General features: G+C 44.9%; 36 protein-coding genes. 13 read left to right on the top strand and 23 right to left on the bottom strand.

Translation table 11 applies throughout. The features are described 5' to 3' along the window. Positions 1–145: 145 nt before the first annotated feature. Both AC3OH0_RS03280 and AC3OH0_RS03285 read right to left on the bottom strand, forming a co-directional pair. Entirely contained in the window at positions 146–2,044 is a 1,899-nt protein-coding gene (locus AC3OH0_RS03280; RefSeq protein ID WP_498344762.1) for a glucodextranase DOMON-like domain-containing protein, read from the bottom strand. Positions 2,045–2,112: 68 nt separating this feature from the next. Further along, complete coding sequence (locus AC3OH0_RS03285; RefSeq protein ID WP_498344763.1) at positions 2,113–4,290, bottom strand: metallophosphoesterase family protein; 2,178 nt, start codon at positions 4,288–4,290, stop codon at positions 2,113–2,115. A gap of 62 nt (positions 4,291–4,352) precedes the next feature. Between AC3OH0_RS03285 and hjc the strand changes: the two genes are divergently transcribed. After that, on the top strand, positions 4,353–4,787 hold the full coding sequence (hjc, locus tag AC3OH0_RS03290; protein WP_498344764.1) for a Holliday junction resolvase Hjc: 435 nt from the start codon (positions 4,353–4,355) through the stop codon (positions 4,785–4,787). Between the two features lie 36 nt (positions 4,788–4,823). Here hjc and AC3OH0_RS03295 read toward each other — a convergent pair whose 3' ends face one another. The 3 genes from AC3OH0_RS03295 to AC3OH0_RS03305 all read right to left on the bottom strand — a co-directional run bounded on the left by AC3OH0_RS03295 (position 4,824) and on the right by AC3OH0_RS03305 (position 7,354). Next, positions 4,824–5,120, bottom strand: a complete 297-nt coding sequence (locus AC3OH0_RS03295) for an MTH1187 family thiamine-binding protein (RefSeq protein ID WP_498344765.1) — start codon at positions 5,118–5,120, stop codon at positions 4,824–4,826. Positions 5,121–5,157: 37 nt separating this feature from the next. After that, entirely contained in the window at positions 5,158–5,994 is an 837-nt protein-coding gene (locus AC3OH0_RS03300; RefSeq protein WP_498344766.1) for an alpha/beta hydrolase, read from the bottom strand. Positions 5,995–6,058: 64 nt separating this feature from the next. After that, entirely contained in the window at positions 6,059–7,354 is a 1,296-nt protein-coding gene (locus AC3OH0_RS03305; RefSeq protein ID WP_498344767.1) for a glutamine synthetase family protein, read from the bottom strand. Between the two features lie 104 nt (positions 7,355–7,458). Between AC3OH0_RS03305 and AC3OH0_RS03310 the strand changes: the two genes are divergently transcribed. Next, positions 7,459–7,911, top strand: coding sequence for an Lrp/AsnC family transcriptional regulator (locus AC3OH0_RS03310; RefSeq protein ID WP_193435799.1), 453 nt, complete (start codon positions 7,459–7,461; stop codon positions 7,909–7,911). 81 nt (positions 7,912–7,992) lie between these two features. Here AC3OH0_RS03310 and AC3OH0_RS03315 read toward each other — a convergent pair whose 3' ends face one another. After that, a complete protein-coding gene (locus AC3OH0_RS03315) occupies positions 7,993–8,910 on the bottom strand; it encodes an NAD-dependent epimerase/dehydratase family protein (protein WP_498344768.1) in 918 nt (305 codons plus the stop codon). A gap of 182 nt (positions 8,911–9,092) precedes the next feature. On the opposite strand from AC3OH0_RS03315, the gene AC3OH0_RS03320 reads away from it, so the two are divergent. The 5 genes from AC3OH0_RS03320 (at position 9,093) to AC3OH0_RS03340 (ending at position 12,901) form a co-directional block, all read left to right on the top strand. Then, complete coding sequence (locus tag AC3OH0_RS03320; protein WP_498344769.1) at positions 9,093–10,025, top strand: S1C family serine protease; 933 nt, start codon at positions 9,093–9,095, stop codon at positions 10,023–10,025. A 186-nt stretch (positions 10,026–10,211) separates the two neighbouring features. Beyond that, positions 10,212–11,453, top strand: coding sequence for a dicarboxylate/amino acid:cation symporter (locus AC3OH0_RS03325; RefSeq protein ID WP_498344770.1), 1,242 nt, complete (start codon positions 10,212–10,214; stop codon positions 11,451–11,453). Between the two features lie 254 nt (positions 11,454–11,707). Further along, positions 11,708–12,076, top strand: coding sequence for a hypothetical protein (locus AC3OH0_RS03330; protein WP_498344771.1), 369 nt, complete (start codon positions 11,708–11,710; stop codon positions 12,074–12,076). A 3-nt stretch (positions 12,077–12,079) separates the two neighbouring features. Continuing rightward, positions 12,080–12,367 (top strand): hypothetical protein, encoded by a 288-nt coding sequence (locus AC3OH0_RS03335; RefSeq protein ID WP_193435794.1) that lies wholly within the window; start codon positions 12,080–12,082, stop codon positions 12,365–12,367. Between the two features lie 57 nt (positions 12,368–12,424). Continuing rightward, positions 12,425–12,901: a ferritin-like domain-containing protein gene (locus tag AC3OH0_RS03340; RefSeq protein ID WP_193435793.1), complete on the top strand. Its 477-nt coding sequence runs from the start codon at positions 12,425–12,427 to the stop codon at positions 12,899–12,901. A gap of 36 nt (positions 12,902–12,937) precedes the next feature. On the opposite strand, the gene AC3OH0_RS03345 is transcribed toward AC3OH0_RS03340, so the two are convergent. Continuing rightward, positions 12,938–14,251, bottom strand: a complete 1,314-nt coding sequence (locus AC3OH0_RS03345; RefSeq protein ID WP_227410959.1) for a RuBisCO large subunit C-terminal-like domain-containing protein — start codon at positions 14,249–14,251, stop codon at positions 12,938–12,940. A gap of 110 nt (positions 14,252–14,361) precedes the next feature. Here AC3OH0_RS03345 and AC3OH0_RS03350 point away from each other — a divergent pair, with 110 nt between their 5' ends. The 3 genes from AC3OH0_RS03350 (at position 14,362) to AC3OH0_RS03360 (ending at position 17,754) form a co-directional block, all read left to right on the top strand. Continuing rightward, on the top strand, positions 14,362–14,724 hold the full coding sequence (locus AC3OH0_RS03350) for a hypothetical protein (RefSeq protein ID WP_193435791.1): 363 nt from the start codon (positions 14,362–14,364) through the stop codon (positions 14,722–14,724). Positions 14,725–14,763: 39 nt separating this feature from the next. Continuing rightward, complete coding sequence (bgaS, locus tag AC3OH0_RS03355; RefSeq protein ID WP_193435790.1) at positions 14,764–16,212, top strand: beta-galactosidase BgaS; 1,449 nt, start codon at positions 14,764–14,766, stop codon at positions 16,210–16,212. A gap of 174 nt (positions 16,213–16,386) precedes the next feature. Continuing rightward, positions 16,387–17,754 (top strand): MFS transporter, encoded by a 1,368-nt coding sequence (locus AC3OH0_RS03360; RefSeq protein WP_498344772.1) that lies wholly within the window; start codon positions 16,387–16,389, stop codon positions 17,752–17,754. A 56-nt stretch (positions 17,755–17,810) separates the two neighbouring features. Here the strand turns inward: AC3OH0_RS03360 and AC3OH0_RS03365 are convergent, their stop codons facing one another. The 4 genes from AC3OH0_RS03365 to AC3OH0_RS03380 form a co-directional block, all read right to left on the bottom strand. Next, positions 17,811–19,085: a GHMP family kinase ATP-binding protein gene (locus tag AC3OH0_RS03365; protein ID WP_498344777.1), complete on the bottom strand. Its 1,275-nt coding sequence runs from the start codon at positions 19,083–19,085 to the stop codon at positions 17,811–17,813. Next, positions 19,078–20,082 carry a galactose-1-phosphate uridylyltransferase gene (gene galT / locus AC3OH0_RS03370; RefSeq protein WP_227410829.1) on the bottom strand — a complete coding sequence of 335 codons (1,005 nt, stop codon included), beginning with the start codon at positions 20,080–20,082 and terminating at the stop codon, positions 19,078–19,080. Before galT ends, AC3OH0_RS03365 begins: the two co-directional genes overlap by 8 nt. 51 nt (positions 20,083–20,133) lie before the next feature. Continuing rightward, on the bottom strand, positions 20,134–21,531 hold the full coding sequence (locus AC3OH0_RS03375; protein WP_193435787.1) for an aspartate aminotransferase family protein: 1,398 nt from the start codon (positions 21,529–21,531) through the stop codon (positions 20,134–20,136). A 65-nt stretch (positions 21,532–21,596) separates the two neighbouring features. Continuing rightward, positions 21,597–22,334 carry an Rrf2 family transcriptional regulator gene (locus AC3OH0_RS03380; RefSeq protein ID WP_227410957.1) on the bottom strand — a complete coding sequence of 246 codons (738 nt, stop codon included), beginning with the start codon at positions 22,332–22,334 and terminating at the stop codon, positions 21,597–21,599. An 80-nt stretch (positions 22,335–22,414) separates the two neighbouring features. On the opposite strand from AC3OH0_RS03380, the gene AC3OH0_RS03385 reads away from it, so the two are divergent. Further along, positions 22,415–23,059, top strand: coding sequence for a class II aldolase/adducin family protein (locus AC3OH0_RS03385; protein ID WP_227410828.1), 645 nt, complete (start codon positions 22,415–22,417; stop codon positions 23,057–23,059). A 23-nt stretch (positions 23,060–23,082) separates the two neighbouring features. On the opposite strand, the gene AC3OH0_RS03390 is transcribed toward AC3OH0_RS03385, so the two are convergent. Further along, on the bottom strand, positions 23,083–24,636 hold the full coding sequence (locus tag AC3OH0_RS03390; protein WP_193435785.1) for a xylulokinase: 1,554 nt from the start codon (positions 24,634–24,636) through the stop codon (positions 23,083–23,085). A gap of 85 nt (positions 24,637–24,721) precedes the next feature. Beyond that, the gene (locus tag AC3OH0_RS03395; RefSeq protein ID WP_193435784.1) at positions 24,722–26,305 is read right to left on the bottom strand and encodes a PINc/VapC family ATPase; all 1,584 of its coding nucleotides are present in this window, start codon (positions 26,303–26,305) and stop codon (positions 24,722–24,724) included. 68 nt (positions 26,306–26,373) lie between these two features. On the opposite strand from AC3OH0_RS03395, the gene AC3OH0_RS03400 reads away from it, so the two are divergent. After that, complete coding sequence (locus AC3OH0_RS03400; protein ID WP_498344773.1) at positions 26,374–27,957, top strand: metallophosphoesterase family protein; 1,584 nt, start codon at positions 26,374–26,376, stop codon at positions 27,955–27,957. On the opposite strand, the gene AC3OH0_RS03405 is transcribed toward AC3OH0_RS03400, so the two are convergent. From AC3OH0_RS03405 to AC3OH0_RS03430, 6 genes are all read right to left on the bottom strand, one after another. Beyond that, complete coding sequence (locus AC3OH0_RS03405) at positions 27,954–29,285, bottom strand: cyclic 2,3-diphosphoglycerate synthase (protein WP_193435782.1); 1,332 nt, start codon at positions 29,283–29,285, stop codon at positions 27,954–27,956. The two genes, AC3OH0_RS03400 and AC3OH0_RS03405, sit on opposite strands and share 4 nt — an antisense overlap. 86 nt (positions 29,286–29,371) lie before the next feature. Beyond that, the gene (ppsA, locus tag AC3OH0_RS03410; RefSeq protein WP_193435781.1) at positions 29,372–31,864 is read right to left on the bottom strand and encodes a phosphoenolpyruvate synthase; all 2,493 of its coding nucleotides are present in this window, start codon (positions 31,862–31,864) and stop codon (positions 29,372–29,374) included. A gap of 112 nt (positions 31,865–31,976) precedes the next feature. Next, positions 31,977–33,491 (bottom strand): acetyl-CoA carboxylase biotin carboxylase subunit, encoded by a 1,515-nt coding sequence (locus AC3OH0_RS03415; protein WP_193435780.1) that lies wholly within the window; start codon positions 33,489–33,491, stop codon positions 31,977–31,979. A gap of 14 nt (positions 33,492–33,505) precedes the next feature. Further along, positions 33,506–34,183, bottom strand: coding sequence for a hypothetical protein (locus tag AC3OH0_RS03420; RefSeq protein ID WP_193435779.1), 678 nt, complete (start codon positions 34,181–34,183; stop codon positions 33,506–33,508). 27 nt (positions 34,184–34,210) lie between these two features. Next, complete coding sequence (locus tag AC3OH0_RS03425) at positions 34,211–35,431, bottom strand: M20 family metallopeptidase (protein ID WP_193435778.1); 1,221 nt, start codon at positions 35,429–35,431, stop codon at positions 34,211–34,213. A 48-nt stretch (positions 35,432–35,479) separates the two neighbouring features. Further along, complete coding sequence (locus AC3OH0_RS03430; protein WP_193435777.1) at positions 35,480–35,719, bottom strand: ferredoxin; 240 nt, start codon at positions 35,717–35,719, stop codon at positions 35,480–35,482. Between the two features lie 183 nt (positions 35,720–35,902). Here AC3OH0_RS03430 and AC3OH0_RS03435 point away from each other — a divergent pair, with 183 nt between their 5' ends. Further along, entirely contained in the window at positions 35,903–36,691 is a 789-nt protein-coding gene (locus tag AC3OH0_RS03435; RefSeq protein ID WP_193435776.1) for a cation diffusion facilitator family transporter, read from the top strand. Here AC3OH0_RS03435 and AC3OH0_RS03440 read toward each other — a convergent pair whose 3' ends face one another. From AC3OH0_RS03440 to AC3OH0_RS03455, 4 genes are all read right to left on the bottom strand, one after another. Next, complete coding sequence (locus AC3OH0_RS03440) at positions 36,692–37,306, bottom strand: MarC family protein (RefSeq protein ID WP_193435775.1); 615 nt, start codon at positions 37,304–37,306, stop codon at positions 36,692–36,694. Positions 37,307–37,313: 7 nt separating this feature from the next. Further along, the gene (locus AC3OH0_RS03445; protein ID WP_498344774.1) at positions 37,314–38,639 is read right to left on the bottom strand and encodes a dihydroorotase; all 1,326 of its coding nucleotides are present in this window, start codon (positions 38,637–38,639) and stop codon (positions 37,314–37,316) included. A gap of 45 nt (positions 38,640–38,684) precedes the next feature. Further along, positions 38,685–39,767: a SufD family Fe-S cluster assembly protein gene (locus AC3OH0_RS03450; RefSeq protein WP_498344775.1), complete on the bottom strand. Its 1,083-nt coding sequence runs from the start codon at positions 39,765–39,767 to the stop codon at positions 38,685–38,687. A 39-nt stretch (positions 39,768–39,806) separates the two neighbouring features. Then, positions 39,807–41,223 (bottom strand): class I tRNA ligase family protein (locus AC3OH0_RS03455; protein ID WP_498344776.1); only part of this gene is annotated, 1,417 nt, incomplete at its 5' end.

Below are 41,223 nucleotides of genomic sequence, written 5' to 3' on the forward strand. Positions count from 1 at the left end.
TGAAGGTATCGACACTAGGGATGACAGGATAATCAGTATCATGCTTACGCCGACGAGTAGATTTCGCAACATGATCTCACCTGTTTTACTTATAGGATTTAACTTATTAAATAGTTTGAGAAGGGTTTAAGGTTTAAAAAAGGTTTTACTTTTTCCTCATCATCGTGACTGCCATTACAATTATGACAAGCAGGAGTACTCCAGCAACAACGCCGGTTATAGTGTAGTCTGTCACGGGAGATGTCTCAGGCTTCGTTGTAGTTGATACCTCGGTCTTTGTCGTGGTAATGGTTTGGGTCTCGGTTACCGTTGCACCCACTCCGGGCTCTAACAATCCGAGAAGTTTCACACCGCTTACTTTTGCTGGGATATTGTTAGCTGTGTCATAGCTTGTCAACATGGCATACTGGGCTTCCGGTGTTGGAGCTAAAATGTCTATCACCTTGGGCTGGACACCGGCTAAGATGGCTAAGGGATCTCCTCCGCCTAACACCCACTCTCCAGGATCACCAGTTTGGACTCCTCTTACCTTTCCTTCACTGTATCCGTCATAGCTTGAAAGAGCTACGAATACGATCCAGTTCCTGATATTCTCGACGTCTGCCAGCAGGCTCTTAGCTATTTTAACCTCTATAGTGTTGGGCTCGGCCTCGCTGAGGTAGACGTCAAACACTGTGTTGTTGTTGTACTCATCTGCTAGCATACTCATGTTAGCGTTGAATAGAACTGAGACCTCTCCATCGGGGTAGGGCGTGGTACCCCAGCCCGGTATGGCTATTACTGCGTAGTGCCATCCATGCCATATCTGTACTCCGAGACCTATGCTGTTAGTACTTATCGGCAGTGCTTCAGAAGTCGTTGCTATGTAGATTTGAACGTTCTGGAGGCAGAACCCGTTAGGGCCATTCCACGGGTTTCCGCCCAGGTTCTTCACGGTTGTTCTAAAGTAGATGAAGTTGTCATCCGCGTAGGCTCCGAATTTTACAAGGTCGTATATGGAGGGCTGGAATACAGGGTTGGTTGGATAGAGGAAGGTGCCAGTGCCTTTATCGTCTCCCACCGGGTCTGAGAACACGGCGATCGTCTCCAATCTTGTAATCGGATCATACGTCTCTAGAATCCTTATGAACCATTTTATAAGATTTGTAACAAACTTGGGTCCATCTAGTGTGACATTATAGTATGAGGAAGCCCATGCCGGCTCGTGATCACCGTAGAGCGACTCTCCAGCTACTACTATCAGGTTGTTCTTCTCCTGATGATACTCGGCCGCGTATGCGATGAAGTTCCAGTCGCCTGTGCCATATATCAACGGGTCGTACACAAACGGGTTTGGAGCCTGGTTGTCACCAATGTATGCTAGATGGTACCAGGCTATTCTTATCAATCCTGGGAATGTCTCGTTCACAGGGTCGTGGTAATTGCCCATCTCATCCTGCCAGATAACAGCTGTCGGTCCGTGCATGAGTATCGGGTATTGCACTCCCTCGTCTAACACGTTTGTGAACAATTCGGAAACGTTGTCAGGCTCGACGAAAGCTGTCATACGGTAGTATGCACCACAGCATACTGGTGAGTCAACTCCTTTGTAAGTGTAGTTTCTGCATGGAGTTGGTGAGTAAACGGCTCCTTGCTCAAGCCTTAGTTTTGCACCAACATACTCTAGCAGGTTGTTCACGGCCGCTATACTGTTCACTCCTCCGCCATAATCACTGTCTCCTGCAACGTACAGCACCTTGTCTCCTTTAGAAAGCCATTTTACCAAGGCGTCTAGCTCTTCTGGCGAGAGACTAGCGGTAGGCTGTCCTATAAGCAGTATGTCAACGTCGGCTAGAACGGTTGCCGTGAAGGATTCATTTATTATTTTCCAGTTGACGAATGTTATATTACCCATTATATAGTCTAAGTACTTATTGCTCTCGCCGTGGGCGAGATCGACTCCAACAGTTACTGTTTGACCGGGTTTTACGAGCGCGTTTGTAGTCAAAGGTATTGCTGATATTAAGAGTAGTGAGATAATTAGGATTAAGATCGCTTTCTTCATACATGTTACACCTTTCAATAAATGTTAATATCGGCATGGTATATAAACTTAAAAGAAGCAAGGAAAAACTATTTTTTAAGAAAGAATACGTAGATTACTGCCACTGCAACAATCAATACGACTATTGCTAACCCGATTAATGTGTAGTCCGCTTCTTCTTGAGGCGGGGGTGGCTCCGTTGTGATTAACGGTGGGGTTGTTGTCATGGTTGTAGTTGTAGGTGTGGTGGTTGTTGAAGCGGTTTGTGTCTCTGTCTCCATGGTTGTGGTTGTAATGGTTGTCGTGGGGGACTCAGGCTCGATGACTACGTCTGAAACTACTAGGATAGGGTTTGCAGGGGCTTGGGCACCGTATGGTACAAATGTGATGTTGAAGACTTTGATACGTGTTCTTCCGTAGTAATCTGTAACAGTCGTGTTAAGCAATACTGACTTGGTAGTGGCGGATACTATTGTGAACTGAAGAGTATAGGTTATGTTGTTTAGTTTCTGAGTATAAGTGCTGGGTGTTTGAGTATATTCTAAAGATGTAGTGTTTGCCCCGTCTGTCAAGACGAATGATACTGACTTGATGCCCCATTCAGAATCCGTTCCTCTAAGGTAAAGGGTGAATGTCCTGTTCAAATACGGAGGCCTCGGAGTATAGGAGCCTACCACGATGTCAGGCGGCTCCGTGTCTGGGGCGTTGAAGATTGTTAGCCCGATATTGTCTCCGTAATTCACAGCTAGTCTCAGAGATAGATAGAGGAGGCTGTTCCTCATATATGCATTAATCTCTAGTACGGAGGGATTCCCCGTGTTGATAACGTAGTTGAAGCTTGACCCGTTCCATGGTAGTATCCAGAACAGCTCTCCTGAAATGTTTAACCATTCCAGATTATTACCAAGCGAGACCGTGTACGCATTGTTAGACTGGGCCAGTTTCACCAGGAAGTATGTCTTGTTAGACCATCCTAGGTTGTTTGTGGGAGGATAAATTCCTATTGGGATACTGTTCAGGGCTAGAGGAGTTGAAGAGTTTTGGAAACCAATGAATGTTGGAGGCTTGACAGGGAAGGAGATTTCTCCGGTTGCAAAGTTGAATTTGAAGAACCCTATTGCGTCGTAACTAGCGGTTCCATGTGCCGTTGTGGTAAAGGTCATGAACAATGTTGTAGTATTAGTTCTAATACTATTGTATTTAACGAAGAAGTCTCTGTGAACGTGTCCTGAAAGAACAAATGTAATGTTGTAATCCTCGATCAGTTTTAACACGTATCTGAAAGCCGTCATATTGTTACTCCAGTAGCTGCTAACAGGGGTCTGAACTCCTTGAGAGTATGGTTTCAATGTTTCGGTGTCATTGTACCACGTGTATAACTCGCCCTGGTAGTAGAACATTGGGTGGTGAACAAGTATGGCTTTGTACGGTATGTAATTATAGTTAGATAGTACCTCCTCTAGGAAAACTATTTGCTCCCAGCTTGGGGTTCCACCCTCAGCGGTGAACAATCCCACTACTAGCAGTTTATCTCCGAGAATTCTGTACCAATAAGAGGGTCCGAGGTATTTCCTATAGCTGGAGTCTGGCGCATCATGATTACCAGGAATCCCGAGGATGGGATACTTGTACAGTAGTGAATACCTGTAGGTCTGCGCCGCATAGTACTCTCCAGGAGAAGCTTGATCCGTTATGTCCCCCAGCCAGAATATAAGGTCAGGGTTTAACAAGCCGGCTAGGGTAAAGGCTGAAACCCTGTTCACATCCCCGGTCAAAGTGTCTGGAGTACCTGTTATGAAGTGAAGATCAGTCATTACCGCGATCTTTAGCTCACTAGGCCATTGAGAAACAACCCATATGCTTCTCTTAACATGGTACGTTGCTGTATTCGACTCAACCACCAAGTCGTATAACCCGTCTTCAACGCCCGACGGCACAGTGAAACTATATTGGTCTACACCCGCCTGCTCCACTTCTAATGTGTAGTTAAGATACACCAAGTTGTTGTTCACTAGTTTCGCCGAGACCAGGAATGCTCGAGTTATTGATAGCCCTGAATAACCCTGAGCTAATGTAAGCTGTATTACACTGCCAGGTTGGACAATTGCAGGCAATACAGGACCTATCTCTTTAAAGATGTTCTCTGTAACGTTGTAGACAATCCCTGGCAATATTGTCGTGTTTTCCGCGTTTACGAAGCCTGCACTGGATATGAGAAGCAGGAAGATTATGGTTGCGCCGATCATTAAGTACAACTTGCTGTTCATATCACTCACCATCTTAATTTAATCCTGAAAGGACTATATATTTAGTATGGGGCTTGACTGGTATGAGCAACCGGAAAAGAGGATTTTCCCATGAAAGAGATTTAGTTCAGAGGTTTTGGAACCACGGTTTTGCCGTAATCCGTTCGCCCGCAAGTGGATCCAAGGCTAAAACAATACTTTACCCTGATATCGTAGCGATTTACCATGGTAAAGTCCTAGCCATTGAAGCTAAAACTATTAGAAAGGAGAGAACGATTTACCTGAAGAAGCAACAAGTTGAAAAGCTAATCGAGTTCTCTAAACGAGCCGGTGGAGAAGCTTATATAGCTGTAAAGATTGTTGGAACAGGAGAGTGGAGATTCGTCAGTTTGAACAGCTTACAGGACACTGGGGGTTTGAAGATTACTAAGACACATCTTTCCGCATCCCTTAAACTAGAGGATCTCGTTTCAATTGTAAAAGGTGTGAGAAGGCTTGGTGACTTCACAAAACACTGAGAAAACATTTCAAGGTAAATCTTGACAAACTATTTATCAATCAATAACTCTTCTCACCTTATACTCCAACGATATCTCCTTGTCAAACCTGATGTCAAACGAAACATCGATAGCGATTCTAAGAACCCCTGAATCCCTCATTTTCTCAATTATTTCATCTATAAGTGTTGAAACTTCCATGATGCTTGAAGCCTCGAGAGCGGTTCCAAACGGGGTGACCTGGTACTTCACTCCTCGCTTTTTAATTACCTCTACTACTTCTTTTACATAATCCCCGATACCTGGCTTGCCAGTGCCGATTGGGATTACACGAATCACAGCTAATACTTTCAAGGCTTTAACACCTATTCTTAGATTTGTTGGATTGGGTTTAAGGGTTTTCTCTAGGTAGATTGCTCACCCAATCTATAATGTCCTTCACAACTTTTTCTCCGCCTGGCTCGAAGAATAGGTTATGTCCAAGGTCAGGATACAGCTTCAACTCTTTAGGGTATGAGGCGAGAAGCTGATAAGCCCTCTTGCTTGCTTCGAAGGGTATGACTTTGTCTTTTTCACCATGAATAAGCAAGACCGGGACGGTGATATCCCCCACAAGCCTCCAGAATTTGTGTGATGCTTTAATCATTTCGTTAATTAACTTGACCGATACTTCTCTCAGACTGTATTCCAGATCCTTTGCTTTTTGAAAGCCTTCTATTTCCTCGGGTGGCCCTCTTTGTAACAGGATCTTGGAACGCGGAGCAAACCTTAATGCTAGGCTTAGAATGAGTTTTCTAACAGGGTTTAAGGGAATTTGGAGAGCTGGAGCTAGAGCAATAACTCCTTTAGCAACTCCTTTATGCGTTGCAGCTGTTAAAAGCACTATTAAACCGCCCATGCTGTGCCCAAGCAGTATTACTTCCCTGGCTCCTACGCACCATCTAGCATAGTCGGAAAAAGCTTTGATATCCTCCACGTAATATTGGAAATCTTCGACATATCCTTTATCGTTTTCACCTGCGGTTCTACCATGCCCTCTTTGATCATGCATGCAGAATCCAAACCCGTGTCTTGCAAACTCCTCGGCAATAGGAATGTAGATCCCGCTGTGCGCTGTCAACCCGTGCGAACCTATTATTAAAGTGTGGAAAATCTTCTCAGGAACTACGCACCTGTAAAACACCCTTATCCCTGTTTCAAGTAGTGCATAATCTTCCACAATCTTCATAAACATCCCTAAAACTGCAACCATTTAATCTCTAACGAATACATAGGTATAAAACGTTTCAAACCTAGGAGATATGCTCTAGAAGTTGGTACTCGAGAACGCTCGGGAGGGTTCTCTCAGCAACTACTTCACGCATCTTTAACTCAACATACTTTTCTATGAAAGATTTTGAAAACACTGGTTTCAAATACTCGTAGTCAGACATTAACTCTTCCAACGCTTCTTTAAGCGACAAAGGCAGTCTCCTAATATTTGAAAACCCCTGTTTCTCGTAAAGATTGAACTCGACCGCATCCCCCGGATCTATTTTCTTCCTCAACCCATCCATCCCAGCTAGTATCAGTGCCGGTACTCCAAGGTACGGGTTCATGGAAGCGTCTGGATTACGAGCCTCAATGCTTTCCCCATTTCTCGGGATCCGCACCATCGCGGTTCGATTTCCATAACCCCATGCTATGTGGACCGGGGCCTCGAAGCCGGGGGCTAGTCTTTTATAACTGTTCAAAGAGGGGTTTGTGAAAGCTGCCAGGCTTCTTGCATGCTGAAGTATTCCTCCTATGAAATACCTTCCCTCCTGAGATAGGGCTCCGTCTTCGAACAGAATATTCCTAGCGCCAACCCATAGGCTTAAGTGCAGGTGTAGACCATTTCCATAATCATCCGTGAATGGCTTTGGCATGAAAACGGCGGTCAGCTCCTTAGCTTTCGATACTTCACGAACTGTTTTAATGGAGAGAATTATGTTATCACAAGCTTCCAAAAGAGGGTAGGGTCGGAATGAAATCTCATACTGGTTGAAAACCCCGTTTTCCCTGTGGATTTTAAGCGGAGCTATGCCTGCTCGTGTAAGAGCTGTTGTAGTCTCTTCGAGGATTTCATCCACTCTTGAGTGGATTGATGTAAAATATTTCCCGTTCCCCTGCCTTATTAAACAGGTATTCTCCACGGGCTTCGCATAGAATAACTGTCTCCTTGAATCTAAGTAGTGCTTTATTTTCCGCATTATAAAGAATTCTAATTCATAACCAACAAGCGCTTCTAAACCATGCTCGAATAAATACTTACTAGTTTCCTCTGCCTTAAGCCTAGTATCCAAGTAATGCCTCTCACCCTTCGAAAAATAAACAGCGCCAACTACTAGCAATCCGCCCCCATAGCTACTTAAATCGACAAACTTACCTGACGCAGGCTTCAGAAACAAGTCCCCGTCTTCGACGCTTGCGTAATCAGGGAGGCTGGAACCGTCCACGCTTGTCTCAAACCCGTAGAGGCAGTCTGGTTTTTGATGGAGGAATATTTCGACCTCCCTGTGCACGCCTGTCACATCGGGAAATAATATCTTAATTTTTTCCTGTTGCATGATTTCACATACAACGCTTAAAGATTTGAAATAGTTTAAAAGGCTTGAAAAGAAAAATTATAAAAATTCCACAACTTCATATAGTGTAAATAAGAGGTTTTACAATGATAATAGATGATTTAGACAAGAAGATCTTGGAGTTTTTACGAGAAGATTCAAGAGTAAGCTTGAAAATCATATCGGAGAACACCGGGAAACCCGTATCCACTATTCATGAAAGAATAAAAAGACTCTTCAAGAGCGGGATTTTGAGGAAGTTCACGGTCCTAATAGACTATGGAAGATTAGGCTATGGAATAAAGGTTTTAATACTGGTGAATGTGGATGGTAAGCATATTATTGATGTGGAAAACTATGTATCCCAGCATCCAAACGTTCAAGCAGTATATGACATAACGGGCGAGTTTGACGTCGCTGTTATAGCGGCTTTTAAATCAATGAGCGAGCTAGACAAGTTTGTGAAATGGCTTCTGCAAAACCCGTTTATCCGGCAAACTAGAACTAGTATTATTTTCCGAATTGTCAAAGAGACCTTCCACCTACCCATATCCGACTAGCTGAACAATCCTACAAGCAAAATATTGGATTGGAATTATTCAATGACCACGTACTTTTAACTCCTCCTTGGGCGTGTTTCACTATTCAACCTTGTATTTGTGAATAGTGTGGAGAAGCTTACTAATCCCTTCCTCTAAATTGATCGGGTTGAACACGATTCGCCCCCTGAGTCTCGAAACATCGGCTACACTATGCCTAACCTCTCCAATTCTCGCATGTTTGAAAACAATATTAACCGAGCGTCCTGTAATCCTCATAACCAGTTTAGCAAGATCTATGATTCTCGTCCCAATACCCGTACCGACATTGTAAACCCTATTGTCGAAAATATTTTTCGAGATGAATTCCTCGACAACTTTCGCAACATCCTCCACGTGGATGAAATCCCTAGTCTGCGTACCATCCCCATAGATTTCAAGGCTTCTGCCTTCAACAATGTTGGCGATGAATCTTGATATAACCCCTGCGTAACTGGGGTTTTGCCCAGGCCCGTAGACGTTGAACAATCTTAGCGAGACATGTTTAAGCCCGTATATTTTCGAATAATTACCCAAGATTTGCTCGCCCATGAGCTTGCTCAATCCATAAGGCGAGGAAGGGTCAACGGAATCGTTCTCACTAACAGGTATTTTAACAGGGTCACCGTAAACTGCAGCCGAGCTTAAATAGATTAAAGGTATCTTCCTCTTAGAACACTCGTATCCTACTCTCGCAGTGCCCATGCTGTTCACATCGTAGTATTCAAGAGGGTTTTGAACACTCTCCTCAACATTCACCAATGCGGCAGCATGCACCACAATATCGAATTCGCCGTAGTCTTGAAAAGATCTCACATCTCCGATAATCACGGGGATCCCGTTATCTTTCAGCCGAGATATCCCCGTAGGGCTGGCTCTTTCAAGGTAGTCTAAAACCTTTATATCATATCCTTTACTACTGAGGTGCAGGGCTACGTGATGCCCTATAAATCCTGCGCCGCCGGTAACGAGCACCTTCACTGCATACTCCTCTCTACTGGTAATATGTTTTCGAGACATTTAATTATCGGTGAGCAACACTGTAAAAAATGTTTGCCTCCAAAATTGAAAATACCTTACATTTCACGGCAAGTTTTTCACGACTTCTTCAATCAACGTTGATTTTTTAAGATTAGAAAGCTTAAGCTTAAATGGTTATAAGCATGGATTTGAAGTCTTTGAGCAATGAAATCTCTAAAATCGTGGAACAGGTTAAACCCTCGGTTGTAACAGTTTCAACCCTTGTCGAGCACCCTCTTACGATTTTCGGGTACGAACCGGTTAAAGGGTTTGGCTCAGGATTCGTTGTTTCAAAAGGTTACATTGTAACCAATGCTCATGTAATCAGGGATGCAGCCAAAGTAACGGTAAGCTATGTAGACGGGTATGCCAGTAGGGCAGTTGTGGTAGCCGAGGACCCCACAAGGGATCTCGCACTCCTTGAAACGGAAGATTATGGTTCCCCGATAAAGCTGGGGGATTCATCTAAGCTCAAAGTAGGTGAAATAGTACTGGCTGTTGGCTCTCCGCTAGGCTTGTTCCAACACACTGTTACACTAGGGGTTGTAAGCGCTACGGGTAGAACTATTGTCGGGGAAAACATTGTTTTAGAAGACCTGATACAGACGGATGCGGCGATAAACCCTGGCAATAGCGGGGGACCCTTAATAAATCTCGACGGTGAAGCAGTCGGAGTGACCACAGCGATAATTCCGTTCGCCCAAGGCATAGGTTTCGCCATACCTATAAACACAGTGAAAAGATTTATCGGAATGATTGAAAAGTATGGGAGACCTTTGAAAGCTTGGATCGGGGTTTATGTAGCTCCCTTAAATCCCACGATAGCCTCTGTTTACAATATACCGGTTAAAGAAGGATTACTAGTGGTTAAAAGTATACCTGGCACGCCTGCTTATAGAAGAGGCATTAGGGAAGGAGACGTTATAATTCAAGCTAACAATGTCCCCGTTACGAGAAGTAGTGATCTTAAAGAAATAATTGAGGATAGCATTGACAAGGGGTTTGTAAACCTTTTGATTCAAAGAGGTTCCAACACATATTCACTTGACGTAGAAATTATTGTTCAACCTCTATAGGGACTAATAGCTAGAATTATCTTTATTTTAAGCATCTATGCGGTCTCCAATTTACAAGTTCAAGTTAAAAGCGTGATGTTCATCTATATACGTACAATACTATTTTTCCATGTTTGAATGAATTAAGATTTTTAACCTATACCTGACAATATTGTAAAATCATGTATATACGTTAGGGGTTGGTACATGAGTAATGAAGTAGTCTTCCAAATAAGGCTGGGTAAAAGACCATTATTGCTATTGATAAGTGCTATATTAGGGTTGGCTGTAGGAATCATTGTCGGAGAGCCTGTTAAAAACATAGCAATACTAGGAGACATTTATGTTGCTCTACTAAAATTCATAGTGGGCCCATTAGTATTCCTCTGCATTGCATGGGCAGTAATGAGCATGGGAGACTTAGTAAAGCTCGGCAAAATCTTCCTAGGATTCATACCCTACTGGATCTTCATGGGACTAGCATCGGTTGGAACAGCATACGCGATAGGCTCAATGCTTAAGCCGGGTGAAGGGGTTCAGCTACCAGGAGGACAGCAGGTTACTCCTGCATCTCTCACAATCGCGGATTACTTGAAAAACATTATACCCTCCAACTTTATCGACATGTTCTTGAATCTTAAAATGCTTCAGATAATATTCACCGCTATACTGGTTGGAATCGCTGTGGGCATAATAGGACGCTCAACACCGCAGGTTAAGGAATTCCTGACAAGATTATTCGAATCCCTACTAGCAGTAGTCTACAAGCTATTAGACTTCATCTTATGGTACGGGCCAATAGGTGTTTTCGCATTAATGGCTAATGTAGCCGCTGTCGTAGGAGTCATAGCTGTAGGCGCGTTCGCCAAACTAGTGCTCGCCTTCTACGTGAGCGGGTTAATAGTTCTCCTGATAATCCAGCCATTAGTAATGATTCTCGTGGCAAGGTTGAACCCGGTGAGATTCTGGAAGAAGTACTTCCCAGCCATGATCACCGCCTTCTCAACGGCAAGCAGTAATGCAACACTCCCTGTCACCATAAACTCTGCAATAGAGGCAGGGGTTTCTAAAGAAGTTGCCACGGTAATCTTGCCCGTCGCAGCAACCATCAACATGCAAGGAGCCTGTGCAACTATCACTTTGTTCACGCTGTTCGCTTTCCAGGCATTAGGGATACCGCTAGGGTTTGGAGAGGTGTTAACACTAGTAGTCCTAGGATTCTTGGGAGCGACAGCAGCTGCAGGCGTCCCTGGTGGAGCCGCGATCGTTGCAGTAGCCACTGCAGCAGCTCTAGGTATTCCTGTTGAAGCAGCCGGCTGGATGGTTGGAGTCCACCCTGCAGTAGATCCGTTTGAAACAATGCTCAACGTCATAGGGGACCCGTTGGGCGCTACCATAGTCTCAAAATACGTAACGAAAGACTTTAATGAGGAAAAATGGAGAAAATAGTTTTTTCCACCTCAAATTAATCCCAACGTTTCATTACAACTTATTAACACACTGAAGCAGTTAGGGTACAGGGAGGGGAATATCGTCGGGCCAGGAAAATCCGAATAGGTATGTCTTTTTTCTAACCCCTACGTAATGACTGTTAGCTCCTCTATATTGTCTTATGAAATTGATGTGATCGATTTAACCCGTACAATGGCCGCAAAATTTTTATAGGTGCACCTATTATTAAGACATGTGCACTGGTGAGGCAGATGGCGTGTTTCATAGCACCATTGGTAACAGGCATATTGATTAAAACACTAGAGAGGTTCTTCAAAAATACTGCAGAGAAATTGAAACTCAACATTCTATCAACCATGTTGCTAGGTGGGAGCATGGTTTTAATAGCCGAGCACGCTTGGAATGGTGAAGTAACGATGTATCCGCCCTTCTTAACCGCCATGTCCAACCCCGCCGACATGGCAGTGGCTTTTAACGAGATAACGACGGTGGGCTTATTGATGACACTAGGGATTGCTGGATTATGGGGAGGTGGACTGATCATCTACTATAAAAATTCGAACTCAAACGAAAAGGTTAGGTCAAGGATTCTCACAGCACTGCCCCGCAAATGGTGCTGAAACGTGTACATGATAATCTTAGGATTAACAGCAGTATTCTCCACTGTATTGTGGTATAAGAATCTGGAAAAGGATGACTTACTATTCAAAAATCTTGCCCTTATAAGCTGGGCTGCAACATTAATGTTCATTGTGGATAAGGCGTACGCATTAATGGTTGAAGGCGAAGAATTCATAAGTACCTCGCCAGAATCAGTAGCCCTAGGGCTATTGCTATTGTTTATTGTCTTAACAATTTGGGTTGCATCCATTATGTGGAAGGATCCGAAGAAAGCTTTGAGAGCAAAATAGTTTAATTTTTCAATACAATTATTAACTCTTATGACTATTCTTTAATTGGTGATATTTATGAAAAATAGTGAACAAGTTGAATTATTCAAAAACATGAGCTATAAGGAAAAAGAATACTCTGATAAATTATTATCCACTATTGAAAAATTCAAGCACCCTGTTCTCGCGGCGGTTTTCTCTGCAGTAGGATTGGATTCCTTAAAGCATTCTAGACTATACGAGTCATTGGCTAAGCTGGCAGAGTCTGAATCCCCCTTCTTAACCGAGGAGGAGTATCGTGAAATAGAGAAGTCTATTGAGGAACACATCAGGCTTGAAGCAGAAATGGTGCGTTTGACTAAGGAATTACTCGATAAGGCTAAAGACCCGAGAATGAAGCTCATTCTCGAAGCAATACATAAGGATGAGATGGTGCATCACCAACTCCTAGTTTCTATTAGAGACAAGATTGCAAGGAAAGAGACCTTCACGGAGGAAACATTGTGGGATGCTATTTGGAAGGAAAGTCCCTGGCATGGAACCCCAGGAGGCTGACTGTGATTTAAAAATTTTTATTAAATTTTAAATTACTTACAATCCTAACATTATCGCCAAAGCTCCTTTCTTATACGCTTCTATCGCCGCATTCAGCTCTGGAGCTTCTTTAGCGTATTCTTCAAGGGGAATACCTTTCAGAACAGCATCGATGGCTTGCCTCATCGATTTAGCTCCAGCCTTACTCCCCCATGGGTGCGCATGTATCGCTCCACCGGCGGCTATTCCAATATCCACGCCTAAATCCCCTACCAGCTTAGGAACCTCCAGCTGAGTGTTTCCTCCGGATGGACAGGGCAGTGTCTGTTTCAACCCGCTCATCGGGGCCCTCAGATACTTTGCAACACGGAGGTATTTCTCCTTAGTGAAGGTCGGTACTTTACCATATGGTCCTGGATATATCACCATGTCTGCTCCAGCGATTCTGATGAGTTTACCAGCTACTAAGATTGATGATATTCCGGAGTAAGGTGAAACGTACGACATTGCGACATAGTCGGGAGTGTGCGCAAGTATTGGCATGTTTACGCTTGGATCCTCGGCCAGGTTTTTGAAAGCCCCAAGCCCAACGGAGTAGGCGTTCACCATTAAAGCGTTTCCACCCAACTGTTTTACTTTCTCAGCAAGCTCGAAAAGCTTAGGCGGGTCACTCGTGATGTTTACAGTGTAGAGTTTTTTCTCACCTGTTTCCTGCTCAGCCCTTTCAAGCATTTCCATGAATTTTACAACCCTCTCCTCCACCTTGTTGAAACTCTGGTTTGCGAGTAGCTCGTCATCTTTTATAACGTCCACGCCTCCTACCCATGCTTCGTAAGCCAGCTTAGCACCGACATCCGCGGGATAGTATACGCATGGTTTAACCATGGCAACTATTAAAGGCCTATCGTGAACCCGCATAAGTGTCCTCAATCCTTCTATCCCGTATTTCGGACCCTTGAAAAGTTTAATGTATGCGGGAGGCATCCAAACATCAACTAGCTTTATCCTGCCGAAAGCCATTATGTTGCCGGTAACAGCGGAGAACATTGTGGATAAGTCATTCTCAAAATTAACCCATGGAAACGCGATTGAAACCAAGAATCTCCTATAACCTTCCTTCGGAGTCTCCGTTTCATAGTCGGGAATCTCGTATAATCCTACGACCTTCCCGCCTAGATTCTTCCTCATCTCCACAGTCTCTGCAGGTGTTCGTATCCAGGTTCCAGTGGTCTGCTCAGCTGCGAAAGCCCTTGCAATCATGTCAGGCGGAAAGCCCACGGGTGCTTCAATTATGTAGTGGGCTATAATGTACTTATCGATATCTATGGTTTCATACAGCACGTCTAGAATATCCTCGTAATCTATTCTCATGGGTTTCAAGAACATACACCGTTTGATTTTTTGTTCTACGATTTAAATAAAAATTTGTAATGTTAAAACTATATTAGACATGGGAAGGTTTAAGTATAATTGGGACCTAAATGTCGGTTCCAGCCATCATTCTCAGAAGATTATACGTTAAGAAAAGCTTGAAGAATAATGAAACAGGTTTTCAGTTTTCCCTTAAAAACGTCTTAGCAGATGCTAGTTTGTCTAAACCTCTTGAAATCACCATTGACGACAAACCGGTTCCCCTCGACAAAATAACGCTGGAGTCGGATTCTAAAACAATACTGAACAAAGATATTTCAGACACAAACCCTGTGGACTTCGCACTGAACACTCTTGTAACAATAAGGATTGAAGGAATCAGGCTCGAACCAGGCGAGCATAAAATCGTAATATCCGCGGTAAGCAAGGAGTATGGTCCAATCAAATTCGACATTAAAGACGTTGTGAGCTGACACGATCCAGGATGAACGCTACCTTCCAGTGGTGATCTAATGCTTAAATTCCCCAGCGGGTTTATCATCGGGTTTAGCGAGTCCGGTTTTCAATTCGAAATGGGATATCCAGGATTCGAAGACCCTAATACAGACTGGTGGATATGGGTTCACGACCAGGACAATATAATGTCTGGGTTAGTAAGCGGGCATTTACCCGAGAATGGCCCAGGATATTTGGCACTTTACAAGAAAGACCATGACATCGCAGAGAGACTAGGTGCAGACACTCTACGCATCGGGATTGAATGGAGCAGGGTTTTCCCTAGACCAACCAGGGAAATCCCCGTTAATATCGACAAGGACGAGGAGGGAGTTATAGTAAGCATCGATATTAGTGAAGCAGCTATCAACCAACTGAGAGAGAAGGCGGATAAGAACCAGGTTGAGAAATACAAGGGATTGCTTAAAGACTGGGTTTCAAGGGGGAAAAAGCTTATCATAAACCTCAACCACTTCACTCTCCCATCATGGATACATGAGCCAATACAAGTGAGAACCCGTGGAGTTGAGTCAGCGCCATCGGGGTGGCTTAGCGATGAGACAGTAGTGGAGTTCGCGAAATATGCTTATTATATCGTGAGCGAGCTGGAAGAGTATGCTGATGCGTGGAGCACTCTTAACGAACCCAACGCGGTTGCAACAGCGGGATACTTAAACACTAAATCAGGATTCCCGCCAGGAATCCCAAGCTTCGAATACACTATACGTGCTCTTAGAAACCAGGCAATAGCGCATGCAAGAGCGTATGACTTGATCAAACAAGTCACTAAGAAGCCTGTGGGCATCATCTACAACTTCATGTGGTTTGAACCCCTCAATCCCGTGAATAGTGAAGACGTGAAGGCTGCTTCCACTGCCTCATACATGTACAACTACGCTTTCACGGACACTTTGATTCATGGCGAAAGCCTTTTAGCAGCATCGGAGAGCTTGAGGAGAAAACTAGACTGGATAGGAGTAAACTACTACACTAGAATGGTGGTGGCCGGCGAGAAAAAAGGTCCGGGATGGAGGTATATTCCTGGGTATGGATTCATATGCACGCCTGGTGGGGTGAGCAAGGCGGATAGACCGTGTAGCGAGTTCGGATGGGAAATATATCCAGAAGGGTTGGAGAACATCCTTGTAGAGCTGTTCAACAAATACAGGATTCCTTTAATCGTAACTGAAAACGGGATAGCTGATTCCATGGATAAGCACCGCTCCTCCTACCTTATCACTCATCTCGCCAGCACATTGAAAGCAGTGGAAAAAGGCGTGGATGTGAGAGGATATCTGCACTGGTCACTAATAGATAATTATGAATGGGCCATGGGCTTCAACATGAGGTTTGGCCTGGTAAAGGTTGATTTCGACACTAAGAAAAGGTTTCTAAGACCTAGTGCCTTATTGTTTAGGGAAATTAGTTTACGTAGGGAAATCCCTGAAGAACTATTTTTTATGTGAAATCACCGTATGACCTAGAACGTTAAACTGTTTACCTCCGTATTAAGCCCATCTTCAAGGGTTTTAGCATTCGTGGGCAATCCTAGTGCTTTGTCAGTTAAGAATTATATATAATCTGCGTGAATAAGATATGTGTAGGCTGTTAGAAAATCATGTTTGACCATGGGGGTTTAAATGACGAGGAGACTGGTTCTCATATTCTTCATATTGATGCTCATGATGCTATACGCGGATCAGAATCTTGTTGCACCCATGGTAATAACTCTGAGAGAAGAGGGTATCATTATCGGTGGGGAGCAGGATTGGTATTACTATGCAGGATTACTTGCAACCGTCCCTGTCTTATCCGGCATTGCAACCACGTTTATATGGGGGTACTTAGCTGACAAGCTCAGTAGAAGAATCTTGTTCGCTGCAGCGGTTCTAACAGGCGAAATCCCATGCTTCCTAACAGCGTTTTCACAAAACTATTATCAAATGCTGTTACTGAGAGCGCTGACCGGGGTAGGGATTAATGGGGCGGCGCCGGTGGCTAGAGCATTAATAGCCGACCTCTACCCTCCCGAGGAGAGGGGTAAGGGATATGCTCTCTACAATTTCGGCTCAGGCTTCGGGGTTCTACTTGGCATGATGCTTGCAGCAATAGTGTTGACCACTGGCTTATCATGGAGAATACCTTTCATGCTTGCAGCAGCGCCAAATTTTGTTCTAGTACCCCTATTCCTACTCGTGATTAAGGAGGTAAAGATAGGGTACGCCGAGCCAGAGATTAAGAAACTCTATGACATGGGTATTGAATACAAGTTTAGGATTAACCTGAGAGAGTTTGCAACAGCCCTTGCAGCAACACCTACTCTCATTTTTATATATCTCCAAGGAGTACCCGGGACCTTCCCATGGGGAGCCATACCATACTGGGCTCCAACATTCTTCCAAAAAACCTGGGGACTCTCCGAAGCCACCGCTACGATGATAGTATTTGTTGCGGGGTTAGGCATGATGATAGGATACTTCATAGGGGGAATGCTTTCAGATATTCTGCAGAGGAAGGGTTTTGCGAAGGCCAGGTTGCTCATACCTTTCGTGGGCATTTTGATAGGAACTTTCACCATGATAATGTTGCTAACCTACCCATACCCGTATGGAGACGAGTCTTTACCGGCACTAATACCTGTTCTACTTATAAGTCTAATGGGAATGGTTTTCGTAACCTTCGCAGCACCGAACGTACCGGCAGTCCTAAGCGAGATCTCGCTACCGGAGCATCGTGGAACCATATTCGGAATATTCAATATAACAGATAATATAGGTTCAGCCTTCGGGCCGACAATGGCAAGCTTCTTCATGGTCATGTTCCTAGCATGGGGTTTCCAGGAGCCCTCGAACATGAAGCTAGGATTAATAACCATCAGCTTGTTCTGGGTGCCATGCGCTCTCCTATGGCTACCTGCGTTTAGAACGTATTTAAGAGATAAGGAGAAATTAAGGCGTCTGTTGAGGGAAAGGGAGAGGTCGCTGGAATCTGTTAAGAAGGAACAGTGAAGTGGTTTTGCGCGGTTAAGAATGCCTGAAAATATGTCCTTAAATCTGGTTGTTTTTTATGGTTCCAACTCTACTCTAACCCCTTCATCCACGCTAACAATCCACGCGCTCCTCACCAACCCACTCGTATGTTTCAATACTTTGATAGCTTGCTCTTCCGAGCCTACTAGTCCCAATAAGGATCCGCCTAAGCCAGCCCCAGAGATTTTCACCCCGTAAGACCCTGCTTCAAGAGCCTTGCTTCTTATCAATTCCAAACGTGGTAGACTGACATCGTACAAATCGCGTAGTAGAACGTGCTGATAGTTTACTAAGCCGCCTAAGAGTCTGAGAAAGCTGTTTGCCTCCGAACCGGTTTTACTTAAGCACTCATCACACTCTGACCGTAAAAACGCTTCCACTTCTTCCCTTGTATCAATACTTGATGAGTCTTCGAGGAGTCTTAAAGCCAGTATTGTTGAATAATGCATTTTAAACGTGAAAACTATTCTTCTCATGGAAACCTTATTAATCCGGTGGAGATAAGGCTCGATGCGTTGGTAGTCTAGCCTACCCCACTCCAAAGCGTAGATGTCCTCCTTAAGCATGTTTCTCAAATCTCCAGGTAGGTCATCGAGAAGCAGGAGCTCCCTGACTCCTTGCTTCAGCTCACTTATTCTCACAGGATGGATGCTACCTGTGGAATGCCTTATGCCTGAATCAAGCACTGTGAACAGTATGTCTTTTCTCACAAGAGTCTTAGTGGTGAAAGGAGGTTTGGTTTCAATCAAGGTTACTCCGCCCATGGCTGAACCATATTGATCCAGCCTCCCGCACGGAATACCCATAACATCGTGCTCACTCTGGTATGCTATCTCGGCAATATCCTTCCTCTCCAAGCCAAGCCTGAACAAAGCGTTAAGGCCTGCAACTAATGAGACTTGAAGTGCTGCACTGCTAGCTAAACCCGAACCTATAGGGATCTCACTGTAAATAGTGAGGTTGAAATCATCGATCAGGTATCCCTTCATCCGAAGAGCTTTCACAGCCGACCTGATATAATCGCCAAACCAGCCCTCCTCTACAAGTGTAGGATTATTAGCGCTGAACGTGTCTGCGCACTCAACCCCTTCATCACACAGATTGATCGAAACAGCCTTCGACCCGGTTTTCGAAGTCGAAAGAGCCACATAAGTTCTCTTATTTATAGCGACAGATACAACGGGCAATCCTTTATAGTCCTGGTGAGTGTTTAAAAAATCCAGCCTTCCAGGAGCTGAAGCAATAACTTTGGGCTTTTCACCGTAAAGGCCTTCATGTCTTCTAAATATGAAGTCAACGATTTCACGCACATTTTCCAAAGGTATCACCAATGACCTCCAGGATTTCATCACAGGCTTTGCGCAACTCTTTAACCCTTTCCTCCGGGACACCATCGTAGGTGAAGACCCAATACCCCCACTCTATACCTGCAGCGTACTTTAGCTTTTCAGGATCCCTGTAGGGCTGGTAAAACTCTATGTGGAAGTGGTAATGGTAGTCTCCTTTTGAAGGGTGATTATGCATTACCATAATGTAGGGAGCATCCTTCTTGAGCAATCTTGAATACGTAGCGGTTGCAACTCGAATAGCATCGGCTAATAGTTTTAAATCCTCTTCGGAAAGCTCGCTTATTGCTTTAACATGCTTCTTAGGATATACATGTAGCTCGTAAGGCCACATAGCATAGTAGGGCAGGATTATCATGAACCCTTCGTTCTCGTAAACCGTCCTCTCCCTAACCGCTTGCTCATGGCTTACAACATCGCAGATCAAGCACCTTCCATGCTTTCCATAATATTCCTTGAAAGACTCTAATTCGCTTGCTACTCGAGGAGGTATGAAAGGGAGAGCGTAAACTTGAGAATGAGGATGCGAGAGCGAAACACCTATCTCCCTTCCTTTATTACGAAATAAGGCTACGTATTCAATATATTCGAGACGTGAAAGCTTTTCAAACTCCTCCTTGAACACTTTCATCACCTTCGAAACATGCGAAAGCGTCAAGGTGTGAAAATCCCCCTCATGCATCGGTGTCTCAACTATGACTTCTGAGACGCCCCTAGCTTCCCTGGAGACATATAGGGGAGATCCATATTGAGCTGGACTTCCCGGATGGGGTACGAGAGCAGGGTATTTGTTCGGCAAGACCACAACATCCCATGAAGCCAAATCCTTGAGCTCGGGAGCGCCTGGGCAAAACGGGCATGAGACTCTTTCCTTATCAGTAAGCCTCCACGGCCTAACGGCACGATGAGCCGCGACAATAATCCACTGCCGTATTAGAGGATTCCACCTAAGCTCGTGCAAACCGTTAACCCCAGAGAGGATATGCGGGTGAATAGTATTAAATTTTAAAAACTATGCTTTGGTGAAAGCATAGCCGTATTCTTCGCTTACCTCTATTAAAGCCTCCTCTAAAATGTTTAAGGCTTCATCTAACTCTTCTTTTTTAATGACTAATGGCGGCCTGACCTTTATTACGTTCCTCATGGTTACTTCATCGCCAATAATATCTGGCATGTCAAGAGCGTAGAGTGCTCCCTTCTCAAACGCCTTCTTAACAACTTCTTCAGCCTCTTCTAAGGCAGGTTCCCTGGTAGTCCTGTTCTTAACCAGGTCTATCCCGAGATATAGTCCATAACCTCTCACATCACCGATAAGATCAAACCTCTCCTTCATATCAAGCAACCTCTTCAAAGCATAATCGCCCATAATCCTCGCTCTTTCAACAAGGTTTAACTTTTCAATAACAAGAAGATTTACAAGTGCCGCTGCATATGGGACCGGGTTACCACCGAATGTTGTATGCTCCTCAGGATAGCTTAAACCCTTGATTCCCTCCTTAGCAAGAGTTGCTCCCACAGGGAACCCGCCGCCCAGACCTTTAGTCAACGTCATCATGTCCGGTTTAACATTGTGAATATGTGCAACGCTCCAAGCTCCCACTCTTCCATTAGCTGTCTGCGCCTCGTCGAAGATAATGTAGAATCCGTATTTCCCGCCTAGTTCGATAATTCCCTTGAGAAATTCAGGCGGGGCTGGTACAACCCCTCCAGGCCCTTGAACTGGCTCTATAAGTAGGGCTCCGATAGAATTAACTCCTTTAGTAGCATACTTTATCGTTTTCTCAACAAAGCTTAAACACGGGTCTGCAGCACACTCAGGGTATTTCATCTTGAAGGGACACCTGTAGCAGTAGGGGTAGGGATATCTGACAAATTTTTCCTCCCCGAACAGCTTGTACCGGATTAAACCTGGAAGCGGGTGGGAAGCTGTTGTGAGCGCGAGGCTGTTTCCGTGATAGCTCCTCCAAGCTACGAGAAATGTATCTGCCCCTGGCTTGTTAATCATTGCCAGCTTCAATGCTACCTCTATGCTCCAGCCCCCGCCCTGCGTGTTCAACGCAACCCTTTCAAAACCATATATCTCCTTGAGTTTCAGCAAAAGTTTCAACCTTGGAATAGTTGGAAAACCATATCTTACATGGTTTAACACGCTGGCTTGAAAAGCTGCTGCATAAACCACATCAGGGTGAGAGTAGCCTACGTTAAGAGTCCAGGCTTGAGAAGTCATGTCAATTATCCTTCTCCCTTTCAAATCATAAACGATTGACCCGCCCGGCTCACCCTTGACAAGGACTGTTTCCTCGAGAGATGTTAAATTAACCTTCTTAGCCTCCTTGACTGTGATCTCGTCGATGGTTGTGAGAAGCTCTCTAATTTCTTCTTCAGATAGAACTGAGGGTTTAAGCTCCAACCAACCACCATTCAGAATTGTCTTCTGTAAGATAATTAAACATTTATAATGATAATTACTTTAGCTCAACCATCATCAAACAAGCAATAACCTTCTTCAAGAAAACGTTGAGCCATTCTTGAGGATGGAGGCTTGAAAGCTACTCGTCCCGCCTCCGTATTCACATCCTGACCATTACTGAGAAGTTTGAGTAGCTTGAAAATTGACAAGTACCCGACAAGCCTGCCTTTATCGAATATTAGGGCGCACTCAGCCTTCTTTTTAGACATTTGGCGTAGTAATTCTCTAATACTTTCGGAGGAATCAATTCGCACGGGACTCCTAGGTTTAACAAGCCTCTTCACTATTACTACTACTCTCCTCCCTACCCTATCCGAATCCACTATCACACCGTCTACGAAATATTTCCCGAGGCAAACCACTACTCTATTGCCTTTTCTAATGAATGGTTTAAGCGTAAAGTTCCTTATCTCGAGAGTTAGGTTTTTATCGGTTAAGCAAGCCGTTATTGTCGAGGATACTTTGAAAGAGCTTCCATCACTGGTTAACAACATCACGCTCAAACGGTCCCTCCTAGTAATGGTGCTGATGGCCTTACCTGTTGGAAGATAGCCTCCGAAGGGCCCTCTCTTAGACTCTACAAAACCCAGAATCCTCATCACTGATAAAGCGTTCCTAACGCTTCCAGGATGCACCCCTAATGTTTCCGCGATCTCCTCACTTTTAACAGCCCTGCCATAATCCTCGCTTAAGGAGATTAAACATTCAAGTATCTTTTGTTGAAACCTTGTCAAAAAACCCATCTCAACCACTAATTGATATTTAACAATTGAAACGTAAAAGCTTTTTACGATTATAAGGAATATTACTTCATGGTGTTCTCTTGCACGAGGATTTGAAAAAGAAAATAGTTGAGGTAATGAAGTATTTGGATGATAAAGGTCTTAACCACGGGAGATCGGGAAATGTCAGCGTCAGGATAGGAGCAGATCGTTTACTAATAACTCCTAGCGGGGTAGTTAAATCCGAAATGACCCCTGAGGACATTCTCCTAGTTTCAATGGATGGTGAAGTATTAGAAGGGGCTCGAGCTCCAACAGTGGAAATGCCAATGCATCTTGCAATATACCGTGAGTACCCCTACATAGGGGCTATCATACATGCCCACGGCCTGTACACGAGCGTGCTGGCAGTAGCAAGGGAGCCGCTACCCCCTGTTATAGAGGAAATGATCATGTACACTGGTGGAGAGGTCAGGGTCGCTGAATACGCTCCATTCGGAAGCGAAGAGCTTGCTGAAAACGTAGTGAAAGCGTTGAAAGAGAGAAGCGCGGCCATACTTGCTAACCACGGGGTAGTAGCTTGCGGGAGAAAACTAGAGGAGGCGGTCGAGGTTTTAACCGTGGTGGAGAGGGTTGCCCAGATCTACGTTCTAGCTAGGATTCTAGGAAAGGTGACAACTCTACCCGAGGAAATAGTGAAATTCCAGCAGGCATTATTCCAGAGGAGAATGGGTATTACAAAGTGATGCGCGCAATTGATAGGCCCGTTTTAAACTGAGCATGCAGTATTCAACTGTTTGAAAAATCTTTTGTTCGCCTTATACACGTTTATCATGAGCTTAAGCTTTTCATTGAACACTCTGATTAACGGTTCCCTAGGTTTAAACACTTTCTCGGGTTTAGCGATCTTCTTAACATATTCAAACTCTCCAAGACCCAGTGCTTTAACCCCTATTACAGCAGCTCCAATAGCCGAGGCTTCTCTCAAAGTACTCATCCTCCACACCTCTGCACCCGTGGCGTCAGCTATTAATTGGCATAGAGAATCCCATAAGGCCCCGCCTCCCACTGCATTTAAGACTCGAATCCTCTCGCCGAGCAGCTTCTCGAAATATATTTGAGCCCACTTAATGTTCAATGCAACACCCTCCATTATTGCCTCTAGTATTTGAAACCTTGAATCGCTCAAGCTTACATTGTATAGCACTCCTCTTACATAGGGGTCGTCTATCGGTACTCTTTCTCCAAACATCCATGGGAGGAATAGGATTTTGTTTGAAGCAGGGTCAACAGACCCGATGTTTCTATCTACTTCATCAAACACTTGTTTATCCGCTTTCCCATAGAGAAGAGTCACGATGTAGTCTAGGACTGAGCAACCACACTCCTGCTCAGCGATCAATAAATGCTTACCCGGGATCGCGCTGATTATCGTACCTATAGCGTGGAATATGTCGAGCCTTCTCCTCGGTAAGTGTGAAGCGAGCCAATCACTTGTCCCCAAGTATAAATGCGTCTCAAGATCGCCTATGCCTCCTGAACCTATGGCTGTGGCTGCAACATCCCCAGATCCAATAACTACTTTTACACTTTCAGATAACCCGAGCTCCCCGGCAACGTCAGGCTTCAATCCCCCCACTATCTCGGTTGGCGCTCTAATAGGAGGGAGTTTCTCCGACGATATTTTTAAATCCTTCAAAATCGTTACGCTCCAGTCCAGTTTACCTCTCCTCACATCTGCAAGCCAGGTCACATTAGCCTCGTCAGCGTTAATTGATGGCTTCCCGGTTAATTTCAAAGCAACGAACCCGTTATAGTTAAGAAACTTCCAAGTCTTCTCGTAAAGTTCGGGCATGTTCTTTCTAAACCAAACTATTTTAGAAATAGGGTCTTTCCCGGTTCTGCTCGGAGCCCCACCAGTTATCCTCAAGTATTTTATAAGCTTCAATAGATTGTAACCGCTTATTTTGAAAACGCCTGTGAAAAGCTCCCATGGTTCCCCAGCACCTCGCGTATCAAGCCATGTTAGAAAATTATGTAATGCTTCACCGTCTCTTGAAACAGGAACAACTCCCAGCATTTGCGCATCAATGCTTATCCCTTTCACTTCATCTCGGTTAATCTCCGCTTCCTCAAGCAAATTTTTAATGGATGAAACAATAGATTCCCAGATCTCATCAGGCGACTGCTCGGCCCAACCATTCCTGGGATATAACACTCTCAACGACTCTGTATGCCTCCCGATTACTAATGCTTTCTCAACATCTAATAGTATTGATTTTACAGAGCTTGTCCCAACATCAAGGGCTATTAAAAAAGGCATTTAAATCCTCTCATTAATAGTTTCGTAGATCTAAGATATAAGAATTTGTCATGAAAATTGCGAAAACTGGTAAAGAATTACATCGTTAAGTGATCTTTATCTTTATAGGGATGTTGTACTTTTCCTCCAGCTTTCTTAGCCGTTTCACCCTTCTATTATAGTTTTTCAACATAGACCTGCTAATGGCAACCACGATCATGTTGTCTTCGACCGAGACTTCAGCGTCAGGCAATATTTTCCTCACATTCTCTATGATGCTGTCGAGCAGGCTTGGCTTTCCTCTGAGTTTTTTAACTGGAACCACCACTGTTTGCTCGCCGAAAGTGTATATTTCATACTCTAGTTCACCCGTCAAGAAGTCCCTTACCTCGATCACGGGCCTAGAGAGCTCGGCTTCCTTAAGCCCTGTTGGAAGCTTAACCGTCATCCTCACATCGTACACCTTGTCTACTATGCCCTTTCTAATGAAAATCACCGTGTCAATGATAGACGGGATCATGCCCAGCTCTACCCTGCCTATGAACCGCTGGATCGCATCAATAGGACTGGTTGCGTGTACAACGCCGATCATGCCGATACCTGCTAGTCTTAAATCAGCGAAAAGCTTGAAATCCTCATCATACCTCATTTCGTCGAAAACCGTATAGTCGGGTCTGGAGAGCAGGAGAATATCGTGTAACTCCCCAAGATCCGCGTAGTTTTTACTATACTGTGTTATATTCGGGGGAAGGATCATGTCCCTGGGTGATTCAATAGTTTTCACAACCTTACCCTGCCTCATATAGTATTCTGCGAGGGCTTGAGCGAAAGTCGTCTTACCCATTCCAGGGGCTCCAGCAATCAGTATCCCCTCAGCCCTTTCTCCAAGCCTCTTCACAAGCTCCTCCGGCAGATTATATTCTTCAAGCCGGAGCTTCCTAACTGGTTTCACGGCAGTTATCTCCCATCCATCGCTGAGCGGGGGTCTCGTGATAACTATTCTGTACTCTCCTAGCTGAATAATCGTCGAACCAACCCTGTCTATTTCAATGAAAGCGTCACTCCTCCTTCTAGACTCCTCGATGATTTCATTAGCCATTCTCTCAATATCCTCCTTCCCTAACGGCTTATCCGACAGCACAGAGTAAGCCCACTCGCCCGGCCTCCCCTTCTTAGCCAACGGCTCAACGCCTTCTTTAAGGTGAACACTCATGGTGTCCTCGTCGAAAAACTTCTCGAACTCAAGCCTTGTTTTTTCCTTAGGAGCCACGTATAGCGTTTCCAACCCATAGGCTTGGGCAATTCTGTACTGGACTGGGTCGCCGGTTACAAGAATTGCGCCCAGGGTTCTCGCATGCTCTCTTATGTTGTAGTTAATATCAGCTATAACCTCCTCTTCCTTGAGCCCCATCCTAGGTTTATCCCCTATAAGCTCAATAGTTATCAAACCTTTCTCGTGAAGCATCCTGAGTCTCCGAATCTCCTCTAAACCAGTCATGCCAACCGCTCTTCCCTGGGCTGACAGCTGTTCGAAAACAGTGATCAAGCCCTTGTGAATTAGAACCCTGCCTGAGATCCTCCCTTCCTCGATCATTTTCGCCAAAATGCCCTGGACAATGCCTGAGTAATCAGGGATGTAAATTTTTTCCTCGCTAATTTTAAACGCCACCCTAAACACCGTGATTTCCATGAAATGTTAAGGTTTTGCGATGCTTTTTAAGTTATCTAATTCATAATGAAACCCAACGGTGATTAAACATGACGATAATAAAGAACGGATTTCTAGTTATCGCAATAATCATAACCGCATTCTTACTCATTAATTCCTTCAATATGCAGGAAACATTATCGGCGCCTTCAACCCCACTCATGAATCAAAGGGTTAAACCGATACCCTTAAATCTTCCGTGGTACCCGATAATGGTGTTTGGCGACAATAGGCCTACAAACACTTACGCAAACTACCCTCCGGAAGTGTTCTATACGGTTGTTAACGAGATGGATGCTGCCAACCTTATCGCGACAATAGGATTAGGCGACCACGTAGGCTACGGTTACGAATCACAGTATGCCGTATTTTATGATATAATGAATTCGACGCGTCTCGAAAACATTTGGCTACTCATGGGGAACCATGAAGTAGTATACCCGCAGGGATGGACATACTGGAGACAGTACATTGGCCCAGAGTACTATATTACAGACAGTATTCCGGGATGGAGGCTCGCACTGCTGAACACTGAAAGCTCCCTCGAATCCTGGAATAACCAGTTAAACCAGGCTGTCGCTGAACTCAACGGGAGAGTGCTGATATTATTCATGCATCGACCCGTATACCCCAATGTCAACCACAATCTACAATCAGACAAAAACGCTTCAATACATGAATGGGCTAATACTTACGGATGGCCTCCCCTGGTCGTCCAGGCTCACTGGCATGGCTGGGCATACTACAGGTTTAACAACACAGACTGGGTCATAGCAGGAAGCACTGGAGCACCCTTGTACAAAATCTCTGACTGCCAGTCGGAGGCTACTTGCGTTTCCGCATACCATTACATGTGGCTCATCCTCTATCCTAACCAAACATATTCCTTTAAACCAGTCTTGGCTACAAACGGGACTTTCAGCGTGAGAGTCCTTAACGAAACTGCCTATATTGCAACCAATAACAAGCTGGATGTCTATGGCAACCCTGTGGAAATCCCTGTTAGAGTCAAGTATACTATAGGCGGTACTGACGTTTACATCGTGGCAATGATACCGGCAAACACTACTATAGTATTCAACATAAACCCTGCTGAAAACTACTTAGTCCAAACCAATGCTACAGAGTTCTACGTCTACTTCACAAAAGAGGATGATTACAACGCCACCATCATTTTACCAGAAAACGAATTATCCTTGGCCAGCTACAATGTAACGGGAGAAATAGAACTCTATGAATCGGTCACGCTTACCTCTCCAACCCCGACTACGACGACCACAACAACTACAAAACCCTCGACAACGACGACCACAACTACCACGTCTACGACTACTACAACAACTACTTCGACTACAACAACCCAGACCACGGAGCCAGCCACAACTACGCCACCGACAACCACAACTACCACGGTTACCTCTACTGAGACCACTACTAACGCTACGTTTACCACGACGTCCTTGACAATTACAACGGAGACAATTATCTCTACTCCAACTCCTCAGGCCACAACCGCAGCTACCTTAACAACCCAGCCTAGTGTGGGCGGAGATATGATCCAAATTGCTATCGTGATGGGAATAGTCCTTGCAGGAGTAGGGGTAGGATTATTCACAATCTTGAAAAAGCGTTAAACCACTTTTTTACGAGCCTTCTCAAGGAACATGTCAACATATTCCCTAACGCTCGGGCCCTCAATGATTTTCAACTTAAACTCAACCTTGACAACGGGCTTCTCGATCTTTATCAATCTTGTTATATCTGATGGTGTGCCAAGAACTACAGCTTCTACAGGGGCTTTGTTAACTGTTTCCTCAAGCTCTCTTAACTGTTCAGGCCTGTACCCCGTGCTCGGGAGAACAGGGCCTATGTGTGGGTATTCTTCAAAGATTTTTCTGAAGAAGTTGGTTGCGAAAGGCCTTGGATCAACAGGCTCCGCACCGTATTTCAAGGCGGCAACATACCCAGCAGCGTATCTTGCTCCGCCATGGGTTACTGTTGGAGAATCCTCTATCACCAATACCTTTCTTCCCGAGATTAACTCAGGCTTGTCAACAATGACCTCGCTTTCCGCAACACTGATCACAGCGTCTAGGTTCCTGGTCTTAATGTTTTCCTTTATCTTTAATATTGCCCCGGGTTTCGCCTGATCGGCCTTGTTAATAATGACAGCGTCAGCGATCCTGAGGTTTATCTCACCAGGGAATGCTGAAACTTCTATTCCAGGCCTCATAGCATCAGCTACTGTAACCATGAAGTCCGGCTTGTAAAACGGCCAGTCGTTATTGCCGCCGTCCCATAAGATTATATCGTTCTCCCTTTCCATTTCCCTTAATATTCTCCCATAGTCCACGCCGGCGTAAACAGGGAAGCCTATTCTCAAGTAGTGCTCATACTCTTCTCTCTCCTCTATTGTAGCCTCATACTTATCTAGGTCGCTGAAACTGTGGAATATTTGAACAGCTGATTTCTCAAGGTCGCCATACGGCATTGGATGCCTTACAATACCGACTCTTAAGCCTCTTCTCCTCATCTCCAAGGCGAATTCTCTTGAAACCATGCTTTTGCCAGCCCCTGTCTTAACCCCTGTAACAGCTAGAACCGGCTTAACGCTTTCAAGCATGGTGTCCATAGGGCCGAGTATTTTGAAGGTTAGCCCAGCAGCCGCAACTCTTGAAACCACTTGCCCCAGCTCTTCATACGTTAGGTCGCTGTAGGAGAGAACTGCTTCCTCAACTCCATAGGTTTTCACAATATCTTCTAAATAATCCATGCTTAGAATAGGTATTCCGTCAGGGTAAAGACTGCCTGCCAAGCTAGGCGGGTACCTTCTCCCACTTATCCCCGGTATTTGCGTCTGGAGAAAAGCCACTACCCGGTAATCGGGATTGTTCCTGTAGAACATGTTGAAGTTGTGGAAGTCTCTTCCGCTAGCGCCCAATATTACCACTTTCCTCGGCATGACTTATCACCGAATATTCATATGTAGGAGCCTTGTAAATATATATTTTTGGCATTAAGAATGCAAGGATTTAATTATGGAAAAAACTAGTATTCGAACTGTTTCAACTTATTCATGACGTTCTCGAGGCGTTTTAGCAGTATCTTTCTCTCAATGCTTGCGACCAGCCTTCTTGTCGATATCACTGCATCTGGGTTAACGCTCATGCTATCAATGCCGGCTTCAACGAGGAACTCGACTATTTCAGGGTAGACGCTTGGAGCTTGTCCGCAAATGCTGACGGTGGCGCCCTTGCTGTGAGCTTTCTCGATAATCATTCTTATTGCTTCTAATACGGCAGGATCTCTCTCGTCGAAGTATCCCATCTCGGCTAAGATGTTGCTGTCTCTGTCAGCGCCGAGCACTAGCTGGGTTAGGTCATTGCTTCCAATGCTGAACCCGTCCACATACTCGGCGAATTTATCAGCTAGTAATGCTATGCTTGGAACCTCGGCCATGGCCCATACTTTGAAGTCCTTGCTTCTCTTTAACCCTTCCTCCTCCATTATCGCTATAGCTCTCTCCAGCTCCCACGTTGTTCTCACGAATGGGAACATTACCCAGACATTTGTTAATCCGAACTCCTCTCTTACTTTCTTAATAGCCCTTACCTCTAGTCTGAACGCAGGCTCGTATTTCGGATGAATATATCTGCTGACTCCTCTCCAACCAATCATTGGGTTTCTCTCCTCAGGCTCGTACTTCTCTCCACCCTTTAGACCCTTGTATTCATTGGTCTTGAAGTCGCTGAACCTTACAACTATTGGTCTTGGATAGATAACTTGAGCTACCTTGGCAATGCCCTCGGCAAGCTTGTTGACAAACTCCTCAGGCTTCCCGATTTCTATCAAGTATAATGGATGGTACTGAACCCAGTCAGTTATTATGAACTCAATCCTCATTAATCCGATACCGTCGAATGGAAGATCCTTGTATTTCTCGATCGCGTCAGGCTCTCCAAGATTCATGTATATCTTCGTCGCAGTCACAGGATACAGCGGTAATAGCTGCTCGGGACTTATGCCCACTGCAGCGACGCCAACCGCTTGCGGAGCTGCCTCAGCCTTCGGCTTCACGAGTTCTTCAACAATTCCCTCGTAGATCACTCCTCTTCCACCGTCCACTGTTACATCAATACCGCTTGGCACTACCTGAGTAGCGTTTCCTGTGCCAACGATACATGGAATGCCGAGCTCCCTGCTAACGATGGCAGCGTGACTTGTCATTCCACCCTCGTCGGTAACTATTGCAGCAGCCTTTTTCATCAATGGAACCCAGTCTGGATCCGTCATCTTAGTAACGAGGACTTCTCCCTCCTTGAACTCCATTGCCTCCTTGCTCTTCGGGTCAAATATCACCTTAGCGGTGCCTGCGCCAACACCAGGACTAGCCGGCAACCCCCTGATCAGAATCTTCGCCTCGGCCATTTTCACAGTCTTCCCCTTAACCTCTACGCGCTTCTCTTCCTTAGCCTTCTTCAAGCTCCACACGGTTTCAGGTCTCGCCTGCACAATGAACACGTTGTGCGGGAAAGGAAGATCGCTATCCACCGCCCATTCAATATCCATGTGCTTACCATAGTGTTTTTGAATAACCTTGGCGAGCTCCGCAAGCTTCAACACTTCCTCCTTCGATAGAGAGGGCTTGTCGGGGTGAGCTATCTTCGCCAGTGGGGCGGTAGTTTCTCCTTCTTCTGAGACCCATTTACCCAGCTTCTCATCCCATCTTAAATGCACGTTCTTACCTTTTTCGGGATCGAATGTAATCATGAAGATCTTCTTGTTTATCTTCTCCTCCACAATGTTCATGGACTCCTTGTCAACAACCCATTCGTCAGGTGTTACTTTCCCACCTACGACTGATTCTCCAAGGCCCCAAGAACTTTCAATAACAGCTACCTTCTCGTCTCCTGTAACAGGGTGAAGTGTGAACATTACTCCAGCTGCGCGACTGTTAACCATTTTCTGCACTGTAACGCTCATCAGAGTTCTCTCGTGCGGTATGCCCTGGGCTACACGATAGAATGTTGCTCTAGCCGTGAATAAGCTGGCCCAGCATCTTTTAACACGGTAAACAACCTCGTCCTCGCCGTACACGTTTAAGTAGGTGTCCTGCTGTCCTGCGAAACTCGCCTCCGGCATGTCCTCAGCTGTCGCACTGCTTCTAACAGCGACTCTTACCGCTTCAACAGGCATGTTGAGCCTCTTAGCAAGCTCGCGGTGGAACTTTTTAATCTCGGACTCCACCTCGGGAGGCATTGGCTGGTTCATAATCATTTCTCTAATCGCGGCCGTAGTGTCCTCCAACGCCTTAGTGTTGTTAACATCAAGTTGTCTGAGCATTGAGTAAATCTTCTCTGCCAACCCTGTTTTGTCTAAGAAGTATTTGAAAGCGTAAGCCGTTACCGCGTACCCTGGTGGTACCGGAATGCCGGCAGCGAGCATTTCACCGAGGTTTGCGTTTTTCCCGCCTACCAGTGGAACATCTTCCTTTCTAACCTCATCTAACCACAGAACGAATCTGGTTGATTTATCACTCATGGAATACCATCTCCTATGTTTCAATTGAGAGAATACTGTTTAGGATTAATAAAAGTTTTGTACGTAGTAAACATATGCATCAATATTTTTGAAACACTTAAGAAGGATTGCTCTATCTCTTCCTTAGCCTTTCTCTTGTGGAAACATAGTAATACCATGCTTTCCTTTTCAACTTATCAATGCTTTCCGCATGCTGCTCTGCTAGTTTCTTTGAAGGCTCGATGAGTTTCCTAACATCTTTCCCTGCAAGCTCCTGGAGGCCTGTAACCAGCAGTGCCTCCTCCCTAATTCTTTTCTCAAGCTCTCGTCTGAACAAATTAATGTTCTGAGAGTAGAACTTAGTGGTGTAGACCCCTTTTACGAATTCTTCATGCTTAATGATTTCTCTCACCAGGGGAATATTGGTTAACAATCCATCTATGATAAATTCCTTCAACCCCCTCTCCAATCGGAGAAGAGCTGTTCTCCTATCAGGCCCCCATACAATTAGCTTGGCAATCATAGGGTCGAACTCCGCGGAGACCTTGGATCCGGTCTCAATGGATGAGTCAACCCTGACGCCTGGTCCCGAGGGCTCCCTGTAATACTTGACCACGCCTGTTGATGGCTCCTCTTGGAGAGGGTTTTCAGCGTAAATTCTAGCTTCAATAGCGTGCCCCCGCATTGAAATACTGGATTGCTTCAAATCTAGAACCTTGTACATCGTTATCTCTATCTGCTTCAAAACTATGTCTAAACCAGTAATCATCTCAGTCACAGGATGTTCAACCTGCAGTCTCGCATTAACCTCCATAAAATAGTGTTTCCTAGAACCCACGTCGAACAACATTTCAACGGTTCCAGCATTGCTGTATCTTATAGCGGTAGCAAGCTCCACCGCGTGCTGAGTTATCAAGTCTCTTTCAGCGCTGTTTAAAAACGGGCTTGGAGCTTCTTCAACGATTTTCTGGAAGCGTCTTTGAACACTGCATTCTCTTTCGAATAAGTGAACAATATTCTCTCCATCGCCCAGGATTTGAACCTCTATATGCTTCACATTCTCGATGAATGGTTCAACATAGATCCTAGGATCTTTAAAAGCCTTCTCGGCTTCTTTCGAAGCAATCTCAATGTTCTTTCCCACGTCGTCATTCTCCCTCAATAATCTAATCCCCTTCCCTCCCCCGCCGCCAACAGCCTTTATGAGTATTGGAAACCCGTGTTCTCTCGCGAATTCTAAAACGTCTTTTTCATCCTTCACAATCATCCATGGAAGAGTAGGTATTCCAAGCTTGCTTGCAACCTCTTTAGCCTTGAGCTTGTCGCCTGAAAGCTCCATCGCTGAGGGAGATGGCCCGATGAAGGCTATGTTCCTCCTCGCCACCTCCCTGGCGAACTCAGGGTTTTCGCTTAAGAAACCGTAGCCAGGGTGGACGGCGTCAGCCCCTAACTCCTGAGCTGCTTCAACAATTTCCTCAATGTCGAGATAGCTTGAAACCTCTCTATCCTCCTTTAAGTATTTTCTATGAAGAGACTGCTCATCCTCCTTAGTGTACACTCCTATTGGGACAAAACCGTTTTCCAAAGCAGTCCTAGCAATTCTAATAGCGATCTCTCCCCTGTTCGCTATAAATATTCTAAACGACATTTCCAGCACCTATTCTAAAGGTACGCAATCCTTATTGAATCCACCTTACCTAGTTCATTAAGATAAGAAAATGGATTCTTCTTTTTAATGTTTTTGATGAAAAGGAGCTCTTCAAGCGTGATAGGTTTCACCCTGTAAATAATTAACCCGGCAGTATAGGCTTCAATCCCGTGGGCAATGCCTCTTGAAGTGAACGATCCCACCATGGTTTCTAAATCAGTCAAGCTTGGGAAGGGGTGTTCCTCCGGATGTGTGTGCACGGTTAAAACAGTATTTACCCATGGAATTCTCACCTTCTCAACATCTCCCTCCAGCAGGAACCCTACTCCTTTCGGAGTAACGCCCATGAAGTATTCAAGCCTGTTTTCAATAGTCAAGGAGAGCTTGCTTCTAATTACCGGTCTCAACCCCTCCGCGTAAAGTTTAACTATGTCCATGTAAAGCTCTTTGAAACTTCTATTAACAGGTGAAATCCGGACGTTAAGTTCATAAATACTAGAATAATGGTTTACGGAATTGTCGACTTCGCCAGCACAGTTCACGGGATTTATCAGTAATGTTTCATTCAAGGGTTCGACATAAACGTTCTCGCACTCTGCATCCTCGATAAAATCTTCCACGAACAAGATTGAACGATATAGGAGGCCTATCCTTCTCGTGTACTTGTTGCTTATTTCCTCAATATACTTCAATACAAAAACCTCTTTGGAATAAAAATTTTACTTGAAAAATTCAACCAGTTTAACGTAGACCCTTAAAGCGTTATACAAGCTCTCTAAGGTAACGTACTCGTTAGCCTTGTGAGCCGTGTTTACTTCTCCGGGACCATATGCTACAGCCGGTATTCCCTTGGCCAAGTAGTATTTTAAGTCTAAACCTCCAACGCAAATTGTTCGAGATGGTTCAACGCCTAGGGTCTCCTTTACCGCTTGAGCCAGAGTATTGACATATGGATGATTCTCTTCAACGTAAACAGGGTTGGAGTGCTCGACAATCTCAACCTCGCTATCCACTCCTAATTCTTTGGAGGCTGATTCAATGAAACCTTTGATCTCCTCAATGACCTGATCAGCTCTCTCCTCAACAATCAACCTTCTATCAATGCTGAATCCTACTTGACCCGGGACAATGTTGATAGAGCCAGGGGCTTCCAGCTTTCCACCCAAGGTAATAGTCGGGGATGACGCCCGGGGATCCTCATATTTAAAGGAGCTTTTCTTAGCCTCCAGCACCGGCTTGTACTTTCTCACGATATAGTCTGCGAGAACAATCATTTTCTCGAAAGCGTTTTCACCAAGCCACGGGGTTGAACCGTGTGCTTGTTTCCCGCGAACCCTAATCATCGCCCAAACATTACCCCTATGTCCAATGTAGATGTTTCCAGGGCCTGAGGGCTCAGCTATCACTGCGAAATCAGGCCTGCTTCCAAGCTCGTTAACCAAGTAACCTGTGCCTGTCGCCCCTCCAATCTCCTCGTCCGGCACGACAGCTCCTTCAACTATGATATCCGGTTCTTTACTGATGGTGGCGAAATATATCATAGTTGCAAGGAAGGCTGCTATACCAGCCTTCATGTCCGTTGTTCCACGCCCATAAACCTTACCATCCGTGACCACGGGGTTGAACGGGTCTGCCAACCAGCCTCCTCCAGCCGCTACTACATCGTAGTGTCCATTGAACTGTAAAACCTTTTCACCGCTCCCTATGCGAGCGATCAGAATGTATCTAGGTTTTTCAGGGTTGAACTGCCTAGATAGTACTTTTTCACAATATTCTCTCGGTACTCGATGAATCGTTGTGTGGATCCCGTATTTCGATAATTCATCAGCATAGTAGTTAACTATCTCCTCGTACGAGTCTCCTAGGATGGTAGGGTATTTCACACTGTTAATCAATATTCTCTGAGAAATCTCAAATGCATGCTTTAGAGCAGTATCCATTTAAAACACCATAGCAATTTAAAGATGTAAGGTGTTTAAATAAAAAAACTAAATCTTCTCCAGCAAAATGATTTGGACAGGGCACGCGTTAGCCGCGTCCTGGGCGCAGGTAGCTAATTCCTCAGGGATAACTCCAACAGCTATGTTGCCGCCCTCCCTGTACTTCTCAACAATTTGAGATTTGTTATCGTCAGGATTCATCTCAAACACGTCTGGACATATTGACACGCACACCATGTCTGAGATACAGTTTTCACGAGGCTCTATCTTCACCCTGTATTGGACCATGTTTTCACCACAATTTAGAATGATTTCAAGGTAAAATAAAAACGTAACGTTGACAGAAGTATAGTTTTAAGTGATTTCAGCTATGCGGGACTTAATCACTGATCATCTTTATCCCAGGGTTCTTCATCACCGATTACTTAATTTATTTCTAACCAATACTTAATTCTTTCAAGGTGGGTGTTAATGAACAGGGATGTAGTGCTTATCGTGCTTGGAAGTATTGCAGGAGGCTTGCTCAAAATAATTGGAGGCTTGTTCTTCGGTAGCAACACCTTATTCGTTGATGCTTTAACAAGTTTCGCGAATCTCCTAGCGCTCTTCGTTGTGCTATACTTTAAGCGTGCAACCATGATGCCGGCAGACTCAGACCACCATTTCGGGCATGAACGATTCGAGTATGTAGGAGTGTTGGTGACAATGCTTGCGTATTCTTTCGCAGCAGGAGTGTCGGTAGCCAGGCTATCCTCCCTTAGAGATTACAGTGTAGGGATAGAGGCTTTCTACCTGGCTGTGGCATCAATCATAGCCTACCTGCCCCCTGTACTGCTTTCGAGAAAAATGTCTTCATCGCTACGAGTGTACGGTGAGTTCACCGCGAGCGAGTTCATTGAATCAAGTGTCGGGATTGTTGCAACCATCGGAGGTGCTCTCTACTCATACCTAATCGATTTCTCAGGAGCCTTGTTGCTCACCGGGTTCATATTTTACGAACTATTAAACAACGGTAAAGGTCTCGTGGAAATAATGGTTGACACAGCACCTCCTTTGAACATATATGAGGAGGTTGTGAAGGAAGCTGAAGACCTCGGGTTGAAGATAGAGGCTATTAGGCTTAGAAGGCTTTCTCACACAAAATTCCACGGTGACATCCTTGTTAAAGGAGGTAAGGATATGGTGGAGAAGGTTTCAAAACTTAAGAAAACCTTAAAAACACAGTACGGAGTAGACGTTTGCGTGGAAATGAAGGAATAGTTACTCCATAAAAAACTGGACGTAATACTGGTAAACACCCTTAGCTATCATTTCCACCGCAACTCCTGCGATAATGAGCGCCATGAACCTGCCTATGGCCCTAACTGTTGAGACTTTCAGGTAGGCGACCAGCTTGTCGCTAACCATGAGTATCGCAAAAGTCACCGTGCATGCAACAATGCCTGAAATGAACACCATCATAATGTTGAAGAATGATGGATCGCTTGAAGTGAGCAGGAGCACTGTTGTTATTGTACCGGGGCCTATAATGAGAGGAGTTGCGATAGGGACAACTGCTATATCGCCTGGGTTAACCTGCTTCGTCCTAGGCATTTCTCCAAGCATGTCCAGGGCTATTGTTAACAGTATGATACCTCCTCCCACTCTTAAGCCGGGTATTGAAACATCAAAAGCGTCGAGAAGGTACTTGCCTACTAAGGTAAACGTTACCAGGATGAACAGCCCTGCTAGATAAGCCTTCCTGACAATGCCCACTCTATCACGGTGAGACAATCCTTCCGTTAGCGAGATAAAGCTTGGTATTGCTGAGAAAGGATTCATTATAGCTAGTAGCTGGGTGAAGTATGATATGAATATTATCAAGGGATCAGGCATTTATCCCCTACCTCCCCAGTTCTCCAACATATATACCTGTCCCAGGCTTTCCAACAACCTCTCCCCTCTCAATAATCAACTCGCCGTGAACCATGACATGGTATGGGTGACCATAAAAGCTTAAACCCTCCCAAGGCGTCCAGTCAACCTTGTGATGATGTGTTTTCCAAGAGATAAGCCTCGGCTCCCTAGTGTTTAAGACGACGATGTCGGCGAGACTTCCGACCGAGATTTCACCGAGGAGAGGGTAAAGCCCTAGCAGCTTAGCCGGGTTTCTGGCGAAGACGCTGATGTAGGTTTGCAGGCTTATCTTGTTCTTCAAAACCCCATGTGTGAACAAGAAGGGCCCCATTATTTCTAAATTAGGGATTCCTCCCCAGGCAGACCAAACGTCTCTCTCTTTAAGACTCCTGGGGGAGGGTGCGTTATCACTTGCGTATACTTCCACAATACCTTTCTCAAGCGCGCTCCACAAAGCCTCACGATCAATACTCGTCTTGAGCGTGGGCGCCATTTTGAGAAATGTACCATGCACCTTACTATCCTCCCTTGTGAAAAACAAGTAGTGCGGGCAAGTCTCGGCCGTTATTTTAAGATTCCTGCTTTTCAGGAAAGCCAACGCTTCCACTCCTTCTTTACTCGATAAGTGTGCTATGTGAAGACGAGCCCCTGTCTCCAACGAGTAATACCCGAGCTTAAAGATTGCTGCCGCCTCAGCCCCGGGGCTCCTGCTTGAATGATAAGACAACACATCATTCATCACCCTGTACTTGCTCTCGAGCAATTCGAGAAGCCCCTCATCCTCAGCATGCGCTATTACCACTACATCTTTCTCTGCTGCCTTTTCAAAAATCCTGGCCAATCCTTTCTCAGATGCTTGGAAAGGCCTGCATGTAAAAATTTTGAACGTTTTAACACCGAGTCTCACCAATTCTTCAATAGCACCGTAGTTCTGCTCGTTGAGGAATCCACCGGTCAACCCGAAGTTAACGTAGGAATCCCTTCTCGCTGCCTGGATTTTCTCTAGGGCAACCTGGGGTTTATCAACAAATACTCTTAGAGGCATATCAATCAGGGTGGTGATCCCCCCGTAGGCGGCCGCAAGGCTACCTGAACGCCAATCCTCGTGCTCAGGGTTCTCCGGGTCGTAAACATGTGCGTGAACATCTATTCCTCCAGGCACAGCGGTTAATCCACTCCCCTCTACGACTTCATCCGCTTCAAAAGTCTTTTTAGAAATAGCTTTGATAACACCGTCCTCCACGAGAATGGAGCCCTCTACCAACTCGTTGCCGACAGGGATTTTAATATTTCTCAGAAGAATCGTTCGCATTTAAACAATCCCCCTTTCAGATTAAAATTAATGAGGAGTAGGATTTTAAAGAGTCTTGGAAACAAACATTCTCGTTATTGATAACAAGTACTCCTTAAGCTGCCTAGGCAACTTCTCATAAACCTGTGAGAGAAATCCAACAACTATCAACCTCGTAGCCTCCTCCTCGCTCAATCCCCTCGTCATCAGATAGAAAACCTCGTCGCTCTTTATCTTGCCAAGGCTTGCCTCATGAGTTAATTCAGAATCCATTGAAGCAGATTTCAACGAAGGCGTTGTTTCAAACACTGCGTCACCCAGTAGTAAACCAGTGCACTCAACATGCCCTTTTGTCTCCCCAGATAATGCTTCCAACACAATGTCGTGCTTCATGAATGATTGATCATGAGCAACGCTCCTCACGTTAACTATCGCAGAGGAACCGCTTCCTCTCAACCTCACACGAGTATTGTGGAGCACGCGGGATTTCCTATGCCCTATGGTTGAAGAATAGATCTCAACCCTTGATTTCTCGTAAGCGTCAACCTCGCTAGTCAGTGTTATCGAGTCTACAGGTGTAAGCTTAACATAATACTCCCTGAAAACTGATCCCCGCCCAACCTTAACACTAGTCTTCGCCCCTACTTTTACTTTAGACCTCCAGTTGTGAACCATTATACTGGTTACGTCACAATCCCTGCCGATATCTATCAGCGTCAGAGCCGAGTGCGCTCCCTCCTCGGGAATCGCCGCGCATCCCTTAGCTAAGGTAACCTGAGCACCATCCTCTATTTGAATAATATTCAAAATTTTCTGATAGAACCCAGGGGATTCCAATATGAAACAATAGTAAAGCGGGGCCTCCAGCTTTAACCCGGATGGAACACTGACAAAAAGCCCTGTTAACCCATGCTGCTCAAGCACGTCCTTCTTCAACCCATTCTTCTTCAAAATGACAGCGATCTTCTCCGCATATTCCTTGTTATTAAAAGCTGCCCTAACATCCTCGAATACAATACCCTTGCCTGAAAGAGTCTTAATATACGACCTCATGAATAGCTTTTCGTTTAACACAATACTGGATACTTCCGAAGGAAAAGGCAATCCCGTCTTAGCTATAACCTTATCCATGTTTTCCGTGTTAGGCAAACCGATCCTCCTTAAATAATATTTTAAAAACAGGTCAGGTTAATCTACGTATATCGCCGGCTTTAAAGGCTGGGCTTTCTCGCTCCGTGGAATCCCCCTCGCCCTTGCCTCATCTTCCCAGAGTATTTCGATTTTCAACCCGGTTTTCTTCTCGAGAAACTTCACAGAGTATTCCAATACCTCATACTCTTTTTTACTAGATGTCTTAAACACTTCTTCGCTTGGATTCTTGTTGAACATCTGAACTACTTCAACAATCTCCAGTTCCCGACCCCTTAAGTTATACTTGCTCTTCAACTCCTCAATGATGGTTTTGATTCCTTTTTTCTCACGATATAGCCTCAGCGCCTCCCTCTTCCACTCGGGAGCCACAATGAACACTGCCCTGGACGCGGGCTTCTTCAAAACTTCCAGGATCTTCCTAACATCCTCTACCAGTGAGAAGAGAGAGTCCACAAGTATCTCGGACTCCTCATCTTCCGGATACTTGTCACTTCTTGGCCATTCAGATGTGCTGAGGAATTCGCTACCTCCTAACAGTTCATTCAACTCCTCCGTTAAGTGAGGGATTACAGGGTTTAGCATTATCAACCAATCTTTTGACACGTATTTCACTGCTTTCAAATAATCCTCTCCAACAAGATCCCTGTATTGCTCGAGAAGGTTCATTACTTGGTAGAAGGTAGTCTGAACATAATCCCTTATTTCCAAAGCTTCCATTGATTTCTTCGCATCCGAGATTATCCTTCTGAACTTGCTTGCAAACCATCTCCCATAGTAGTCGCTGGGCAACTCTCCATTGACGTTTCTTGATTGCATCATGATGTTGGTGAACCTGTAGAGCCCGTCTAAAACCAGCTCTATCTCCTTCTCCCTCCAGTCCAAGACGCTCTCAAGGCTGGCGGCGCTCGCGATGTAGAATCTGAACAGGTCTGCTGAGTATATTTTCGCAATGTCTCTTAACGGTATCACATTCCCCTTACTCTTAGACATCTTGGCGCCTTCCCTTATCACGGTCTCGTTCAAAGAAATTATGCGCGGCCACTTGTCCTCAGGAAATATTGCGGTGTGGTGGAAGAGGTAGAAGGTTAAGTGATTGCTTATGTGGGGTATACCCGTATGCCTGTGATCAACCGGGTACCAATAGTTAAACTCGTTCCTCATCTCATCCACGACCTTAACAGGGATGCCTGTCTTCTCACTTACCTCCACGGCACTTCCCTCTCCAAGAAAGACATAGTTGAATAATTCAGGGGTCAACTTCTCAGGCGGGATGTTGTACTCTCTTATTTTGTGGACAATAGTGTAGAATGCCATGTAAATAGTGGAGTCGCTGAGACTTTCAATAATCCACTCTGGCTCCCATGGCAGTTTCGTGCCAAGCCCTCTCTTTCTTGCACAAGGTCTTTTTTCAACCCATTCCAGAACATCCTGGAAAGCTTTCTTATACTTGGAC

It is taken from the genome of Thermosphaera sp. (assembly GCF_059755995.1).

What these genes read in the sequence shown, in the direction of transcription:
- AC3OH0_RS03400 (WP_498344773.1), top strand. Translation starts at nt 26,374, where the DNA reads ATGACGATAATAAAGAACGGATTTCTAGTTATCGCAATAATCATAACC.
- AC3OH0_RS03280 (WP_498344762.1), bottom strand. Translation starts at nt 2,044, where the DNA reads ATGAAGAAAGCGATCTTAATCCTAATTATCTCACTACTCTTAATATCA.
- hjc (WP_498344764.1), top strand. Translation starts at nt 4,353, where the DNA reads ATGAGCAACCGGAAAAGAGGATTTTCCCATGAAAGAGATTTAGTTCAG.
- AC3OH0_RS03330 (WP_498344771.1), top strand. Translation starts at nt 11,708, where the DNA reads ATGGCGTGTTTCATAGCACCATTGGTAACAGGCATATTGATTAAAACA.
- AC3OH0_RS03435 (WP_193435776.1), top strand. Translation starts at nt 35,903, where the DNA reads ATGAACAGGGATGTAGTGCTTATCGTGCTTGGAAGTATTGCAGGAGGC.
- AC3OH0_RS03390 (WP_193435785.1), bottom strand. Translation starts at nt 24,636, where the DNA reads ATGCCTTTTTTAATAGCCCTTGATGTTGGGACAAGCTCTGTAAAATCA.
- ppsA (WP_193435781.1), bottom strand. Translation starts at nt 31,864, where the DNA reads ATGAGTGATAAATCAACCAGATTCGTTCTGTGGTTAGATGAGGTTAGA.
- AC3OH0_RS03395 (WP_193435784.1), bottom strand. Translation starts at nt 26,305, where the DNA reads ATGGAAATCACGGTGTTTAGGGTGGCGTTTAAAATTAGCGAGGAAAAA.
- AC3OH0_RS03380 (WP_227410957.1), bottom strand. Translation starts at nt 22,334, where the DNA reads ATGGGTTTTTTGACAAGGTTTCAACAAAAGATACTTGAATGTTTAATC.
- AC3OH0_RS03305 (WP_498344767.1), bottom strand. Translation starts at nt 7,354, where the DNA reads ATGCAACAGGAAAAAATTAAGATATTATTTCCCGATGTGACAGGCGTG.
- AC3OH0_RS03285 (WP_498344763.1), bottom strand. Translation starts at nt 4,290, where the DNA reads ATGAACAGCAAGTTGTACTTAATGATCGGCGCAACCATAATCTTCCTG.
- AC3OH0_RS03345 (WP_227410959.1), bottom strand. Translation starts at nt 14,251, where the DNA reads ATGAGAATAGATTACGAGGATATTCTAGACGTGCTGTATGAAACCATA.
- bgaS (WP_193435790.1), top strand. Translation starts at nt 14,764, where the DNA reads ATGCTTAAATTCCCCAGCGGGTTTATCATCGGGTTTAGCGAGTCCGGT.
- AC3OH0_RS03325 (WP_498344770.1), top strand. Translation starts at nt 10,212, where the DNA reads ATGAGTAATGAAGTAGTCTTCCAAATAAGGCTGGGTAAAAGACCATTA.
- AC3OH0_RS03405 (WP_193435782.1), bottom strand. Translation starts at nt 29,285, where the DNA reads ATGCCGAGGAAAGTGGTAATATTGGGCGCTAGCGGAAGAGACTTCCAC.
- AC3OH0_RS03415 (WP_193435780.1), bottom strand. Translation starts at nt 33,491, where the DNA reads ATGTCGTTTAGAATATTTATAGCGAACAGGGGAGAGATCGCTATTAGA.
- AC3OH0_RS03430 (WP_193435777.1), bottom strand. Translation starts at nt 35,719, where the DNA reads ATGGTCCAATACAGGGTGAAGATAGAGCCTCGTGAAAACTGTATCTCA.
- AC3OH0_RS03360 (WP_498344772.1), top strand. Translation starts at nt 16,387, where the DNA reads ATGACGAGGAGACTGGTTCTCATATTCTTCATATTGATGCTCATGATG.
- AC3OH0_RS03445 (WP_498344774.1), bottom strand. Translation starts at nt 38,639, where the DNA reads ATGCGAACGATTCTTCTGAGAAATATTAAAATCCCTGTCGGCAACGAG.
- AC3OH0_RS03320 (WP_498344769.1), top strand. Translation starts at nt 9,093, where the DNA reads ATGGATTTGAAGTCTTTGAGCAATGAAATCTCTAAAATCGTGGAACAG.
- AC3OH0_RS03350 (WP_193435791.1), top strand. Translation starts at nt 14,362, where the DNA reads ATGTCGGTTCCAGCCATCATTCTCAGAAGATTATACGTTAAGAAAAGC.
- AC3OH0_RS03310 (WP_193435799.1), top strand. Translation starts at nt 7,459, where the DNA reads ATGATAATAGATGATTTAGACAAGAAGATCTTGGAGTTTTTACGAGAA.
- AC3OH0_RS03425 (WP_193435778.1), bottom strand. Translation starts at nt 35,431, where the DNA reads ATGGATACTGCTCTAAAGCATGCATTTGAGATTTCTCAGAGAATATTG.
- AC3OH0_RS03440 (WP_193435775.1), bottom strand. Translation starts at nt 37,306, where the DNA reads ATGCCTGATCCCTTGATAATATTCATATCATACTTCACCCAGCTACTA.
- AC3OH0_RS03300 (WP_498344766.1), bottom strand. Translation starts at nt 5,994, where the DNA reads ATGAAGATTGTGGAAGATTATGCACTACTTGAAACAGGGATAAGGGTG.
- AC3OH0_RS03340 (WP_193435793.1), top strand. Translation starts at nt 12,425, where the DNA reads ATGAAAAATAGTGAACAAGTTGAATTATTCAAAAACATGAGCTATAAG.